65 protein-coding genes, 1 tRNA gene and 1 pseudogene (1 of these 67 cut by a window edge) are annotated in these 57195 nt (G+C 38.9%); 31 read left to right on the top strand and 36 right to left on the bottom strand.

All coding sequences use genetic code 11. The annotated features are described in order from the left end of the window. Nucleotides 1-116: 116 nt before the first annotated feature. From ACG916_RS08520 to ACG916_RS08450, 15 genes are all read right to left on the bottom strand, one after another. Entirely contained in the window at nucleotides 117-689 is a 573-nt protein-coding gene (locus tag ACG916_RS08520) for a DUF723 domain-containing protein (RefSeq protein WP_419330428.1), read from the bottom strand. A gap of 79 nt (nucleotides 690-768) precedes the next feature. Next, entirely contained in the window at nucleotides 769-1218 is a 450-nt protein-coding gene (locus tag ACG916_RS08515; protein ID WP_419330429.1) for a hypothetical protein, read from the bottom strand. A gap of 9 nt (nucleotides 1219-1227) precedes the next feature. Beyond that, complete coding sequence (locus ACG916_RS08510) at nucleotides 1228-1467, bottom strand: hypothetical protein (RefSeq protein WP_151803969.1); 240 nt, start codon at nucleotides 1465-1467, stop codon at nucleotides 1228-1230. Then, on the bottom strand, nucleotides 1467-1898 hold the full coding sequence (locus ACG916_RS08505) for a RuvC family protein (RefSeq protein ID WP_004723594.1): 432 nt from the start codon (nucleotides 1896-1898) through the stop codon (nucleotides 1467-1469). Before ACG916_RS08505 ends, ACG916_RS08510 begins: the two co-directional genes overlap by 1 nt. Nucleotides 1899-1900: 2 nt before the next feature. Continuing rightward, nucleotides 1901-2479 (bottom strand): hypothetical protein, encoded by a 579-nt coding sequence (locus tag ACG916_RS08500; protein WP_419328135.1) that lies wholly within the window; start codon nucleotides 2477-2479, stop codon nucleotides 1901-1903. Further along, on the bottom strand, nucleotides 2476-2895 hold the full coding sequence (locus ACG916_RS08495; protein WP_419328136.1) for a hypothetical protein: 420 nt from the start codon (nucleotides 2893-2895) through the stop codon (nucleotides 2476-2478). Before ACG916_RS08495 ends, ACG916_RS08500 begins: the two co-directional genes overlap by 4 nt. Continuing rightward, nucleotides 2888-3301 carry a hypothetical protein gene (locus ACG916_RS08490; protein ID WP_335987253.1) on the bottom strand — a complete coding sequence of 138 codons (414 nt, stop codon included), beginning with the start codon at nucleotides 3299-3301 and terminating at the stop codon, nucleotides 2888-2890. Before ACG916_RS08490 ends, ACG916_RS08495 begins: the two co-directional genes overlap by 8 nt. Continuing rightward, nucleotides 3298-3816: a hypothetical protein gene (locus ACG916_RS08485; RefSeq protein WP_419330431.1), complete on the bottom strand. Its 519-nt coding sequence runs from the start codon at nucleotides 3814-3816 to the stop codon at nucleotides 3298-3300. Before ACG916_RS08485 ends, ACG916_RS08490 begins: the two co-directional genes overlap by 4 nt. After that, complete coding sequence (locus ACG916_RS08480; protein WP_275059751.1) at nucleotides 3813-4064, bottom strand: winged helix-turn-helix domain-containing protein; 252 nt, start codon at nucleotides 4062-4064, stop codon at nucleotides 3813-3815. Before ACG916_RS08480 ends, ACG916_RS08485 begins: the two co-directional genes overlap by 4 nt. Further along, entirely contained in the window at nucleotides 4061-4807 is a 747-nt protein-coding gene (locus tag ACG916_RS08475; protein WP_419330476.1) for a DNA-methyltransferase, read from the bottom strand. The genes ACG916_RS08480 and ACG916_RS08475 overlap by 4 nt, the downstream gene beginning before the upstream one ends. A 14-nt stretch (nucleotides 4808-4821) precedes the next feature. Next, nucleotides 4822-5106, bottom strand: coding sequence for a hypothetical protein (locus ACG916_RS08470; RefSeq protein ID WP_419330432.1), 285 nt, complete (start codon nucleotides 5104-5106; stop codon nucleotides 4822-4824). Next, nucleotides 5103-5795 (bottom strand): hypothetical protein, encoded by a 693-nt coding sequence (locus ACG916_RS08465; protein ID WP_419330433.1) that lies wholly within the window; start codon nucleotides 5793-5795, stop codon nucleotides 5103-5105. The genes ACG916_RS08470 and ACG916_RS08465 overlap by 4 nt, the downstream gene beginning before the upstream one ends. Further along, nucleotides 5788-6561 (bottom strand): YdaU family protein, encoded by a 774-nt coding sequence (locus tag ACG916_RS08460; RefSeq protein ID WP_419330435.1) that lies wholly within the window; start codon nucleotides 6559-6561, stop codon nucleotides 5788-5790. The genes ACG916_RS08465 and ACG916_RS08460 overlap by 8 nt, the downstream gene beginning before the upstream one ends. After that, nucleotides 6561-7253, bottom strand: a complete 693-nt coding sequence (locus ACG916_RS08455; RefSeq protein ID WP_419330478.1) for a phage antirepressor KilAC domain-containing protein — start codon at nucleotides 7251-7253, stop codon at nucleotides 6561-6563. Before ACG916_RS08455 ends, ACG916_RS08460 begins: the two co-directional genes overlap by 1 nt. 54 nt (nucleotides 7254-7307) lie before the next feature. Continuing rightward, nucleotides 7308-7583: a type II toxin-antitoxin system HicB family antitoxin gene (locus ACG916_RS08450; RefSeq protein WP_419330437.1), complete on the bottom strand. Its 276-nt coding sequence runs from the start codon at nucleotides 7581-7583 to the stop codon at nucleotides 7308-7310. Nucleotides 7584-7906: 323 nt separating this feature from the next. On the opposite strand from ACG916_RS08450, the gene ACG916_RS08445 reads away from it, so the two are divergent. From ACG916_RS08445 to ACG916_RS08390, 12 genes are all read left to right on the top strand, one after another. Then, entirely contained in the window at nucleotides 7907-8587 is a 681-nt protein-coding gene (locus tag ACG916_RS08445) for a LexA family protein (protein ID WP_419258645.1), read from the top strand. 45 nt (nucleotides 8588-8632) lie between these two features. Beyond that, on the top strand, nucleotides 8633-8779 hold the full coding sequence (locus tag ACG916_RS08440) for a hypothetical protein (protein WP_419368163.1): 147 nt from the start codon (nucleotides 8633-8635) through the stop codon (nucleotides 8777-8779). 382 nt (nucleotides 8780-9161) lie between these two features. After that, nucleotides 9162-9308: a hypothetical protein gene (locus ACG916_RS08435; RefSeq protein ID WP_419368162.1), complete on the top strand. Its 147-nt coding sequence runs from the start codon at nucleotides 9162-9164 to the stop codon at nucleotides 9306-9308. Nucleotides 9309-9311: 3 nt separating this feature from the next. After that, nucleotides 9312-9890: a hypothetical protein gene (locus ACG916_RS08430; RefSeq protein WP_419368161.1), complete on the top strand. Its 579-nt coding sequence runs from the start codon at nucleotides 9312-9314 to the stop codon at nucleotides 9888-9890. Continuing rightward, nucleotides 9887-10204, top strand: coding sequence for a hypothetical protein (locus ACG916_RS08425; protein WP_419315960.1), 318 nt, complete (start codon nucleotides 9887-9889; stop codon nucleotides 10202-10204). Before ACG916_RS08430 ends, ACG916_RS08425 begins: the two co-directional genes overlap by 4 nt. Before the next feature lie 183 nt (nucleotides 10205-10387). Next, the gene (locus tag ACG916_RS08420; protein WP_419368160.1) at nucleotides 10388-11452 is read left to right on the top strand and encodes a hypothetical protein; all 1065 of its coding nucleotides are present in this window, start codon (nucleotides 10388-10390) and stop codon (nucleotides 11450-11452) included. 26 nt (nucleotides 11453-11478) lie between these two features. After that, nucleotides 11479-12615 carry an ATP-binding protein gene (locus tag ACG916_RS08415; protein ID WP_419368159.1) on the top strand — a complete coding sequence of 379 codons (1137 nt, stop codon included), beginning with the start codon at nucleotides 11479-11481 and terminating at the stop codon, nucleotides 12613-12615. Then, complete coding sequence (locus ACG916_RS08410) at nucleotides 12612-12965, top strand: acetyl esterase (protein ID WP_419368158.1); 354 nt, start codon at nucleotides 12612-12614, stop codon at nucleotides 12963-12965. The genes ACG916_RS08415 and ACG916_RS08410 overlap by 4 nt, the downstream gene beginning before the upstream one ends. Continuing rightward, nucleotides 12955-13341, top strand: a complete 387-nt coding sequence (locus ACG916_RS08405) for a DUF7694 domain-containing protein (RefSeq protein WP_419368157.1) — start codon at nucleotides 12955-12957, stop codon at nucleotides 13339-13341. The genes ACG916_RS08410 and ACG916_RS08405 overlap by 11 nt, the downstream gene beginning before the upstream one ends. Beyond that, nucleotides 13341-13679: a hypothetical protein gene (locus ACG916_RS08400; RefSeq protein WP_419368156.1), complete on the top strand. Its 339-nt coding sequence runs from the start codon at nucleotides 13341-13343 to the stop codon at nucleotides 13677-13679. The genes ACG916_RS08405 and ACG916_RS08400 overlap by 1 nt, the downstream gene beginning before the upstream one ends. Then, on the top strand, nucleotides 13672-14007 hold the full coding sequence (locus ACG916_RS08395; protein ID WP_419328150.1) for a hypothetical protein: 336 nt from the start codon (nucleotides 13672-13674) through the stop codon (nucleotides 14005-14007). The genes ACG916_RS08400 and ACG916_RS08395 overlap by 8 nt, the downstream gene beginning before the upstream one ends. After that, a complete protein-coding gene (locus tag ACG916_RS08390; RefSeq protein WP_151960885.1) occupies nucleotides 14007-14183 on the top strand; it encodes a helix-turn-helix domain-containing protein in 177 nt (58 codons plus the stop codon). Before ACG916_RS08395 ends, ACG916_RS08390 begins: the two co-directional genes overlap by 1 nt. Here the strand turns inward: ACG916_RS08390 and ACG916_RS08385 are convergent. Continuing rightward, complete coding sequence (locus ACG916_RS08385; RefSeq protein WP_419328151.1) at nucleotides 14173-15411, bottom strand: tyrosine-type recombinase/integrase; 1239 nt, start codon at nucleotides 15409-15411, stop codon at nucleotides 14173-14175. The two genes, ACG916_RS08390 and ACG916_RS08385, sit on opposite strands and share 11 nt — an antisense overlap. A gap of 165 nt (nucleotides 15412-15576) precedes the next feature. Continuing rightward, nucleotides 15577-15652 (bottom strand) — tRNA-Arg (locus tag ACG916_RS08380). A gap of 187 nt (nucleotides 15653-15839) precedes the next feature. Between ACG916_RS08380 and ACG916_RS08375 the strand changes: the two genes are divergently transcribed. The 11 genes from ACG916_RS08375 to ACG916_RS08325 all read left to right on the top strand — a co-directional run bounded on the left by ACG916_RS08375 (nucleotide 15840) and on the right by ACG916_RS08325 (nucleotide 27500). After that, nucleotides 15840-16775, top strand: coding sequence for an ABC transporter ATP-binding protein (locus tag ACG916_RS08375; RefSeq protein ID WP_336953889.1), 936 nt, complete (start codon nucleotides 15840-15842; stop codon nucleotides 16773-16775). Further along, on the top strand, nucleotides 16772-17545 hold the full coding sequence (locus ACG916_RS08370) for an ABC transporter permease (RefSeq protein WP_336953890.1): 774 nt from the start codon (nucleotides 16772-16774) through the stop codon (nucleotides 17543-17545). The genes ACG916_RS08375 and ACG916_RS08370 overlap by 4 nt, the downstream gene beginning before the upstream one ends. Beyond that, a complete protein-coding gene (gene queF, locus ACG916_RS08365; RefSeq protein WP_336953891.1) occupies nucleotides 17545-18369 on the top strand; it encodes an NADPH-dependent 7-cyano-7-deazaguanine reductase QueF in 825 nt (274 codons plus the stop codon). The genes ACG916_RS08370 and queF overlap by 1 nt, the downstream gene beginning before the upstream one ends. Nucleotides 18370-18386: 17 nt before the next feature. Continuing rightward, entirely contained in the window at nucleotides 18387-19037 is a 651-nt protein-coding gene (locus ACG916_RS08360; RefSeq protein ID WP_336953892.1) for a hypothetical protein, read from the top strand. 343 nt (nucleotides 19038-19380) lie between these two features. Further along, entirely contained in the window at nucleotides 19381-20523 is a 1143-nt protein-coding gene (gene rodA, locus ACG916_RS08355) for a rod shape-determining protein RodA (protein WP_336953893.1), read from the top strand. A gap of 33 nt (nucleotides 20524-20556) precedes the next feature. Continuing rightward, the gene (gene mltB, locus ACG916_RS08350; RefSeq protein ID WP_004820018.1) at nucleotides 20557-21558 is read left to right on the top strand and encodes a lytic murein transglycosylase B; all 1002 of its coding nucleotides are present in this window, start codon (nucleotides 20557-20559) and stop codon (nucleotides 21556-21558) included. A gap of 285 nt (nucleotides 21559-21843) precedes the next feature. Then, nucleotides 21844-22455 carry a septal ring lytic transglycosylase RlpA family protein gene (locus ACG916_RS08345; protein ID WP_004722011.1) on the top strand — a complete coding sequence of 204 codons (612 nt, stop codon included), beginning with the start codon at nucleotides 21844-21846 and terminating at the stop codon, nucleotides 22453-22455. Between the two features lie 219 nt (nucleotides 22456-22674). After that, nucleotides 22675-23838, top strand: a complete 1164-nt coding sequence (locus ACG916_RS08340; protein ID WP_419328152.1) for an MFS transporter — start codon at nucleotides 22675-22677, stop codon at nucleotides 23836-23838. A 187-nt stretch (nucleotides 23839-24025) separates the two neighbouring features. Then, on the top strand, nucleotides 24026-25813 hold the full coding sequence (locus ACG916_RS08335; RefSeq protein WP_419328153.1) for an amidohydrolase: 1788 nt from the start codon (nucleotides 24026-24028) through the stop codon (nucleotides 25811-25813). A gap of 29 nt (nucleotides 25814-25842) precedes the next feature. After that, on the top strand, nucleotides 25843-26613 hold the full coding sequence (locus ACG916_RS08330; protein WP_419328154.1) for a DUF4850 domain-containing protein: 771 nt from the start codon (nucleotides 25843-25845) through the stop codon (nucleotides 26611-26613). A gap of 440 nt (nucleotides 26614-27053) precedes the next feature. Beyond that, nucleotides 27054-27500 (top strand): Mpo1 family 2-hydroxy fatty acid dioxygenase, encoded by a 447-nt coding sequence (locus ACG916_RS08325; protein ID WP_419328155.1) that lies wholly within the window; start codon nucleotides 27054-27056, stop codon nucleotides 27498-27500. A 50-nt stretch (nucleotides 27501-27550) separates the two neighbouring features. Here the strand turns inward: ACG916_RS08325 and ACG916_RS08320 are convergent, their stop codons facing one another. The 6 genes from ACG916_RS08320 to rpsB form a co-directional block, all read right to left on the bottom strand. Then, nucleotides 27551-27865: a branched-chain amino acid transport AzlD family protein gene (locus ACG916_RS08320; RefSeq protein WP_004820009.1), complete on the bottom strand. Its 315-nt coding sequence runs from the start codon at nucleotides 27863-27865 to the stop codon at nucleotides 27551-27553. Next, complete coding sequence (locus ACG916_RS08315; RefSeq protein ID WP_336953898.1) at nucleotides 27862-28608, bottom strand: AzlC family ABC transporter permease; 747 nt, start codon at nucleotides 28606-28608, stop codon at nucleotides 27862-27864. Before ACG916_RS08315 ends, ACG916_RS08320 begins: the two co-directional genes overlap by 4 nt. Before the next feature lie 122 nt (nucleotides 28609-28730). Further along, complete coding sequence (locus ACG916_RS08310; RefSeq protein WP_004722023.1) at nucleotides 28731-29552, bottom strand: AraC family transcriptional regulator; 822 nt, start codon at nucleotides 29550-29552, stop codon at nucleotides 28731-28733. A gap of 136 nt (nucleotides 29553-29688) precedes the next feature. Then, complete coding sequence (locus tag ACG916_RS08305) at nucleotides 29689-30249, bottom strand: DUF3465 domain-containing protein (RefSeq protein ID WP_419328157.1); 561 nt, start codon at nucleotides 30247-30249, stop codon at nucleotides 29689-29691. Nucleotides 30250-30406: 157 nt separating this feature from the next. After that, entirely contained in the window at nucleotides 30407-31282 is an 876-nt protein-coding gene (gene tsf, locus ACG916_RS08300; protein ID WP_004722025.1) for a translation elongation factor Ts, read from the bottom strand. Between the two features lie 139 nt (nucleotides 31283-31421). After that, a complete protein-coding gene (gene rpsB / locus ACG916_RS08295) occupies nucleotides 31422-32174 on the bottom strand; it encodes a 30S ribosomal protein S2 (protein ID WP_004722027.1) in 753 nt (250 codons plus the stop codon). 219 nt (nucleotides 32175-32393) lie between these two features. Here rpsB and map point away from each other — a divergent pair, with 219 nt between their 5' ends. The 4 genes and pseudogenes from map to ACG916_RS08275 form a co-directional block, all read left to right on the top strand. Next, complete coding sequence (map, locus tag ACG916_RS08290; protein WP_336953900.1) at nucleotides 32394-33221, top strand: type I methionyl aminopeptidase; 828 nt, start codon at nucleotides 32394-32396, stop codon at nucleotides 33219-33221. Between the two features lie 329 nt (nucleotides 33222-33550). Next, nucleotides 33551-34600 carry an OmpW family outer membrane protein gene (locus ACG916_RS08285; RefSeq protein WP_336953901.1) on the top strand — a complete coding sequence of 350 codons (1050 nt, stop codon included), beginning with the start codon at nucleotides 33551-33553 and terminating at the stop codon, nucleotides 34598-34600. A 129-nt stretch (nucleotides 34601-34729) separates the two neighbouring features. After that, nucleotides 34730-35956 (top strand): MFS transporter, encoded by a 1227-nt coding sequence (locus ACG916_RS08280; protein ID WP_419328158.1) that lies wholly within the window; start codon nucleotides 34730-34732, stop codon nucleotides 35954-35956. Between the two features lie 268 nt (nucleotides 35957-36224). Continuing rightward, nucleotides 36225-36338: pseudogene (locus ACG916_RS08275) on the top strand (glutathione S-transferase); the annotation flags it as partial. Between the two features lie 69 nt (nucleotides 36339-36407). Here ACG916_RS08275 and ACG916_RS08270 read toward each other — a convergent pair. From ACG916_RS08270 to ACG916_RS08245, 6 genes are all read right to left on the bottom strand, one after another. Further along, complete coding sequence (locus tag ACG916_RS08270; RefSeq protein WP_336953903.1) at nucleotides 36408-37652, bottom strand: NADH:flavin oxidoreductase/NADH oxidase family protein; 1245 nt, start codon at nucleotides 37650-37652, stop codon at nucleotides 36408-36410. A gap of 131 nt (nucleotides 37653-37783) precedes the next feature. Then, on the bottom strand, nucleotides 37784-39379 hold the full coding sequence (locus ACG916_RS08265) for a dipeptide ABC transporter ATP-binding protein (protein WP_336953904.1): 1596 nt from the start codon (nucleotides 39377-39379) through the stop codon (nucleotides 37784-37786). Further along, nucleotides 39357-40367, bottom strand: coding sequence for an ABC transporter permease (locus ACG916_RS08260; protein WP_419328159.1), 1011 nt, complete (start codon nucleotides 40365-40367; stop codon nucleotides 39357-39359). The genes ACG916_RS08265 and ACG916_RS08260 overlap by 23 nt, the downstream gene beginning before the upstream one ends. After that, a complete protein-coding gene (locus tag ACG916_RS08255; RefSeq protein ID WP_419328160.1) occupies nucleotides 40367-41437 on the bottom strand; it encodes a microcin C ABC transporter permease YejB in 1071 nt (356 codons plus the stop codon). Before ACG916_RS08255 ends, ACG916_RS08260 begins: the two co-directional genes overlap by 1 nt. 96 nt (nucleotides 41438-41533) lie before the next feature. Next, nucleotides 41534-43393 (bottom strand): extracellular solute-binding protein, encoded by a 1860-nt coding sequence (locus ACG916_RS08250; RefSeq protein WP_419328161.1) that lies wholly within the window; start codon nucleotides 43391-43393, stop codon nucleotides 41534-41536. A 72-nt stretch (nucleotides 43394-43465) separates the two neighbouring features. Continuing rightward, nucleotides 43466-46738 carry a LysM peptidoglycan-binding domain-containing protein gene (locus ACG916_RS08245; RefSeq protein ID WP_419330459.1) on the bottom strand — a complete coding sequence of 1091 codons (3273 nt, stop codon included), beginning with the start codon at nucleotides 46736-46738 and terminating at the stop codon, nucleotides 43466-43468. Between the two features lie 215 nt (nucleotides 46739-46953). Between ACG916_RS08245 and dnaQ the strand changes: the two genes are divergently transcribed. From dnaQ to nudC, 3 genes are all read left to right on the top strand, one after another. Further along, on the top strand, nucleotides 46954-48375 hold the full coding sequence (gene dnaQ, locus ACG916_RS08240) for a DNA polymerase III subunit epsilon (protein ID WP_419328163.1): 1422 nt from the start codon (nucleotides 46954-46956) through the stop codon (nucleotides 48373-48375). A gap of 127 nt (nucleotides 48376-48502) precedes the next feature. Beyond that, nucleotides 48503-50146 (top strand): chemotaxis protein, encoded by a 1644-nt coding sequence (locus tag ACG916_RS08235; RefSeq protein WP_419328164.1) that lies wholly within the window; start codon nucleotides 48503-48505, stop codon nucleotides 50144-50146. Continuing rightward, a complete protein-coding gene (nudC, locus tag ACG916_RS08230; protein WP_336953910.1) occupies nucleotides 50146-50904 on the top strand; it encodes an NAD(+) diphosphatase in 759 nt (252 codons plus the stop codon). Before ACG916_RS08235 ends, nudC begins: the two co-directional genes overlap by 1 nt. Nucleotides 50905-50946: 42 nt before the next feature. Here the strand turns inward: nudC and ACG916_RS08225 are convergent, their stop codons facing one another. The 4 genes from ACG916_RS08225 to ACG916_RS08210 all read right to left on the bottom strand — a co-directional run bounded on the left by ACG916_RS08225 (nucleotide 50947) and on the right by ACG916_RS08210 (nucleotide 54026). Further along, entirely contained in the window at nucleotides 50947-51849 is a 903-nt protein-coding gene (locus ACG916_RS08225; RefSeq protein WP_419328165.1) for an alpha/beta hydrolase, read from the bottom strand. Next, nucleotides 51833-52540: a BON domain-containing protein gene (locus ACG916_RS08220; RefSeq protein WP_336953912.1), complete on the bottom strand. Its 708-nt coding sequence runs from the start codon at nucleotides 52538-52540 to the stop codon at nucleotides 51833-51835. The genes ACG916_RS08225 and ACG916_RS08220 overlap by 17 nt, the downstream gene beginning before the upstream one ends. Before the next feature lie 105 nt (nucleotides 52541-52645). After that, entirely contained in the window at nucleotides 52646-53062 is a 417-nt protein-coding gene (locus tag ACG916_RS08215) for a YraN family protein (protein ID WP_336953913.1), read from the bottom strand. Between the two features lie 13 nt (nucleotides 53063-53075). Next, nucleotides 53076-54026, bottom strand: coding sequence for a penicillin-binding protein activator (locus ACG916_RS08210; protein WP_336953914.1), 951 nt, complete (start codon nucleotides 54024-54026; stop codon nucleotides 53076-53078). Between the two features lie 10 nt (nucleotides 54027-54036). Between ACG916_RS08210 and rsmI the strand changes: the two genes are divergently transcribed. Then, on the top strand, nucleotides 54037-54882 hold the full coding sequence (gene rsmI, locus ACG916_RS08205) for a 16S rRNA (cytidine(1402)-2'-O)-methyltransferase (RefSeq protein ID WP_336953915.1): 846 nt from the start codon (nucleotides 54037-54039) through the stop codon (nucleotides 54880-54882). A gap of 461 nt (nucleotides 54883-55343) precedes the next feature. On the opposite strand, the gene ACG916_RS08200 is transcribed toward rsmI, so the two are convergent. The 3 genes from ACG916_RS08200 to ubiH form a co-directional block, all read right to left on the bottom strand. Then, entirely contained in the window at nucleotides 55344-55595 is a 252-nt protein-coding gene (locus tag ACG916_RS08200; protein WP_336953916.1) for a hypothetical protein, read from the bottom strand. 175 nt (nucleotides 55596-55770) lie between these two features. Beyond that, nucleotides 55771-57009 carry an FAD-dependent monooxygenase gene (locus ACG916_RS08195; RefSeq protein WP_419328166.1) on the bottom strand — a complete coding sequence of 413 codons (1239 nt, stop codon included), beginning with the start codon at nucleotides 57007-57009 and terminating at the stop codon, nucleotides 55771-55773. Beyond that, nucleotides 57006-57195, bottom strand: the 3' portion of a protein-coding gene (ubiH, locus tag ACG916_RS08190; protein ID WP_034614245.1) for a 2-octaprenyl-6-methoxyphenyl hydroxylase. 1022 nt of this gene lie beyond the right edge of the window; 190 of the gene's 1212 nt are visible here — the last part of the coding sequence; its start codon lies off the right edge, out of view; it ends in the stop codon at nucleotides 57006-57008. Before ubiH ends, ACG916_RS08195 begins: the two co-directional genes overlap by 4 nt.

The raw sequence follows: 57195 nt of genomic DNA, 5'->3' as shown, positions 1-57195 counted from the left end.
GTCACAAGCACCTTTATAAAATTTTAGACAAAAAAATACCCACGTATTGGAATAGATGGGTATATGAAATTTAAACTGTGTGGATTACCATAACTTCGTCCACTATAACACGAATACTATATGTGGCGTTTAAACAAGTCAACACTAATTATTGAAGATACTTCAATTTTATCTCTTATTGGCTCAATTGAGCTAAAGCACTCAGTTGAACTCCCTGCAAAATCAATCTTTGGTTTATAGGAGAATTGCTTAAGCTTTCTTTTTAAAATTGCTTCAAACCTGTAAAGCTTTTTGCGGTCACCAGTAAATAAGCTTAATACCTCATATTCATAAGGCATTAAATTTCTTTCTCCAAACCTAACTTCTAATGTTTTTGTTGTAATTCCAACCTTATAAAAAATTTCATTATTTCCTTGGCAACGTATCACATAAACCATTCCATCATGATCCATTAGGCTTTGATCATTACAAGCAGTACAACCTCTTCCTGCAAGCAGTTTTTTAGCTCGTGTTCTAAATACTCCATGTTTGGGACAAACAACCTCAACCACAGATCTTATTCCTGACTTGAATTTTGTTAATGAGAAATCATATCCAAATCCCTCATAGGATAATTCACATAATTTCATAAAGTTTTCATGCTGACGTTGCATAGCATCCGCAGCACAAGTATTATTGCGCACAGTCATTTTGGAGCCTCAATTTCAATGTGATTAGAGCTTGAAAGGTGTTGGTAGCACCTCTCAAGTTCGCTCAATAATTATACCATTAAACAACATAAGCTAATGATATTTTTAATCTTTTATCATGAGCATGTAAAAAATATCTAGCACAACCAACTACAATATTCACCTGCCCTTTAGACTGATTAGTAATCTGAGCCACAGCACTTAAACTTCGATTTTCAACCTTATGCTTAACCAAACACATCACTGCATACTTCGCCTGATAATCCACTGAATCACTTTTAAAAATACTTCTCAGCAACGCCTGTACCTGCTCTGCCTCAAAGTCGCTAATCTCACAACGGATATAACACTTCGAGTTACGTGGCGTTTTATCTGCTTCACGAATCAACCAATAGATCTGATTAACATGTAGACCATCAGGCAATTCACCACCTTTTAAACGAGCGGTTTCACACCAAGCACCAAATTGCTCAAGCCATCCATCAATTGTGTATTTAGACCAATCCATAATTCTCACCGCTGCGTTCATAATTGCCCCTTAAACCAAATTCACATATTTAAAAAAGTACGTTGTTCCATCAGGTTGTTTAATCGAAATGCTTTCACCTTTCTCAAGGGTTTCTATTTGATTTGAACTTAGGTGTTTACCTGCACCTGCAATAAATTGTTCTTTGTCATTAAACTTAGCCTTGCCGTAAATGTTTTTCCCATCTTCTTGCCAATGCTCAAATAGCCAGTAGCATCCTCTTGAATAAAATGCCCAATCATATTCGCCCATCAAACCATCCCCCAAATCAACATACCTGCATCACGCTGCTCTTGATTCGTTCGACCTTGCCAGCCTGTGATGCGATTAAATTCTTCTGAATTCTTTTTGGTTTTGGTTGGTCTTACTTCAACCACTGCCAAACCGAAAGATTTCGCCATTTCTACAAGTAATTTGCCTGTTGCATGGTTCTCACCTACATTCTTAGCAATTCGCTCACCTGCACGCTTAGATTGACCAATACGACTATGTAGATTTGATTTTTTATTCATCCACCCTGCTTCGATCACCACTTTCTTGATCTGATCTTGATGACTGCGGAATAACTCAACAGTTTCAGCAAAGGTTAAATTCTTCAGCTCGAATGACTGTCCTAAGACAGCCACCCCCGATTTTTCTAAGTCTGGATCGATGCCGATGATGAGGGGTTTAGGAATTTGCATTGTTATTCACCTTGAACTACATAATTAAAAAGTTTTTCGAAAGCAGACTTTGATATTTGTTCTTTAAAACGTAATGCTTGCCTTTTGATTTCACTTTCTTTTGCATTTTTATATGCAATCCATGCTTCTAATTCACTTTTAAAAGTTCCGATGTAAATTTGCCTCCCATCTACCCTTAGCTTTGCTAAATAAGTCCCATATCGTTTATCTAATGAGACACCTGAAGGTAATTCCCCTTTATTTGATTTCAGATTGGTGATTAAGAGATTTAATGATTTTGGTAAAAAACAACATGTGCTTGGGCTATATATTTTATTCTCACCAGATAGAAGATCCTTATCTAACTCATAGTCAGGCAAATTAAATCCAATTTGTTGATTACACCAATCATAGAAATATGAGTATTTTTTAAAATCATCTGAGATTGTACAGCCTATATAATTTGGCTTATATTCATGAAATTTCTTGGAATAACAACGTTTCAACATAGCAATCCAAAGAGCATATTCTTTCACAATAACTCCATCTGTAGAGGAGACTCTTGCTCTATCATTTATACCAACACCATAAACTAGTTTCATGATCGATCCCCTTGGAAACCTTGTAGTGCTTTCTCTAAAAATCTTACACACCAATCAACACCTTCGGATTGACATATGCCAACAGGATCTTTATACCCATCACAATCCTCTTTTAAACTTAAAGCCTGTTGACGCATTTGAAACAAAGCTGCTTCAATCCGCTTGTCTTTCTCTTTTAACTCATTTGCGATCTGAACCTTGATGTCACACTCTCTTTGATGTGCTTGAGCAAAGGTTTCTATATCTGCGTATGCTTGGTCTAGCTCAGCCTTTCGGGATTGCCAAGCGTCACTTTGATCTTGAACTTCCTTGACCGCATAGAACCAAGTGCCATCATTATCTTGAAGTTTGTGTAAAAGAACTTTTGCTGATCTGTTTGGGTATTTTTTGACAATAAACTCTTCAAACTTATCCATGACGTTCTGCCTCCACTCTAATACCCTCAAACTCTTCATTGATAACCGACATTCCACGCTCAATTGCTGCTTTGCTTGGCAATTTTTTGAAATCAATTGTGTTTACTTCATGACAGTGTTTGCACATGAATTTGCTTTTATTTTCAAGCTTCTTAGTGATTTCCCTAGCCTCAGACAACATTCGATTATTTCGTTCAGTTACTTGGTTGAGATGCTTTAAATATTTAGATATCCACCAGATTGGATTTAATTTAGTTTTGCAATCTAGGCACAAAACTTCGTTATCTTCTTCTGAAATTTCAATGTGACTATGCTTACACTCAGCACGTTGAAACACTCTCTCAAACTTAATGACTTTCTCATCGTCTTTGATGTTTATGATGTGGGTTTCTGGATATAGGCTCATAAATCCACCAACTTCGTACTCGGACTAACATGATTGCGGATGTCTGTGGCGTTGTTTGTGTTGTCGCAATCAACAAGTGCGTAATTGTCGCCATAACAAAAATCAATTTGTCCTAACCTATTTTTAATCTTGTAGCCATTGCCACCAACTGGCATTGAATCAAAGCCAACTACTTCAAATATCTCTGGATGTGGTGATTTTCTATCAATTCCCATATAGCGAATATGGTCGCCAATTTTGAACTCTCGGTCATGCTCTACAATGGCGGTGCGGAGGTCGTTTAAATCCATAGCTAAATCCATAGGATCTACTTTTCCGAAATACTCAAGCCACTGGTTATATCCATTACTCCATTTAAACCACTTGCCATCATCTCTTTTAGCGAAATACATAACGTCTTCAAGGCAAGGAATACATACTTCTGCGCGTCCAGGCGCACCCTCTACAATCTCCCTCGCCTTCTCAATCCCACCCACTTTCTCAATCAAGTTTTCAGAGTTGTTTATAGTTGTCATAGTGCCACCTTAAATAATTCTTTTGCTTTGTCGGTTGGTTCGTAAAAGATCGTTGTGTTATATCCCTTACGACGTTTGCTTTGGATAAATCCAAGTTCCTCTAAATCTCTTAAATATCGTTGTGCTGTTCTGATTTCTTTATCCAAAACTTTTTCAGTTATGTCGTATCGATTTACTGCACGAGAGTTGAATGTGATAAAAATCAAAACACTCAACATTTGATCAAAGCATTCAGTGATTTTTCTCATACCGCCACCTCGAATAAGTCAGGCTGTCTTTCTTTCTCAATTCCAGCCGATGCAATACGCTCTTTAGCAATTTCGAAATACTTTTCTTCTTTCTCAATTCCAATAAAGTGACGACCAGTATTTACGCAAGCTACGCCAGTGGTACCGCTCCCCATTGTGTTGTCTAAAACAGTCTCGCCATCGTTTGTGTATGTGCGAATTAAGAATTCACAAAGAGCAACTGGCTTTTGTGTAGGATGAAAGTTTGATTTCTGCTTATCACTGCTAAAAACTTGTACTGAACGTGGGTACCGTTCAGTTGAGTCGTAGTCCTTGATATTTAATTGTTTGCCATAATGTTCAGAACCAATGTCTTTGCGTTTTGCGGTTTTTCGCTCATGCCCATAAGTTTTTTGTGCGTTATATGTTGGTTGTGATTTATAAAAAACCAATGCATTTTCATGAGCTCTAAGTGGTTGCAACTTAGCATTCAAGAAACCTGTAGCAGCTGGCTTTTCCCAAATCCATTCATACTTAAACAATTTAAGATTTGAGCAAGCAAGTACTGCTGTGAAAGGTTGAGCGCCAAATAGAACAATTGCCCCATTAGGTTTGATCACCCTCTCATACTCAGCCCAAAGTGGTTCAAATGGAATTACAGCATCCCAACTGCAGCATGTTGTGCCATAAGGTAGATCACAAAGAATCATATCAACGGTACCGCTTTCGATTTCTTTCATGCGCTCGAGACAATCACCAAGCATTAGATTGAAGTCTCTCACACCCCACCCCCTACGCTTTTCACGTCTCGAATGGCTTGAGCTAATCCCTTAAAACCAAAACCCAATTCATTTGCCCAAAGCTCATCTTCTTTGGCATTTTCCAAACCACCATGCTTTTCCACCAACTCATAAGACTCGACTAGACGTTTTAGGTCTTTGCGCCTACAAATAATAAAACCAGAATCAATATCAAAAGCTCTAGAAAACTCAGTGATAGACAGCCACACTGCTTTTTTTGATCTTTCCCACCCAAACTTTTTCACAAACTCAACCGCATTCATACCTGCTCCCCTTGCATCATTGGCTTCACGACACCTCGAACTTCCATTTGAGCTTCTTGAAATGCATCCTTCCAAGACTTGCCAGTTGCCATAATTTTTGTTGTGAGATCAGCAATAGATTTCTGCTCATCCGTTAGATTTGATTTATAAGTTTTAGGAATAAACTTCACTGGTTCTTTTGAGCCAATCATCTTCGGTGGCACATACCACTCTTGCTGACGACCTTGCATCTGAGCTTTGGCTAGATAGGTCTCATAGATCGATTTGAACTGCTTGAAAGCCTCCTTCATGCTTCCCTGCTCAACCAGCCAGTAAACCGAGTCCCATGCCTTTTTGGTCAGGGTAGTAACTTTCAATTTCCCTTCCAGCAACTCAAGCTCAGATTGATTTGAATAATCACAAGCACGTTGCCAAGCCTCTGTTGCTGTCCACCAGCTGCCAGCCATACACCAAGTTTTAAAATCAGAAAGTGTTGGGCAGAAATCACCTGATCCAGCTTTTGCATTCAGTTGAGCCATGCCCTTTTGAAATTGTTCATCAGTCAACATTGCCAAAGCACCGTTGATGATGTTCAGAATGCGATTCAGGTCAGTCATGCCGTTAAATTGGCTAATAAACTTGTGTCCATACATCACTTGCATGATGTCGTAGTATTCGCGTGCCTTGTCTAAGGCGATCCCGTTATGCACGACCCACCTCCTCAATCAGTAATGGCTTTTTTGGCTCACCAACATCAATCACCTGTCCTTGCTGTTGATCTAACTGCATACGTTGTTCAGCGAGAATCTGAGCTGTGGTTTTGGTGATGGATTGTTGTTTTTGAGGTTGATCTTGATTGCGCATAATCCATTGAACAAATTTCACTAGCGCTTTGTTATCAACCATGGGTTGATTTGCGTAGTACAGCTCGAACTGTGGTTGCAGTTGGTCAATATATTTCTGGTCAACTGGTTTACGTCCAGACTTCAATAAATTCGCGTTCACATAATCGAGATCGAGCGTATATATATATTGGTTACTGGTTATTGGTTCATGGTTTATGGTTAATGGTTCTTGGTTTATGGTTAAGGTTTTTTGTGGGTTCCCAGAATTAACCGAATGGGTTTCTTCTGGGTTTTGTTGTGGGTTTTCTTTAGCAGGTCGACCGCCTTTATTCCCGTTTTTTCGATTAGATTCAGCTTTTGCGTGAAAAGCTTTGATCTCCAACTCACAGCGATTGTGTAGCCAACCATTTTCTGTTTTCACAAAAAACTCATTCAGCACATCGCGCACAGCTTGCTTTTCTTCATCTGTACGAGCCAAAGCAACACGAAATAGTTGACGCTCATCAAGCGGAAGTGGCTTCTCATCCATGTAGTAGGTATCTAAAAGCCAGCCGTAAACACCATGCTCAAGCAGTGTTAGATGAGAGGTTGCGCCTCGATAGTCACCAATGTTTTTCTTGTAGTAATGCATTACACCACACCTCTTAAATTAAACTTAGCCAACTCCCCAGCAATCCACTCGATACCTTTTGGTGTAAACAAGGCGTGATTAAATGCGTGACCTGAATCACTTACGCCTGTTTTGACATGGAATCGCCTTGCATCTACATGGTTTTGGTATGCAGTCCACTCGCCATTGAGCTTGTACATAATTCGGTTTGACTCTAAGAATTCACGGAACTTGTATTCCTTGATCTGCAATAGCTTTGCAACCTGACGGAATGTTTTATTGCCATCGCCTGCAACGTATTTATCAACGAATGCGACTTTTGGAGCTGCGATTTCTAACTGGTGAATTACAGCTTGCTTTTGCTTTTCTTCTTCAATCCATTTTTTCGCGCGTTCGATTGGGTCGTCGATTGCGTAGGATGGTAAACTGACTTGAGACTCAAGCTCACGCCAGCGCTGTAAAACCGCATGACGTAATTTAATGCTGTAACCAGTGATAAGTGTTTCAACTAAGTCGCGAGTAAGCATGTATTCGATGTATGTTTGACTGTTTTGGGGGTGTGTCCAAGGTTGGGCATACCCTTCTGGATCCAAACCAAGTTCAACAAACATCACTTCGCAGTCGCGTTTTACATGGCGTGCCTCTTTGCCAGTTAATTCAGCAACTTCGCGATGGCTCATTCTTTTTTGGTTTCCACCAAATTGTGCTAACATATTCACTGTTCATTTCCCTCTAGGTTTTGAATATATGAAGCCTGATCTAAACCATCAGGCTTTTTTAATGTCTAAATCCCCGTGAATCCCTTCCGATCCCTCTCCAAAGCTTACGTCTGTAGACAGATCCCTTACTAAAGCTCCCAATCCCAAGCGCTCGAATGATTTTGCTTGTAAATTAAGTACATGCCACTCACCGACGATTTCCTTCTCTAGGAGATACGCCAGGTATTGAGCAAGGTCTTTACCCTTAATTTCGGCAAGTAGTTTTGCCCGCTCATGGATTTCAGGAGACAAGCGAACATGTGTAGATTTCTTTTCAAGACTCATAATTTTTACCTACTTAGGGAGTCCGACTTTCAGAAGTATTTCTTTAGAAACCTTCCCCTTTGTCTTCGTCTCGATAATTTCTGAATAATTTGTTTGTCCGGTGTACTCGGTACGTGGTAGCGAGTCCTTCTCAATCCACTTGTACATAGCTCTTGGAGTTTTTCCGATCCAAGCAGCTACTGTGTAGACACCGCCAGCATCATCAATACACGACTTTAGGTTCATTTTAACCTCCAATATGAACTTATGGTTCAACTTTAACAAGAACTGATACTTCTTTCAAGAAGTATTAATATGAACCTATGGTTCTTAGGTAATTAAAAATGACTGATCATTTGGCTGAATTCTCAGATCGACTTAATGAAGCGCTCGAAAAGAAAGGTTTGCCCGTTCGTGGAAGGGCGACTGAGTTAGCTAATTATTTTAAAATCACACCTAAAGCCGCAGGAAAGTGGATAAATGGGGAAGCCCTACCTGACACAAAAAGAATTATTGATTTATCAAAGTGGCTAGGTGTTGGTGTTGAGTGGCTTCTTACAGGAAAAGATGCGCCTGTAAAATTGGATAACAATGTTGATTTGTCCCAAAAGATTCCTCTTGAGGGTCGTCCTGTTCCTGTTATTTCATGGGTAGCTGCTGGATCTTTTGATTCAATCGAAACCATCCTGAAAGACACGAAAGTTGATGAACATCTTCCTCCACTCAAAGAGTGTGGTAAGAATGGTTATGGCCTTATTGTTGTTGGGAATTCTATGAAGCCTGAGTTTAAGCCAGGCGACCGAATCTATGTAAATCCCGACATACAGACTTTTGATTTAAAAACCGATGATCTGGTGATTATTGCTTGTAGCGGAGACACGGAAGCGACATTTAAAAAATTAATCATTGAGGGTGGTGATAAATATTTGCAGCCACTTAATCCGAACTGGCCCGAGCAAATTATCAAGCTGACAGAGGATTGTCGCTTGGTTGGCAAGGTTGTTGGTCTACATAGAAAATTTTAAGAAATAAAAGCCGCTATATGCGGCTTAGGTGTTTTATGGGGGTGTATGGAATTTAGTAATTATATTATTTATGTAAATGAGATTTTAAGTAGACAAATCAAGGAGGCTTCTAAACCTCATTGGACTGTTTATTTGGGTCTATTACTCGCATTTATTGCTGCCGTTACTGGTGTAATTGCAATTATTAAATAAGGGCTTAATATTTTTTAGGGGGTTTTCAGCAATTCTTTAAAATTAAAACCAAAAAGAATAGATCCTAACCAAAGAGAAAATACAGAAATATAGGTCAGTAAATCAAAAAGAAAAATGTAAGCAACAATAGCTATTAGTTGAAATATGAAGCTTATAACTAAAAGTATTTTCATTTAACAAACTCCATCTAACCCGACCCTCTGTCGGGTTTTCTTTTGTCTATTAAAACATAAAGATGAACAAAAAGTTCAAATAAATGTACTTTTAGTACTTTACATATATGTACTTATGGTTCATTATTATCTCACAAACAAAGAAAAGCTCCAGCGTTGCGTGAACAACCTGGAGCGTGACCCACATACTACCTGTGAGTGAGAACATTATGTCACACAAAAAACCACAACGTCTACTGACGATCGAACAGATTTCGAATCGTCGCTTATGGGATAAGGTTCAAAGCTTACTCCTTGGCTCAATCATCATCTTTTTAATCGGTGCGATGTTCTATATCGCTTTGGTAAGGGGGTGAGTTGTGAAAATTTACTCTATCGAAGTTTTTAATCTTGCTTCAATTGGGCAATACAGCGGAGAAGTTATTCCTAAAGGCTGTCTTGGTGTGACTGTAAGTGATATGACCTTCGGCAACTACAAATATGTAACTGCTGCTGATTTAGATTTATCTGACCAAGCATTCGAGAAATTCAGTCCTCATGAATTGGCAAGAATTAAGAATGGAAGTTTCAAGGCTTTATACGCACAGTGTGGCGAATTAATTAATATATTCGCACATGTTGAGGGCACTAGAGATGGTTTTGGAGATAGAACTTTCTACTTACGCATCGAAGAACCTAGTGTAATTTTCCCAAAAATAAAAGCGGTCCGCACTAAAGCGTTTAAAGGTTGTTTGTGGGATTCATATGCTGCCGACATTATGGTTGCCTCATACCTTAAAACAAGAATTTTTCATATTGGCGCAAGAACAAAATCGAATGGTTGCTATGACTCATGCCGTGCAACTGAAGCGTTTATTAACAGAATCAGCAAAGCAGTTGTAATTGGTAAACCGATTCAAGGTGATTTCAATGCTGAAGCTAAGGAGTCACAACAATGAGTGATAAGAAATATTCTTTGCTCTCAAAGCAAATAAGTGAAGCAAGAATCATTGGAAAATTGGCTGCTGACAAGGTTGAAGATGGTGGCACATGCAATTTAGATAAAGTTGTTATTTGTGGCTTAAATCGAGTGCGTGAATCTTCTCTAAGCGAAGCGGGAATTAATTGCTACAAACATTGGTCTTTCGCTGGTGCATTTGTACTTTCAGGAAGTTATGGGCAAGGCAATAAGAATACTGTTGGTATTCAAGCTATGGCTGATCATTTGAAAAGCTTGGGTGTGGATTGCTATGTCCACTCACAAATGGATTAAGGAGCCACAACAATGAATATGCTTTCTAAACAACCTATTTACGGCATCGATTACATTCATTGCGTCAACTGTGGTCGCACCGTTCAAAACAAAACAGCCTTAGGAGCAAATGGTCACTCATGGAATTGTTCATGTGGTTGGTTCAAAAACATTTGGTCTTGCAAAGTGGCTTAGGAGAATAAAATGGAATTACAAGTATTAGAACAAAATGCGATTGTTTCTGCATTCCAAACTGAAAATGGAACTAAATCTCTTTTCGAAAAAATTGCAACAGAAGCTCGCTCTGTAATCTTTGACATGAGCGTTAAAAAAGAGCGTGATGCACTTAAGTCATTCGCTTACAACCTTGCTCGCACTAAAACCACTGTAGATAACTACGGTAAAGAAATGGTTGCTGAAATTAAAAAGCAATCAGGCGTGATTGATGCTGATCGTAAATTTTGGCGTGACAACATGGATTTACTACAAGAGGAAATCCGCAAGCCATTGACCGATTTTGAAAATGCGGAAAAAGATCGTGTGGCGAAGCATGAAGGTGCAATTGAAGCAATTAAGAATTTTGCAAATAACAATTTCTTAATCACAGCAAACTCTTCAATGATTGAGGGCGCTATCGCAACACTTAATGATCAAGCAATTAATTCATCATTCGAAGAGTATGAAGAGCAAGCGAAATTAGCAAAGCTCGAAACATTAGAAACTTTGCGTAATGCCCTATCTGAAACCCAATCACTTGAAGCTGAACGCGCTGAATTAGAGCGCTTACGTCAAGCGGATATCGAGCGCCAGCAGAAAGAACGTGACGAAAAAATTGCACGTGAAGCTGCAGACAAAGCACGTGTTGAAGCTGAAGCAAAAGCACTTGCAGATCATAAAAGAGCTGAGCAAGAAAAGCTTGAAGCAGAACAACGTGAAGCACGTTTAAAGCTCGAAAAAGAACAAGCTGAATTGCGCGAACAGCAATTAAAGCAACAAGCCATTGAGCGTGAAAAGCAGGCTGAAATTGATCGCCAAAAATCGGTTGAAGCTGAGCGTTTGCGTATTGAGAAAGAAGCTCAAGCCAAAGCGGATGCTGAGCGCAAAGCTGAAGAACAACGCAAAGCCAATGTTGAACACATGCGCACCATTAATCGCGAAGCTTTCTCTGCAATTGAGGGTTTGAGTCTAGGGATTCCAGAAGCTCAAATAAAAGAGTTAATTACAGCGATTGCTAAAAACCAAATTCCACACATTTCGATCAAGTACTAAGTACTTGGTCAATGGGAGTAAATTAAATGGCTATTCAAATTATTACAGCTGATCAAGCGCTTACAGTTAAAGCAATTATCACATATATCTATGCCGATCCTGGTCTTGGTAAAACTTCGATGGGTTTCACTGGTGATAAAGCAATCTCGTTTGACTTTGACAAAGGCTCACATCGTACTGGTGAATTACGTCGTGGTGCCGTGGTACCGGTTCAGAAGTGGACTGACATTGGCAATCTGACTGAGCAAGACTTAGCACCTTACAACACAATTGTTTTGGATACTGTGGGCGCAATGCTTGAGTGCATTAAGTCTTACCTACTATCAATTCCTAATAATCGTCAGAAAGACAATACATTGAAATTAAAGGCACAAGGTGCTGCAAATGTAATGTTTAAGAACTATGTGCATATGCTCATTAGCATGGGTAAAGATGTTGTTTTCTTGGCTCATGCTTCTGAAGATCAAAATGGTGATCAAGTGATTTATCGTCCAGATTTAGGCGGTAAAAATCGAAATGAACTATATCGAATCGCAGATGTTATGGGCTATTTAACCACTGTCAGAACACAAGAAGGTAAAACAGCACGAGTTATTAACTTCAATCCTTCAGATACTCATCATGCTAAAAATGCGGGTGCTTTGGGTGGTGAAACTGGTGAGGTTTGGGTGCCAGACTTAAAAGAGAATCCAATGTTCTTGGCAGATTTAATCAGTCAAGCCAAGGATCACATTAACACCTTAACCCCTATTCAATTAGCTGCAAATAAAGCCATTGAAGAGTTTAATAACTTTGCTCAAAGCTGTGAAGAAGCGATATATGCAAGTGATCTGAATCAATTAACTGAATCATTAGATAAAGAACACATTTACTATCACAACATGCGTCAATCAATGGTTAAGCGCGCAAAAGAGCTTGGATGTGTATTTGATAAAGAACGTAGTGCTTGGTCTAACCCGCCTGAATTCAATGCTATTTCAGATGTTCAACGTGATGAACTTCAAGACATTATTTCTCTAAATAATCTCGATGTTAAAGAAGTCTGTGAACACTTGGGAATAGACGCCCTTTCAGCAATTGAACTATCTCATTTCTCTGACGTTAAAGCAGAAATCACACGTATTGCAGTGGAAGGCTTCAATACTGATGGAGCTACTCAATGACAGCATATTTAGCAATTATGGCTAATGGTGAAAGTGTCGATGCAGTTCGCATTGGCACTCACTTTGAAAGCTTAACTGGTGAAATCTTAGATCCAATCTCATTCGTTAATTTTGATCTGATTACCCGTGATCAATATGCATTTGAGGCAGATTTCAAAAAGTACACGTTGAAAGTGGATTTTAGTAAATATGAAAGTCTTGTTTATCGAAATTCACTCACCGATGCCGCTTACAAGCTTTGGCGTATTCGAGGCGGATTGCCAATGAATGACCCTGAATATAAGGTAATTGAAAAAGATACCTATATTCCGCAATCCCCTATTTACCGTGGCCGTCGAGGTGAATCATGACCCTCCTAAAACTTTACTCAACAATGGCGTGGTGGTTGTGATGTTTAAAGAAATTGAGCTGAGTGCAGAACAATCTCAAAGACCAAATGCACCACTTAAGGTTTATAAAAATGGTGAGTTTTTGGTTCAGATTTTCAACCTAGATGGTGAGCCTACTCGAATAACTGTGAATAAGGTCAAACGTAAAGGCAATAACTGGGTAGATGGTATTACTTGGGATCAACTTATGCAGGTTAAACGTCTTTTAGGGTATGCAGATCGATGTGCGGTTGAGATATACCCACCCGATCAGGACATTGTAAATGTCGCAAATATGCGTCACTTGTGGATTGTCGAAATGCCTGATTTTGCTTGGAAAAAGGATAAGGTGGCGTGATGGAAATTAAAGAAAAAGATTTGTATTTGGCTAAATTGCTAGAAAAAAATGCAATCAAACATGATGAGTTTGAAGATATTGAGTATAAGCCTGAAATCAATGCGTTTGATTCAAAATATTTAAAGCAAAGCTTTGTAGATAAAATAAATTTTGGTTGGTCAGTATGGCAAGAGAAAACCACCCCTGAAGGGTTTGTATTAATGCCAATTAAACCAACTGAAACAATGGTTATGGCTGTGGCAAAAGAACATGAAGGTGATGCTTTTTTACCATATAGCCTTTACGACGCTTTTGTTAAGCAAGCAATGATCGAGGCACAGGAGCAAAGTCATGACTAATCAACCTTTCAAAATTAAGCCTATAGCTTTACCCGAAGTATTTCATTGCTATTGGTTTCATCCAGATATTGAACAACATGACACCATTGAAGATGGTGCTGAATATTACACCATGGAGCAATGGGAACAGCTTAAAAAGAATCTTGGTGTAGAGATTATTTATGATTGCTTTGATTACGAGGATATTCCTGAAATCCCAGAAGATGATTGTGCTGACTGGTCTAATTGGAAACCAACCCCGCCCGAAGAAGGATTATTTTTGATCGCTGCCTATGATTCAGAAGATGGGCCAGTATTGTGGTGGGCAAAGGAAAAGGAGGAAGGTTGATGGTTATAACAGTACCTCAGGCGATTAAACTTCTTGGGGTTCACCGTTCAACTATATATAGAATGTTTGAAACTGGTGAGCTTAATAAGGTTAAACTTGCCAGATCAACAAGAGTTGAACTTCCTGAACACTTAGAAAAAGCATATGAGAAACAAATCAAAGCCCTTAACTTTTAAGGGCTTTATCTTTTAATGAGTCAAGATAATCTGACCAAGCCTGCATCATAATTGTTCTTTCATCTAAGTATTTGGTTCTATTATATGCCCTGCCATGCATATCTCGAACTTGATGCCCCATCTGCTGCTCAATTCGCTCGATCGGAAATTTTAAAACTTCATCTAATAAAGTACGTGCAGTTGCTCGGAACCCATGACCTGTAGTTTCACCATTTTTGAAGCCAAGATTCTTAAGGGCCTTATTGATTGAACTATCACTGAGAATTCTTGTTTTGCCCCAGTGGTTAGCAAAACAATATTCACTATGACCAGTAATTACTTTCAACTCTTTAAATAGCGCCAAGACTTGTTTTGACAAAGGTACAACCAATTGAGTGCCTAAAGCGTTTTCTGTTTTTGATGGTGTGTAGGACCATGTCGCATTTACAAGATCCACATCCTCCCATTTCGCCATTCTTAATTCACCAGGTCGAACAAAAACTTGAGGCAAGATTTTTAAAATATAACAGGTGATGATTGATCCACGTTTGTCATACCCATCTATATTTAATAGAAGTTGCCCTAAAGCTTCAGGATCCGTTACAGCTGAATGATGCTTAACCTTTCCTGTCTTTAATACACCCTGAATATCCATTGCAACATTGCGATCACAGAAACCAAGCACAATTGCATATTTAAAGACTTGGCTGGCTTTGGATCGCATTCGTCTAGCTGCTTCATACTTGCCCTGCTTTTCATAAACTTGGCAAACAGATAAAAGCTCACGAGCTGTTATTTCATGAATTGGACGCTTACCAATAGCATCAAATAAATGTTGATATGAAAATGCATTACGTGAAGCCGTTGAAGGCATAACGCTTTCAGTCTTCATGAATTCGCGAGCTACTTGTTCAAATGTATTTGCCAGTGCATTTTTTGCCTGATCTTCTTCAAATTTCTTTTCAACAGATGGATCGATATTTTGAGCCAATAGCTCTCGATATTCATCACGCATTTTACGCGCCATAGCAAGTGAGACAGTTGGATAAACACCAAGGCTCATTGTCGCGTATTTTTTTGAAACTGGTCGTCTGTAGTTAAAGCGCCAATAGGTTCTACTTGCACTATCTATATAAAGGTATAAACCGCCACCATCAAAAACCTTTTTGGCTTTATCTGGATTTTTCTTATGAGCTGATATTTCTGCCCTAAGCTTTGTATCTGTCAGATTTACTATTAATTTTGCCATTTTGAGGGTACATTTTTATTAGGTTTTACAGCATACCCCCAAATGTACCCTTATTATGAGGGTATACAGAGGAACAAACTGCGACAAACTGAGACAATAAGAATGTCTAGATGCTTTTAATATAAAGGGTTTTGAGACAAATTGGAACAAGAAGGAACAGCAAGATGGTACGCCCAGCGGGACTCGAACCCACTCCACAGGCTTCGGAAACCTGTACTCTATCCAGTTAAGCTATGGGCGCTTAAATTGAGATGGCACATCATAACAAAAAAAACCGCTAGGTAAAGCATTTATAAAACAACTCTTTTGCTTGATGCTCATGCTTTAAACAATGTCGCATATTTGCAATGCAGAATTCCTCCTAACTTACTTGGTTTATTTAAAAAGATCGCTCACAATACACACTCCATAAACCAAGTGAGAATTTCATGACTGATGCTCTGACGTTAAGAGATTTATCTAAAACCTATAGAAATGGATTCCAAGCACTCAAAGGAATCAATTTGACAGTTCCAGAAGGAGAGTTTTATGCACTTTTAGGACCAAATGGCGCTGGTAAATCGACAACAATCAGTATTATCAGTTCCTTGGCACGGAAAACCTCGGGTACTGTGGAAATTTTTGGTCATGATTTAGATACGCATCCTTCACAAGCAAAACAATGCCTAGGTGTCGTTCCCCAAGAATTTAACTTCGGTCAGTTTGAAAAAATCTTCGACATCTTAGTTACTCAAGCAGGTTATTACGGAATTCCGCCTAAAATTGCACAACAACGTGCTGAAGAATATTTAGAAAAATTAGGTTTATGGGATAAGCGTAATACTCAAGGGCGCATGTTGTCTGGTGGTATGAAGCGCCGTTTAATGATTGCGCGTGCTATGATGCATGAGCCTAAGCTTTTGATTTTAGATGAACCTACTGCTGGTGTGGACATCGAATTACGTCGTTCAATGTGGGATTTCCTTACAGAGATGAATGAAAAAGGAACCTCGATCATCTTAACCACGCATTATTTAGAAGAAGCAGAAATGCTGTGTCGTCAAATTGCGATTATTGATCGTGGTGTCATCAAAGAAGATACCTCAATGAAAGCATTCTTAAATCAATTGAGCGAAGAGTCTTTTATTTTCGATTTAGAAAATCCAATTGAACCCATTACAATCGATATTATTGGTGTGAAATTCAACCTGATTGACCCAATGACCTTAGAAGTCACGATGGATAAAGCACATTCTTTAAATGATTTATTCCAACTTTTAGAAGCTCAGGGCATTCGTGTTCGCAGTATGCGCAATAAATCAAATCGTCTTGAAGAGTTATTTGTAAAACTGGTTGAGAAAAATCTTGAAGGAGTTGCAGAATGAATTTTACTCAACTACGTATTGCACTCTATACTTTAGTTCAAAAAGAAATTCGCAGATTTATGAGAATTTGGCCGCAGACTTTATTACCGCCTGCGATTACCATGAGCTTGTACTTTGTGATTTTTGGAAATTTGGTCGGTTCTCGTATTGGGCAAATGGGTGGATTTAGCTATATGCAATTCATCGTGCCAGGCCTTATCATGATGGCGGTGATTACAAACAGTTATGCCAATGTGTCTTCAAGCTTCTTTAGTGCTAAATTCCAAAAAAGCATCGAAGAATTGATCATGAGTCCAGTTCCATTACATATGGTCTTGTGTGGTTATGTGATTGGCGGTGTTGCTCGTGGTGTTCTTGTTGGGGCAATTGTCACAGCAATGAGTTTGTTTTTTACTGACCTTTATATACACAATATTTTCGTTACAATATATACCGTTATTATTACCTCACTCTTATTCTCTTTAGGGGGTTTTATCAATGCTGTATATGCAAAATCTTTTGATGATATTTCCATTATCCCAACCTTTGTATTAACACCGCTGACCTACTTAGGTGGTGTATTTTACTCAATCAGTGCTTTAAGCCCATTTTGGCAAAATCTCTCTTTAATTAACCCAATTGTATATATGGTCAATGCTTTCCGTTTCGGAATTCTAGGTCATAGTGATGTCAATGTTTCTCTGTCTTTACTGATAGTGACTCTTTTCTGTGGCGTACTTTATGGTATTGCTTACTATTTACTTTCTCGTGGTTCAGGAATGCGTGAATAATGTCTGTTGAAAAATCTTTATTGGGTAAAGAAACCGATTACCCAACTACCTATCAACCCGAAATTCTTTTCCCGATCGCACGTGCACAAGCACGTGAGCAATATGCGGATATAGCGGGTATATATAAAGGTCAAGATTGGTGGCATGTATTCGAAATTTCTTGGCTAAATACCAAAGGGATCCCGCAAGTTGCCATTGGGCGTATTGCGCTTCCTGCAACATCACCAAATTTGATTGAATCGAAGTCGTTAAAGCTCTACTTTAATAGCATGAACTTTACCCAGTTTGATTCTCATCAAGCTTTTATCAATACTGTTGAAAAAGACTTATCTACTGCTGCACAAGCAGCAGTGACTCTAACTTTATTTCAAGTTGATGATTTAGAGATTACCAAACCAATGGGTATTTGTATTGATGATCAAGAACCTGACCAGCTGGTCAATCATCCAGATGCAAGCCTTTTGACCTTTGATCAAGAAAATACACAAGACGGAGAAAACGTTGAAATTCAACTGTATTCACACTTATTGAGAAGTAATTGCCCTGTGACGGGACAACCAGATTGGGGAACTGTTTTTATCCGATACCAAGGCGAAAAACCTTGTTATCGTAGTATTTTAGCTTATATTATCTCGTATCGTCAGCATAACGGTTTTCACGAACAATGCGTGGAACAAATCTTTGCCGATATTTGGCAAAATTTAAAACCTGAAAAGCTGATGGTGTATGCAACGTATACACGTCGTGGCGGTTTAGATATTAACCCCTGCCGTGTATCTGATGAATCATGGATGCCAAGCCCAATTCGATTGGCGCGACAATAAACATTGAGGTTGAAAACATGCCTTTTTTTGGTTTTGTACCTTCTGAAGAACTATTAAAGAACATTCAGACTGGTATTGAGAAAAAAAACTCTAACGAACCACTTTATCCTTTACGTGATCAAACTGCCTTACTCATTAATGAAGAAATTATTGATACGCTTTTGATTGAACTTGTTCGTCGCTTCCCTGCAAGCGACAAACGAGATACTGCTGAAAAATTAGCAGGCTATGTCAAATCAACTGTTGCTGTTTTACTTAAACAATTGTTAAGTAAGGCAGACAATGATGTGGTTCGTCAGTCTGTAGATTTTTCCGAACGTAGCCTATTTAAAGATCCACAAGGTCAATTCCGTGTGGGAGTGAATTTAGACTCAAGTTTAGTCATCAATCTTAAAAATAGCTTTGCTGAAGTCAAAGCAAATGGTGATGTAAATCGTGCAGTTTTGTCTGAACAATTCAAACAATTCTCAGATGCGACGATTAACCATTTTATGCGCGATTTCAATAAAACGCTCGATTTGGGTATGATCAAACGTAAAGCTGCAGATATAGGGGCTTCCGCTGTAGGTAAGGCAGTCCACATGGCAATTGACAAATTGATTCCAAATTTAAATAAAGATGAGATCACAGCTGTTGCAGAATATTACGATACTTTATTTTTTAATTGATCGTTAAAATTCAATTGGATTTTTAAATATAAAAATGCCCTTCTTTGTAAGGGCATTTTTTATAAAGTTACTGAGCTATGCTTTTAAGGATAGTAATTAACCATTAAATTCATAAACTTAAAATCATTATAAAATACTATCCCTAGATCCATATAAGACCTTTTCAAAGTCAAAACCATTTAATTCAATCTCTTTAACCTACTATTTTCTAATTTAAATATTTCAACCTCAAAATAATCACAAAATTCAGGTCATAATTTTGTTGCAAAGTATTGATATTCATTGCCTTCAAGGGGGATTGTGATAGCATTCGCAAAACACATTTCCCGCACAAAATAGACCAATGGCACCAAGCTCTCAATATAAATTTTTACGTCAATCTCCTCGTGATGGTCTGAGTACTGCCATGATCCCCTCACGCTGGCAAAAACTCCATATTGACCCTTGGTTGAGCTTATTTCTAATTTTAAACGCGATGCTTGGTTTAACCGTCCTTTATAGTGCTTCTGCACAAGATATGGGGCTGGTTTACAAACAAGCCATGAGCTTTGGTATCGGTTTTCTCGTCATGTGTGGTTTAGCCCAAATTCCCCCTAAAGTTTATCAAGCATTTGCACCCTACTTTTATCTGTTTGGACTGCTCTGCTTAGTTGCGGTCAAAGTATTTGGTGAGGTTCGCATGGGTGCTCAACGCTGGATTGGGATTCCAGGTTTTGGCAGCGTTCAACCCAGTGAGTTTTTAAAAATTGGTATGCCATTGATGATTGCATGGTTTTTATCTCGCAATCCTCTACCGCCTAGTTTTAAAAATGTGTTTTTATCACTGATTATGATTGGTATTCCTTTTATACTAATTGCAGAACAACCCGATTTAGGGACGTCACTACTCATCTTAGCCAGTGGAATTTTTGTATTATTTCTGAGTGGTCTTTCTTGGAAAATGATTGTAGGCGCAGTGAGTGCTATTGCTGTGATTATTCCAATAGCTTGGGAGTTTCTACTCCATGATTATCAAAGACAACGGGTTTTAACTTTATTTAATCCGGAAGCTGATGCCTTAGGCACAGGTTGGAATATTATACAGTCTAAAACAGCAATAGGTTCGGGTGGCTTTATGGGCAAAGGCTATTTAGAAGGTACTCAGTCACACTTACACTTTTTACCTGAAGGTCATACTGACTTTATTATTGCAGCATTTTCCGAAGAATTCGGTCTGATTGGTATCCTACTTCTGATCATCATTTACTTTTGTATTATCTTTAGAACCTTTCAAATGAGTCTACAATGCTTCCATAATTTTGGCCGTCTTGTCGCAGGTACTTTTGCTTTGTCATTTTTTGTTTATGTATTTGTAAATGCAGGCATGGTCAGTGGTATTTTACCTGTAGTCGGTGTGCCATTACCTTTTATGAGTTATGGTGGTACTGCAATTATTACTTTAATGGCCACTTTTGGCATTGTGATGTCTATACATACACATCGTTAATTTTTTATCATAAATAATTAGGAAATATAACCTATGTTTACTTTTGGGCTTTTACAGAAGGTTAAAAACATCACTTTTTGTGCAGCTGCATTTTCACTGACCAGTTTCTGCCAAGCCAATGATTTTGCTAGCAACCCTGAATACAATAATTTTAAAGCCAAAACCATGCAAACCTATGGTTTAAGTAGCGAACAAATTGATTGGGCTATGAATGGCTCACGCAATTTACCCAATATCATCAGCATTATGGAACGACCAGGTGAAAGTAAACCTTGGTATCAGTATAAGACTAATTTTTTAGCTGAAGGCACCATCCAACGTGGTGTGCGTTTTAAGCAACAATATGCAGATACGCTAAATCGCGCAGAACAGCAGTTTGGGGTGCCTCAAGCAATCATCCTAGGCATTCTAGGGGTCGAAACAGGTTATGGCTCAAATAAGGGCTCCTTTATCACCCGTGATGCACTTGCAACCCTCGGTTTTGGTTATCCTCGCCGTGCGCAATATTTCCAAGATGAGTTGGGTGCTTTAATTGCATGGTCATATAAAGATGGCGTTCCAACCAATTCGATTGTTGGCTCTTATGCAGGTGCAGTAGGTTATCCGCAATTTATGCCAAGTAATGTGTCTAAATTTGGCGTGGATTACGATGGAAATGGTCATGTTGACTTACGTAACTCTGCGGTCGATGCGATTGGTTCAATTGCCAACTATCTGGCTCAACATGGCTGGCAGCGTGATCGCCCTATTGCGTTTTTAGCGCGTTATACAGGGAACAATCCTGAAGCAGTTATTGCAAAAGATTTAACTCAGCCTGTTCCCTATGGATCACTTAAAAATTTAGGGATTTCTCCATTAAATCCAATCGTCAAAATTGATGACTTAGATTTGGTTAATGTGATTCAATTACAGGACAGCAATGGCCCTATTTATTATATTACTTATCCTAATTTTCAAGTGATTACGACATATAATAGAAGCCGTATGTATGCCACTGCTTTATGGCTTTTAGGCACCGAAATTGTAAGTCGTTAAGACTTGCAATTTCCTGAACAATAAATAAGTCAAGATTTTTTTATGTTAATTTGATCACATTTAATACTTTTTGCACATCTTGTTACAATATTGTTTATTTTTTAATCAAAACCTGTAAGAATTTGTCCTTTTTGTAACTGTTTCTTAAATAATGCTAGACACATTTATTCCAGCTTGAATATCATCCTTTCCGTTAAATGCAGTTGCAAAAGTGAATTTACAGACCTCTATGGTTAATTTTCAGCGACTTAGAAAGTTAAAATTGAGGTTCCAAGGAGTTAAACGATGCATGCTTCACTAAAATATATGATGGCCCTGACCATGGGTCTGAGTATGACGCAGGTCAACTCAGAAATGGTTCAGTCATCATACTTAAACAATGATTCGGATAGTTCGAGTCTAGCTTCTCGTGTGATTAGCAAAGATTCAACAAATTTCAACTCTCATTTTTCAAACCTAAACAGTTTGTCAATTACTGAACGTTCTGGCGATCAAGTCCGTCGTCAAACTATTGCAGCAAAGATTCAAGTTCCTGAAGATGAGCCTTCAGTAATTGATAAACTTAATGAAGTTGCTTCAAACACAGTTCGCAAATTTAGCCAAACTGGTGTTGCATCTTGGTACGGTCGTCAGTTCCACGGCCGTAAAACCGCAAGCGGTGACACATTCGATATGAATGATTTGACTGCTGCACACCGTAGCTTGCCATTAAACTGCTTTATTCGTGTAACCAATAAAGACAATGGTAAAAGCGTAGTGGTTAAAGTCAACGATCGTGGTCCTTTCCATGGTAACCGTGTACTTGACCTCTCTTACGGCGCTGCTAAGCGTTTAGGTATTACAAATTCAGGAACAGCACGCGTTAATATTGAACGCGTAGATGGTCCAAACTCGTAAATCACTGCATGCATTTAACAAAAGCCACTTTCCAGTGGCTTTTTTATTGCAAAAAATAAAAATACAGATGTCCGAATTGCCCCCTTAACTTTCCAGTTATGCCCCTTTTCTTTAAATGCATTCCAGATAAAATAAAATGCGAGTCGATACAGGATGTATCACTAAACAGCAAAACGAAAACCGAAGTTTAAATTCTAAAAGTAAAAAAGTGAGCCATGCATGGACGTGAACAGCAAAACGCCAAACTTCGCGCATACATCCCTCAGCAAAACCCAAAAAGTAATCGCACTTGGTTTTGCCACGCAAGGCTTGGGTTATGCCAGCGTCATGACCGCGCTTCCTACAATCAAAAACCGATTCAGACTTTCAGATGATCAACTGTCAATTATTATCCTTGGCGTCTGTATTGCAGCAGCGTTGGGTTCTATTTTGGCAGATCGACTCGCTGTGAAACTAGGTTCAAGGCTGGCTATTGTTATCGGCTTGCTATTTGAAGCCATCGGTATTGCAATTGCAGCATTTAGCCCCAGTGTCATGATCATGGTTGCTAGTTTTTTACTTTATGGGCTTGGACTCGGATGTTTAGATGCGGCATTGAATATGCAAGCTGTCATGATGGAACAAAAACTTGGAAAAAGCGCCTTGGGCGGTTTCTTTGCCTGTTATACCGCTGCTGCTTTCCTTGGCGCGTTAATCATGTCTGCGACAGTCTCAACCACACTTGGGGCAACAGTGGCATTGTGCATTGCTATCATGATGTGTTTAATTACATCGCAAGTGTCAAAACGTTGGTTATGTCAACAAAAAGAAAATGCTGCCCTACATCATCAACAACGTTCGCCAATTCCGCATAAACAATTGCTTATTTTTGGTGTGATCATTCTCATCGCCTTTACTGTTGATTCAGCAATCAGCACGTGGAGTTCAATTTATCTTAAAGATATTTTAGCAAGCTCAGCCACAGTCGCCCCATTGGGTTATGCTGCTTACCAAATGGGTATTTTACTCACACGTTTAAGTCTGGATTATCTTTTAAAATTTAAAAGCGCTGCATGGGTTGCCTTCATCACAACGCTGATTGGTGCAACGGGCTGTGCAATCGCTGGCTTAGGGCATTCATTGGCGATTGTCATTGCTGGTTTTGCACTGGCTGGTGTTGCTGTAGGCGCATTAGTCCCACTGACATTTTCAGCAGCAGGTCGTATAGATGAAAATCGACGCGATGAAATTATCGCACGGGTGAATATTTTTAATTATGGTGGGGCTGTAGCAGGAGCAGTAATTGTTGGCTTACTTGCTACTCCTATCGGTTATGGCCCCTCATTTATTGGTTTAGCACTGGCGCTGTTGTGTGTGATTTATTTTAGAAAAAGATTTATTTAGGCTGTATATAAATAAAAAATCGTTTAGGATGAATCAAGATCATTGCTAAAATTTAAAAACAGTCATTATTTTTATACACATATCAAATCTATACGCAGATCACAATCTTTGCTAGTTTGAATAAAATAAACAATTCAATTCATCTGTTTTCAGCAATATTTAATAAAACAAAATTGGGGGATTATTCATGTTACAAATCAGCGTTCCATCAAAACTTGTCCATGCAATTGCACCCATCATCTGCGTAATTGGCCTTGGCTCGCTTAGCGCATGTACCACAATATCTCCAACAAACACGAATACACCCGCGGATCTTGCAACATTGACGCAAACAAACACGCTATTTTACGGTGGCTCAATTTTAACCATGCAAGGCATGTCACCCCATTATGTCGAAGCGCTCCTGGTCAAGGATGGAAGAATTGTCTTTGCAGGTGATTTAAAACAAGCGCAAAAGTTAAAACAAAAAAATACCCAAGAGGTTAACTTAAACAGTCATACCCTGCTGCCTGGTTTTATTGATGCACATAGTCATTTAAATAGTGTCGGTCTACAGCAAACTGTGGCAAATCTCTACCCTACGCCAGATGGTAACGTTTCAGATATTGCATCATTAATTCATGAACTTTCATTGTGGCAACAAAACAATCCTGACTTTATCAAAGCAACCTCAGGCTGGATTATTGGAAATGGTTATGATGACGCCCAAATTAAAGAAAAACGACATCCTACAGCAGATGATTTAGACTTGGTTTCCACCAATCACCCGATTATTGTTTTACATCAGTCAGGACACTTAGCCTCTGTCAATCATAAGGCTCTTGAACTTTTAAACATCAATAAAAATACCCCAAATCCAACTGGCGGGATTATTCGTCGTAAAGCAAATTCTCAAGAACCCAACGGTGTACTTGAAGAAGCTGCTGTTTTTTCAGCAATGGCAACTGCGTTTAGCAAAGTTCCACCTGAAATCATGCAAAATATGGCAAAAACAGCACTGAATACCTATATTAAAAATGGCTATACCACTGTACAAGAAGGTCGTGCAGATCATGGTACAGCTGAATTATGGCGAAGTTTTGCGGCCATCAATCAATTGAATATTGATGTCGTGGTTTATCCAGATATCATCAATGAAAAAGATTACATGCTGAAAAATGGCAGTAGTCTCAATTATCAAAATCATTTTAGAATTGGTGGGGTTAAAATCAGCCTAGATGGCTCCCCACAAGGCAAAACCGCATGGCTAACGCAGCCTTACTTCATCCCACCAGAAGGAAAAACTAAAGACTATCGTGGTTATCCAGCCTACCCAGATACAAAAATGGTTCAAGATGCAATTAATCTGGCTTATAAGAACCATTGGCAAATTCTTGCACATGCCAATGGTGATGCTGCAATTGACCAATATCTCGCAACTATTGAGACAGCCAATGCACAATATGGCCAAGCAGATCGCCGCAATGTGATTATTCATGCGCAAACCATGCGTGAGGATCAATTAGATCAAGCCAAGAAATTAGGGCTTATTCCTTCGTTCTTCTCATTACATACTTACTACTGGGGCGATTGGCATAAACATGAAACGCTCGGCGCAGAACGTGCCAACCGAATTTCCCCTACAGGTTCTGCATTAAGAAAAAATATGATTTTTACTGAGCACCATGATGCTCCAGTCATCCCTCCTAAAAATATGATGGTGATTGATGCAACCGTCAATCGTACCACCCGTTCTGGAGATGTATTAGGTGAGAATCAAAAAGTCAGTCCTTATATTGCATTAAAATCAGTCACAGATTGGGCCGCATACCAATACTTTGAAGAAAAAGACAAAGGTACCTTAGAAAAAGGCAAATTAGCGGATCTTGTGGTGATAGATCAAGACCCATTAAAAGTGCCCACTCAAAAGATTAAAGACATCAAAATATTGGCAACCTATAAAGAAGGTCAATTGATTTATCAAAGTCCCCAATAAGGATCAGTAAGGGATAGTCGAGATAGGACATGCTCAATTCGAAATTTTTAATCATACTATTGGGCCTAAGTGGTTTTGCTTATGGAGATATCGCTATTTTCAAAGCCACTTTTCCTGATCTAAAAACCAACCAAGCACCTCAGCCACAACACCAACTTGAACAACTTCCCCCAGCTACTCTCAGCAATAATGTAACAGTGGATACCTATATTGCAGCAATTCCCAATCCTTTTAACGATACAGGATTCTACAAAGATGATTCCATCTGTAAGATCAACAATACCCAACAAGTGAAATGTCAGTTCAGTTATACATTATCTGCGACTCAAGCAAAAAACTTTAAAATCATCTTGCTGCCGGGTATTGGTCCTGTACTTGTCCCCCTTTCATGGCAAGTGATCAGCACGGATATGGGACCTTCTGGCATTGCGTATGCTGTGCTGGCAAGCCGTAAAAAAGATGAAGCCATCACCATTTATAATTCATCCGCGTGTGCTGGCTGTGCCATGCATAGCGCAAGTTTGTATTTCCCCAATATCAAAAAGCTCAGTTTAGACAATGAATTTGGTGCCATTGAAGATAAAAATCACCTGTTAAACATCGTCAAAGCCAATAAAAATAAAGTATATTTTAGCTATCAAATTCCCAACTATCCCAATAAAACACATGGGATCGCCTATTATGCCGACGAAAGCGATGGCAACGATGTCACCAATTTTCAGGAAATCAAAGTCACACTTAAACCAGAACACCAAACATGGGCACGTAATATTTTAAATTTCTATCAGGCAACACATTGAAATCCCCTGACCAGCACTTATTTTTAATTAACCTGATTTCGATATAAAATTTTTGATGAAATATGATACGTGGAAACGTCATCCGCAACTGTCTGAGGCAGGACTTCATTCAAAAAAGTGTTATTTCTGCGATTCATTGAATGCGTTACTGGTGGTCGACGAGTTTTGCGGTGAGCAGCGATGTAGCTGCGCAAGATGGTTACCCTTGCGGAGCTTCGCTCCTCATCCCGAAAGAAAAGTAGGGCGAGCCGCAGGCTGATCCTGAAATTGAATGTAAGCTCAGCAAGACTCCGTCGAGATCATTGCTTTTCAATAAGTTAAAGATATAGTTAAGTCATACTCACGTTAATTAAAGCCGCTATTTTGACCAGAACATTATTCTGATTTATATTGTTTTCAGCAAAAAATAAATATAGCCAACCACATGCATGGAGCGCCAAATGAAAACAATCACCGAATGGTTCGATGAATATAGCGAAAGTCATCAAAACAAAACCAATAAAGCCATCCATTGGGCTTGTGTTCCCGCGATTTTATTTGCCATCATTGGGATTCTTGCACATTTTAGTGCTTTGCTTACGGCACTACTTCTAGTTCTAACCCTCGTTTTCTATGCCCGTTTAGATATTGTTCTTGCTGTAGCAATGACCGCATTAATTGCAGTCATGGCATGGATCATTTACTTACTCCCAGTCGGTGTTGGTTTCTATATTGGGGTATTTATTCTGGCTTGGATTGGTCAATTTTATGGTCACAAAGTCGAAGGTAAAAAGCCTTCTTTCTTTAAAGACCTTCAATTCCTCCTCATTGGCCCCGTATGGTGCGTGGATGCCTATCTTGGTAAAGTACTACCCAAATGGAAAACACGCCAGAAACTGGCTTTTTAGCGCAAATAAACCAGAGGGAAAATTCAATTCGGCTTTTCCCTCCATTTTCTTCAATTTAACAGATAAAATAACCCGTAAAAGCACAATAAACTTAAAGCTAAATTGACTAGAATTTTCTTAGAAATAAGTGCTAAAACAACACAGATCATTGCTGTTAAAAAATAGGCATCCAAAGGCAATGCACGCAATTGATCTCCATTAAAAAATACAATTGGGGCACAAATAGCGGTCAGCAAACATGGCGCTGAATACTGCAACATATTTCCAATCACACGAGGTAATTTCAGGGCGATTTTAGGTTCTAAAAAAAAGTAACGGTTAATCAATACAATGCCTGCCAAAGTTAACAATAAAGTCCATGTCATTTTGGTGCTCCTATGTTTGTTACTCCGACGATTTTTGCCGTACACATCGCACTAAACATTCCCAAAATCCCAGATAGCACAATGCCCGCTTCAAATTGAAAATATTTAAAAATACAGGCAGATACTAAGGTAAATATGACGCCCACTAAAGTTGCGCTACTTTTCACCATAGGCACAATAATCAAAATAAATACCGCAACAATTGAAAAATCTAAATGTAAGCTTTCTAAATTTGGAATTGATTTAGCCAGTACAATTCCCAATACACTAAATAGACACCAAGCCAAATAAAAACATAGCCCAGCACCAAACAGATAAGCAAAGTTGCGTTGTTTATCTTTGCCAATACCGACAGCAAACAGTTCATCTGTCAGCAAGAAGCCAATTAATATGCGTTGCTTAAACGGAAAACGACTGACATCTTGACGAAAATTAAGCGCATAAATTAAATGCTGACTGGTTAAGAAAAACACCGTAATCATAATCGTCAAGGCAGATGCATGTGACATGACTAAACCTAAACTTACCAACTGTGCTGCACCTGCAAATACAACAGCGGACATTGAGAACGCTTGTGCAAAGCTTAATCCAGCATTGATTGCCATTGATCCAGCCAGAATACCCCAAGGCAGTACGGCAATAGATAAAGGTAAAATATCCACCACACCTTGGAAAAAAGCCTTTTTATTTTGCATAGACTTCGGCTCAATGTCGGCAGTATAAGATTCAAATTGATCACTCATTTGCAAAATCCAAATCTAAGAATTTAAGCAGTATCTTATAAATGATCAGTGATCGCTTGGATGAAATTGCTATTTGGTGAGGGACTGTAGAACGTTTAAATGACTATTCCCAAATACATTTATTAAATATTTAATGTGCTTAAATATTGAGAAGGTGTAACCCCGACTGCTTTTTTAAAATGACGATTAAAATGACTTTGATCTGAAAAACCACTATTTTGAGCAGTCATTGCGATACTCTGCCCTTGTTTTAATAATTGGCGCGCTTTCTGTAAACGGACTTGAACCAACCAGCTATGCGGTGGTAAGCCCGTATATTTTTTAAATTCACGTAAAAAATGCCAAGGGCTTAATCCTACATATGTCGCCAAATCAGTGAGCGAATAATCATGCTCAGGAAAACTGCTTAATAAATCTTTGACTATTTCAACTTTCCGTTGTGCTTCTGGTAATTCAGCAGGTGTTAATTTGGCACGACCATAACGACTGATTAAGCGGGCTAAAGTGGATAAATACATACTCTCTTTCAGTAAAGTATTTTCTTTTTGTTCTAATAAATCAAAAAGTAAACAGAGTTGCTGTGCCAATCCAACATCTTGCACAACTGCTTGTGGGAACCACGGTACGCTATTTTTAACACTAAAAAAATCTTGCCCTGCATCTAACAACATTTCTGGCGTTGGATAAATTGCACGATATTTCCAGCCTGACTCGACAGCAGATGAACCTGTATGAATTTCATCAGCATTGACTAAAATAATGTCGCCCTTCGGTGCTGTATGTAACTGCCCAGTCCGATAAAAACTCTGTGCACCATCTTCAATCACACCAATACAATAACCTTCATGCACATGCTTTGAAAATTGCTTATGGTGATACTGTGCTTTTAACAACTCTAATCCACCCAATTCTTTTAGGTGAAAATAGCTTGCCCACTCCTGCATTTTTTCTATTCAGACTTTAGATAATAATTTAAAAATAGCATGTTTATAAAAAGCGTATAGAACAAAATTGCTATCTATACGATTAGACATGGAAAATACAAAGATCTTTTGTGCACATAAGAGAATAACCAATAGATTACTGATAGGTTTTTCCATTATGTTTTAGCCAACCATCTTGATGACGACGTTTTGGATCATGGTGTGTCCAATGCATTACACCGCCTTGATTACTATATTCATATTCGCCAAAAAATTCGACAGTATCACCTTTGCGTAAATTATCGATACGGGGTGCTAAATCAATATTATGCGCAACCAGTACAGTTAAGCCATTATCCAGTGCAAGAATAAATTTTTGATGACGTGAACCTTCATTATCATCACGCAAGACGGCTTTTACTCGACCAATCGATTGTACTTGAACATTACTGAGTTTTGCATCGTAGGCTTTTCGAATAACCTCAAGACCATTTTGATTTTGACTATTGGCAGACGGCTTATCTTTAAATTGGTTATCTTTACTTTGCTCATTCACATGCTGTGTATTGTCTTGTGAATGATTGTTTTGCTGATCGATCGATTCAACTTTAGAGGATTCAGTTGCTTGATTTTTTTGTTGATTAAGATCAACGCCTAGATAAGCTGCGACGATCACTGCGATTACAGCACCAATACCAAGTTGAGTTTTATTTGCCATAAAGTTTGAGTCTAATCAATGTTCATTGTGGAATTATAAAAGAATAATCTTTTAGATATGTATGAATTAATTCTTCTGAATCTACTTCAATTAAATTACAGACAAAAAAAACCCCTCTAAGGAGGGGTTTTCAATAATTATACTCAGTGAGTAAAAATTATTTAGCAGCCGCTTGAGCAGCAGCAACTTCTTCTGCAAAGCTCATTTCAGCTTTCTTCTCAATACCTTCACCTACTTCGAAGCGAACGAATTGAGCTACAGTTGTTGCAGTCGCTTTCAATACTTCAGCAACTTTTTTGTCGTTGTCGATTACGTATTGTTGACGCTCAAGAACAACTTCGTTCAAGTATTTTTCAACTGAACCAGTCACCATTTTTTCAACGATGTTCGCTGGCTTACCAGATTCAATCGCTTTAGCTTCAGCAATTTCTTTCTCTTTCGCGATAAGATCAGCAGAAACATCTTCAGCAGTTACAGCAACTGGGTTGAACGCAGCAACGTGCATTGCAATACCTTTACCAGTTTCAGCAGAACCTGTGTAAGAAACAACAACACCGATTTTTAAACCGTGTTTGTAAACTGCAAGGTTTTCACCTTCAACAATTGCAGCACGACGAACTTGGATGTTTTCACCGATTTTTTGAACAAGCGCAATACGAGCTTCTTCAACAGTTGAACCATCTTCAAGTTTCAATTCAGCAATTTGAGCAGCATCAGTTACACCAGCAGCAAGTGCAGCAGCAGCAACTTTCGCAGAGAAACCAGCAAAGTTTTCGTCTTTCGCAACGAAGTCAGTTTGACAGTTTACTTCTAAAAGAATTGCTTTATTACCTTCTTGAGCAATTGTGATCGCGCCATCAGCAGCAATGTTACCAGCTTTTTTAGCTGCTTTTGCTTGACCTGATTTACGAAGATTATCAATCGCTAATTCGATGTCACCGTCTGCTTCTGTTAATGCTTTTTTGCATTCCATCATTGCAAGACCAGTACGGTCACGTAATTCTTTTACCATGCTCGCAGTAACTGCAGTCATGTTGTTCTCCTAAATACGGTAGAATATGAATCTGTTCAACAAAAACGGCCCAAAGGTTCCTCTGGGCCGCTTTGCTTTCTCGACGCTCAATTTGTCATCATTTTAAATCACAAAAATGACAAGCTTGCGTCAAAACGCATTAAGCCTCAGGAGCTTCTTTCGCAGCTTCTTCACCTTTAGCTTGAGCATTCGCTTGAGTTTGAGCGTATTCTTTACCAGCAAGAATTGCATCAGCCATTGCAGAAGCATAAAGTGTAACAGCACGGATCGCATCGTCATTACCAGGAATAACGAAATCTACGTTATCTGGGTTAGAGTTTGTATCAACGATACCGATTACTGGAATACCAAGGTTTTTAGCTTCTTTAATCGCGATTGCTTCGTGATCAACGTCGATGATGAACAATGCGTCAGGTAAACCACCCATGTTCTTAACACCGCCTAAAGAGCGTTCAAGTTTTTCCATTTCACGAGCGCGTTCTAATGCTTCACGTTTAGTCAGTTTAGCAAAAGTACCATCTTGTGATTGAGTTTGAAGATCTTTCAAACGGTTGATTGACTGACGAAGAGTTTTCCAGTTAGTCAACATACCACCCAACCAACGGTGATCAACATAAGGCTGACCAGCGCGTTGAGCTTGTTCACGAATGATGTTAGAAGCAGCACGTTTTGTACCAACGAACAATACTTTGTTCTTTTTGCTTGCTAGATTGTTAACAAAATTCAAAGCATCATTTAACGCAGGAACAGTATGTTCAAGGTTGATGATGTGAATACGGTTACGCGCACCAAAAATGTATTGACGCATTTTTGGGTTCCAGAAGCGAGTTTGGTGACCAAAGTGCGCGCCAGCTTGAAGAAGGTCGCGCATGCTTACGTTGTAATCTGCCATTTTCTTTACCTTAAAAGTTTGGGTTAGGCCTCCATATGTCCGCATTCTCCACCCTTTCAGGCACCCAGAGTAATGTGACGACATATGTGCGGATTTTTAAATTACCCTTATCAATATTTCCATAAACCATTCACAAAGAAAGTCACAGAAAGCATTTGATAAATTGGGCGGCTATTTATACCATAGTCACATACAAATTTCCAAAAGTTTTTAAAGATCATGAACAGTACTTACGAAGCGCCACGTCGATTAATCAAAACCGCAGATGAAATTGAAAAAATGCGTGTTGCAGGTCGATTGGCTGCAGAAGTTTTGGATATGATCAAACCGCATATCAAACCAGGTGTCAGTACACTTGAATTGGATACGATTTGTCATGACTATATTGTCAACAAACAAGACGCTATACCTGCATGTTTAGGTTATGGCGCTGCGCCTGGTCGCCCTGCATTCCAACATGTGATTTGTACCTCTGTAAATCATGTGGTATGTCACGGTATTCCATCTGCAAATAAAATTTTAAAGAAAGGCGATATTCTCAATATTGATGTCACTGTGATTAAGGATGGTTATCACGGTGATACCAATATGATGTATGTGGTTGGTGGTGAAACATCGATTATTGCTGAACGTTTGTGTAAAGTTGCTCAAGAAGCAATGTACCGTGGTATGGAAACCGTGAAACCGGGTTCAACCATTGGTGATATTGGTGCGGCGATTCAAAAATATGTTGAATCAGAACGCTTTAGTGTAGTGCGTGAATATTGTGGTCACGGTATTGGTACCGTATTCCATGATGAACCACAAGTCCTTCACTATGGTCAACCTAATTCAGGCATGGTTTTAGAAGAAGGTATGACCTTTACCATTGAGCCAATGGTAAATGCGGGTGTTTGGCAAACACGTTTAATGGGTGATAAATGGACGGTGGTGACCAAAGACCATAGTCTTTCAGCTCAATACGAACATACCCTGCTGGTGACCAAAGACGGTGTAGAAGTTTTAACCGCGCGCCCTGAAGAAGATCTATCTCGTTTTCAAAAATAATGAAAGTCATTGACTAAAATGACTTATACTGCTTAACAAAAGGTCATGTTCATATGACCTTTTGTTATAACTTGAATTTTTCCTTTTCTGCCAAGTCAATGTTTTATCATTGTTTTTAACCGAGATCGTGACTTATTTTTAGCATGTAATATCATGACAATATGATTACAGTTATATTACATATATAAACTTATGATAAATAAAACATTAAAAAAAGAACATTCACTTAAAAAAAGCCTTTGTAAAGACTACATTAATTAACAGCAAAAACTTCTAATAATAAAAACGCATAAAAATTAGTATCAATTACGGACATGGAGTCCAAACCTATGAAAAAACCATTACTTTGCATCATGACCTCATGCATGACTTTACCGATGATGGCGCATGCAGATTCACCTTATTTTAGTCTTAAAGATGGTGATGGGTTTAAACGCTTTTCTGTTTCAGCAGGTTGGCTACATGCAATGCCACAGGGTAACGCTAATCCGATCAAAGTGAATACTGCCGTTGCAGAAGGAACACAATCTAAAGTAGGTGATATTTCTAAAAAGGCAGTTTTAGACGCAGCAGTTAAAGAATCCAATCCTTTTCTTTATGGTGCAATCGGCCTTTTGGGTGACACAATTCCTGGCGCTTTAACGGGCACAGCCACAGTCAATGGTCTATCCAGTTGGACCTCTGAAGGCACTGGTCTAACAGCAAAAGATGTGGATACTTTTGGCCTGATGGGAAACTACTACTTCACTGATAATCTTTCATTAGAGTTTAAAGCAGGTGTTCCACCTAAAGTTGAGATTGAAGGCGAAGGTCAAATCTATGCACCATTGACCGGTAAAGATTCTACACCACTTGGCAGTATTGACTTAAAAAAAGATATTGCGATTACTGATTTAACAAAACATTCAAAAGCAGCATCTGCAACTGCATGGTTGCCAGCGGCAGAACTACATTATCAATTTGGTAAATCTGGTGTGAATAAACTTCGGCCTTATGTGGGTGTAGGTGTCATGTATGCACATTTTACTCACCTAAAAGTCGATAATGGCGTAAAAGACGATCTGATTGCAGCAGGTCACATGATCCAGAACGTATTAGATGGACAGGCTGGAGCAGCATTAGATGGCAAAAAATCATCTGCAAATCCTGTAGTTAAAGTAGAAGCAGATGATGCTTGGGCACCTATGGCCACACTGGGTGCAACCTATGATTTTAATGATCGCTGGTTTGGAGTAGGCTCTGTCACTTATGCACCAATGAGTAGTGATGCGACCATTACCATTTCAGACTCAAATACCAACAAACAACTTGTTACAGCCAAAACCAAAATTGATATTGATCCTCTGATTACTTATGTCGGTGTGGGTTATCGCTTCTAAAAATTAAATTTATTTTCGTTAACATATGCTGACTGATCACTGAAATTTATCGATTGATAAATTTTTATTCTATCGCGAAGTCCCATTGAATCATCTACAATTCTCGCATGATGATTCAATGGATAGCTTATGTCAGCACTATACGACGACACACGTTTCTCTAAACCACTCATTTATATGCTCATCGGTAGTGCTTTTATCTTGGCACTCTCTTTAGGTGTACGTCACGGTTTTGGGCTTTATCTTGTACCCATGAGCCATGAGTTTGGTTGGAGTCATCAGGTTTTTAGTTTAGCCATTGCCATACAAAATCTATTCTGGGGTGCAGTACAACCTTTTACTGGTGCGCTTGCAGACAGATATGGCAGTAAAAAGATTGTTGCAATAGGCGGGGTGCTCTACACCATTGGTCTATTGTTAATGTCTATCAGTTCAAATGTGCTGTTACTAGATATCAGTGTCGGCTTAATTATCGGCTTAGCCCTCTCTGCAACATCATTCTCGGTATTACTTTCAGCCGTAGGACGAGCAGCGCATCCAAGCAAGCGTAGTATGGCAATGGGTATAGCCAGTGCGGCAGGTTCATTTGGGCAATTCATTATGTTGCCCACCACTCTACTTCTCATTAAGAACTTTGGTTGGTCATCTGCGCTGGTCATTACAGCAATACTCATCGTGCTGATTGTCCCATTGGCATGGATGCTTAAAGCGCCTATGTATGTACCGCCAAATGCAATTAAACAAGCGATAAAACCCAATTTAAGCTTTAAACAGATTCTTAAAATTGCCTTTCAGCATAAACCTTTTTTATGGTTAGCCTTTGGTTTCTCAGTGTGTGGATTCCAAGTGGTTTTTTTAGGCATTCACCTACCCGGTTATTTGATTGATCATGGTTTTGATGCATCCACTGGAACGATCTTTCTTGCATTGGTTGGTCTATTTAATATTATCGGAACCTATACCGCAGGTTGGCTTGGTGGTAAGTATTCCAAACCGCATCTGCTTATGGGTTTATATGGTTTACGTGGCGTTGCGATTGTTGCGTTTCTGATGCTGCCATTGAGTATTTGGACTGTTTACGCCTTTGGTATCGTTATGGGGATCTTATGGCTCTCGACTGTACCCCTAACCAACGGTATTGTAGCCAATATGTTTGGTGTAAAATACTTAACCATGCTAAGCGGTCTAGTGTTTTTCACTCACCAAATTGGTTCATTTTTTGGTGGATGGTTAGGCGGTTTAAATCATGATATAACGGGTAACTACAACATCATTTGGGGATGCTCAATAGCCTTGTGTATAGTCGGTGTTATTGTGCATTTCTTTGTCAATGAAGAGGCTGTGGTTAATGACTAACTCATTCTCGTGGTTCAAGCTCAGTATCTGGTTGGTTATTGTTATTCTGTTCGGGCTGTCAAGTATGCTGTGGTTAAATACGCCTGAATTATTTGAATATTTTAATATGGCTTTTTGTGCGCATTAACCCATTGTCCAATAGCTAGATTAATTGCTTTCTGTCAAAGCCCTAGCTGCTTTTAGGGCTTTGTTTTGTAATAATAAGCCGTTCAACATTTTTTAATTTAGACCTTGTTGAAACAAAGCCTGTTTTGAACCTCACCCAAGATATCAAAAGTTCACTGAAATTCAGCGCTATCTTCTGCAAATAGAAAGCAGACCCGCCTTTCAAACGGCTTTAGTGAAAGGACAATGGTCTGCTGACACATTTAAATCGTATTGATCTAAAGCAGACCAATAGCAACCTTAAAATCAATTTTTTAAGTCGCGACTACGCTTCTCCCAATCTTTATTAGGCTGATTTTCGCGAGTTTACTCGTCCTTGAATCACCGCTTTGATATTATTTTTTGCATAATTAAAGAAAACCTTGAGTGGAGAAAGCTTAGGATTTGGCTTCTTCCCTTCACCAATTGCTTTAAACTGAGCGGCATACCACAGAATTTCCATGATCGCCATTTTATCAACAAAGGGGATACCCGTTTTGATTTGTTCTACTGCATATCGAACATCCTGACCAGCAATCAAGTTGTTGCTGACTTCAGGTTCTACCGCAAGAGGACGTGCAATCCCAATAAATTCACACGCACCACTGTCTAAAGCCGCATTCATTCCTTGCGCTGTACGGAAACCACCTGTCACCATAAGATGACATTTGACTTCTTTACGAATTTTTTCTGCAAAATCCAAGAAATATGCTTCACGTGCAATCGTACTTTGCTTACGTTTATCCGCTTTTGCGCCTGCCATTGCCGGTGCTTCATAGGTACCACCAGAAATCTCAATCAGATCGATCCCTGCTGTATCAATGGCTTTAAATACTTGAACCACTTCTTCTTCTGTGATTCCGCCACGCTGGAAATCTGCAGAGTTCAGTTTGACTGAAATAATAAAGTTTTCTGAGGTTTTAGCACGCACTGCAGCATAAATTTCTAATAAGAAACGCATACGGTTTTCAATCGAACCACCCCATTGATCTTGACGTTTATTGGTCAATGGTGAAAGAAATTGACTGATCAAATAACCATGTGCACCATGTAATTGTACACCTTCAAATCCTGCTTTTTCACAGATCCGCGCAGCTTCAGCAAATCGTTGAATGATATCCAAAATTTCTGCTTCATTAAGTGCACGTGGTGTACCAAATGTCGTCGCCAACATTGGACTAAAAGGCACTGCTGAAGGCGCAACAGTTTCTTTATTGAGCCCTTTTGGACACTGACGACCTGGATGTGATAACTGAATCAGTTGTACCATCCCGTGCTTTTTACCCACATTTGCCCATTCAGTCAGTTTGGCAAGATCACGTTCAGTTTCAACTACAACAACACCCGGCTCATTCTTAGCACGGAAATCAACCATCACATTCCCCGTAATGGCACAACCCAAGCCGCCTTTCCCCCAAGCATCATATAAACCTAAATGCAATTGGTTCGGTTGCCCTGCATGGTTGGCCAATGCTTCACTCATCGCACCTTTAATAATTCGGTTTTTAAATGGTGTGTTTTTTATTTCTAATGCTTGTGCAAGATGGCTCATGGTCAAATCTCTTTAGTGATTAGAGCTTTTACTCTAATTTAAATTTATAATAGTTCAAGCGTAAATCTGACAATGCATTTTGTCAACTTTGTTAATGTGAATATTTTTTAAACTAGACCATCTATACAGCGTTAATACTGACTCGCGGCAATTAATCGCTTGGTATAGTCATTTAAAGGTTTATCAAATAAGGCTTGAGTGTCATGAAATTCGATAACTTTAGCATCTTTTAATACCAGAACTTTCTGACAAAGTGCTTTTACAACCTGTAAATCATGACTAATAAATAAATAACTCATCTGATAATCCTGTTGTAACTGACGCAGTAATTTTACAATCGCACGCTGTGTGGTCCGGTCAAGTGCTGAGGTTGGTTCATCGAGAATCAATAATTTAGGGCGTAATACCACAGCACGCGCTAAAGCCACACGTTGCCGTTGACCGCCAGACAACTCATGTGGATAACGCTGTTTAACTGTTATCGGGAGATCTACTTTATCTAAAATTTCATTGATACGAATCAGCATTTCAGCTTCTTTTAGACGTTGTAGTGTTAAGCCCTCTCGAATAATCTGGTCAACAGTCATACGTGGATTTAAGCTGCTTAACGGATCTTGGAATACAATCTGAAAATTGGATCGAAGTGGACGTAATTTACGCTGGCTCAACCTGTTCAAGTCTTGATTGAGTAGGAAAATATTACCCGAGCATTGTTTAAGTCGTGCGATTGCCAACGCCAAAGAGGTTTTACCAGAACCGCTTTCTCCAACAATGCCAATGGACTCAGCTCGATCTAAACGTAAATTGATCGGTTCAACGGCAACAAAATAATCTTTAACTCGATTAAATATCCCCTTTCTTATTGGAAATTTAACCCCAACACGATGCAGAGATAAAACTAAGTTACGTTTATGTGGTAAAGCATTGGCTTCACCAAAATCATGATCCAATAAATATTGGGTATAGCTGGTTTTAGGGTTTTGAAAAATATTTCGAACTGTGCCTTTTTCTTCAACCTGTCCCTGATTCATCACAATCACTTGATTGGAATATTTACGCACCAAATTCAAGTCATGGCTGACTAAAATCATCGCCATTTTATGGTTTAGAATAAGCAGTTGTAATAAGTTTAAAACTTGCGATTGCAATGTAACATCTAAGGCTGTTGTGGGTTCATCCGCTATAATAATTTCAGGCTTTTGGGCCAAAACTGATGCAATCAAAACACGCTGTCTTTGACCACCTGATAACTCATGTGGATAACGATTCAACTTATCCTCAGGTTCTTCCATCCCGACATCACACAATAAATCATAGACACGCTTTCTGACTTTTTCCTTGGACATCCCATCTAAAAGTAAAGTCTCACCAATAATCCGCTCAACTTTATGTAGTGGGTTGAGTGCAGTCATCGGTTCTTGAAAAATCATGGCAATTTTTTTACCACGGATCGCCAACTGCGCATTTTGATTAAGAGACAATAGATTTTGCTCATCATATAACGCTTGCCCAGTCACAGTTAAATTTTCAGGAAGCAAGCCAAGTAACGCCAAACCACTAATTGATTTGCCTGAACCACTCTCCCCGACAATCGCAACAGTTTCCCCAACATGTAGGTCAAAGTTAAGATTATTGACCAGCACCTCTTTACGCTCATTTTCAATATGCAGATGTTGGACAGACAACAACAAAGATTGATCATTTTTAACGTCTTGGATCGAATGCATCGCGTGTCGCCTCCCCAATATAAATCAATAAAGATAGCACCAAGGCCAAAGTAAAAAATCCGGATAAAGCCAGCCACGGCGCATTTAAATTATTTTTACCTTGTAGTAATAATTCACCGAGGGAGGCTGCATCTGGTGGAAGCCCATAACCTAAAAAATCCAATGCAGTAAGTGCGGTGATATTTGCAGTCAGCATAAATGGAAGTTGAGATAAACTTGAACTGATCACATTGGGCAAGATATGTCGGAACATAATCATCAAATCACTCACCCCTAATGCACGTGCTGCTTGAACATAATCTAAATGACGGGCACGAAGAAACTCAGCGCGCACTATACCGACCAACTCTGTCCAGCCAAAAATCAACATAATCAGAAATAGCCAATAAACACTCGGGGTAAATATACTGACCAAGATGATCACCATAAATAAAGTCGGCAAACCACCCCAAACTTCAAGCAGACGTTGCCCAATTAAATCTACCCATCCGCCATAATAGCCCTGTATCGCCCCAACAATAATTCCAATAAATGCAGCAAATAGTGTCAATGCCAAACCAAACAACAGTGATATGCGTAGACCATAAAGAATACGGGTAAATACATCACGCCCTTGATCATCTGTACCTAACCAGTTTTGTGCGCTGGGTGGTGATGGAACAGGAACGGCTAAATCTAAATTGGGAGTTTGGAAGGAATAACGAACCAGTGGCCAAATCGACCAGCCTTTTTCCTCAATCAACTGCTGAACCACCGGATCACGATAATCGGCTTCTGTTTCAAAGACCCCTCCAAAATGTGTTTCAGGATAAGCCTTTAAAACCGGCATGTAATAATGCTGATCGTATTTGACCAATAAGGGCTTATCATTGGCAATAAATTCGGCAGAAATTGAAAGGATAAATAAAACGATAAATAGAATGAAACAGACAAAACCCAAGCGATTATTCTTAAATTTCTGTATTCGTGCTTGCATGATCAGTGACATTATTTTGCACCTCTCGATTCAAAATCAATTCGCGGATCAATCACACGATAAACCACATCACAGATTAAACGTAAAATCAGCCCAAATAAGGTTAGAAAGAACAAAGCACCAAAAATCACAGGATAATCACGTTGTTGCACGGCTTCAAAACCCAGCAAGCCTAAGCCATCCAAGTTAAAAATAATTTCAATCAGTAGATTTCCAACAAAGAACACTCCAACCAATACTTCGGGCAAACCGGCAACAATCACCAACAATGCATTGCGAAACACATGTTTATATAACACGTCATTTTCAGTTAAGCCTTTTGCTCGTGCTGCAAGCACATACTGCTTATTGAGCTCTTCCATAAATGAATATTTTGTCAGATAGGTTAAACTCGCAAATCCACCCAGCACCATGGCCAACAAAGGTAAAGCCATGTGCCAAAAATAATCTGCTATTTTTTCAAATAGATTGAGGCTGTTAAAGTTGTCCGAAACAAAACCTTGTAAAGGAAACCATTGTAAATAAGAACCACCAGCAAAAAAAACGATCAACAATATTGCAAATACAAAAGCGGGAACGGCATAGCCCACAGCCAAAAGTAATGAAGTTGATTTATCAAAAAATAAGCCATGTTGTTTGGCTTTTTTAATCCCTAAAGGAATTGAGATTAAATAAATTAAAAAAGTACTCCACGCACCCAAGGAAATGGTGACTGGCATTTTTTCCCATAACAGTTCAGTCACCGGCTTATCTTTAAAAAAACTCGTGCCAAAATCTAAAGCTAAATAGTTTTTTAACATCAACCAGAATCGTTCATGTGCAGGTCGATCAAAGCCATATTGCTGTTTGATTTTATCGACCATATCTTCGCTTAAGCCCTGTGCACCACGATACTCATGGTTATTTACCGAAGATGATAGACCTCCAGCAGTCATATTGCCCCCTTGGAAGTTTTCTGCTTGTTGAATCGCTTGTTCAACAGGCCCACCAGGTGCAATTTGAACCACAACAAAATTGATCAAGAGAACAAAGAACAATGTCGGGATGATCAGTAACAGCCTTTTGAGTATATATGTGCCCATTGAAACGATGTTCCTTATGACCTCATGAGGGTAGATATGTCAATTTAAACATCACTCACGTTGAGCCACTGATGTTTTAACCATGAAGATTTAAAATTATGCTTTTTTAAATGCTCGATTTTTTAAATATTGCTCTACTTTTTTCGCTTGATCTGCATCTACCCACCAATACTCTAAACCGAGGGATAATTTTGGTTTAACTTTGGGTTGCTGATACATATTCCAATAAGCATACCAGTTTTTATCATTGCCATAAGTCAGAATTTGATAATAGCCTGCACGTAATACCCGATCCAGTGCTCGGGTACGAAGTACCAATTGTTCACGGTTTGGTGCATAAATAATCTGTTGAATCAGCTGATCGACCACTGGGCTTTTGACCCCCGCATAATTGTAATTGCCCACTTCATCGGCAGCTTTACTGCCCCACATCTGTGCCTGTTCAGCACCTGGTGTTAATGATTGCGGCATATCGATAGCGGTCATCTGAAAATCTAAACGGCGCATACGCTCTGTATATTGTGGTAAATCGACTTGACGAATATTTGCCTGAATCCCAAGTTTTTTTAAATTACGAATATAAGGCAACAAAGTCCGTAGTGCACCATCTTGATGAATCAGAAATTCAATTTGAATGGGGCGACCTTGTCTATCCACCAATAGTCCATTGTGAAAACGATAACCCGCCTTTAATAGCATCGAACGTGCAATCAATAAATTCTGTCGGTTAAAACCACTGGCATCTGAAACTGGGTATTTCCAATCTGCCAATACACCTTGCCGTTGTAATGCGGGCAATTGCTTTAAATAAGGTGTTAAAATTGCAAGTTCTTTCGCGCTTGGTTTTCCAGTCGCAGCAAGCTCACTGTTTTGAAAGTGGCTTTGCAAGCGAATATTTTGACCATATAACAATGCTTTGTTGATCCATTCAAAATCATAAGCATAGGTTAATGCTTGGCGAAAATTGAGATCATTGAATGGCGCCTTTCGGGTATTAAAAACCAAACTTTGCGTGAGCGCTGGTGTTTCAATCTTAGAAATATATTTTTTCACCAAACCTTGTTTTACCGCAGGAAAATTATATTCAGTGACCCAGTTACGGGCATTTTTTTCTTGATAAAAGCGATATTGTCCAGATTTAAACCCTTCAAAAGCGATTTCAGGGCTTCGATAATAAACATATTTCATGCGATCAAAGTTATAACGACCACGATTGATGGCTAAGTCCTTTGCCCAATAATTTGGATTGCGCTTATAGCTAATACTGCGCCCAGAATCAATATGCTCAATCAGATAAGGCCCCGATCCTAAAATCGGTTGCAAGGTCACTTTGCTATAGTCTTTATTTTTCCAATCTGCTTTTGAATAAATCGCAATTTTTGCCAAAATAAAGGGCATGTCTGCATTGTGGTCTGATTTAAATGTCATTTTCACTTGGTATTTAGACAATACCTCAGTCTTGGCTAAATCAGACAAATACATTTGAAAGCCTAGATTGGCTTTACTTTGAATGGTATCAAAACTAAATTTAACATCCTCAGCCGTGACAGGTGAACCATCACTAAAACGGGCTTTAGGATTTAAATGGAAAATAACAAATTTGGTTTTAACAGGATCATAAGTGACTTTTTCAGCGAGAAGCGGATATAACACACCCGGCTCATCCAGTGAGCTATCCATTAAGCTATCAAATAGATAATTAATCCCTTCAGTTGAACTGCCTTTGCCATTCATACTGTTGAGATTATCAAAGGTGCCTATACTCGCTGTACTGATATAGCCGCCTTTGGGTGCATTGCTATTGGCATAAGGCATCACCTGAGCTTTGTCATACTGTGGAGCATTATGTACAGCAATATATGCTGTTGTCTGTAGAGCAGCATCAACATTTAAGCTTGCAACATATAATCCCAATGCCAGCCCGATCGGGCTGACACATGCAAAACTTAGGCGCATTCCCCTATTTTCCTTTATTCAAAAAATTTTTTGAAATGTTATGCTTTAAACGTTGCTCCAATAAAATGGCGCTTAAAGATTCGGAACTTTAATTATGCTGCCAATGCGTAATGACGCGTTTGGTTTTATTTCATTCATCTCAGCAAGTGCACTGGTATCAATCCCAAACTTGCTGGCTAAACGAATCAATGAATCACCACTTTTCACTTTGTATTCAGTCACTGTTTTAGGAATACGAATAGATTGTCCACGTTGTAAACCCGCACGTGGGCTCAGATCATTCAATTCAGCCAGTTCTTGAACTGACATACCAACACGGTTTGCAATCGCATTTAACGACTCACCAGACTTCACCGCATAGCTTTCAGTATTCTTACTCGAAGCTTTAGCTGTTGCTTTCGCAGTCGCCTTTAGGTCTTCTTTTTCTTTAGATAGTGTGGATTTACTGGGTAATTCCCCATCAAGCTTTAAGCGTTGTCCAATATCCAAAGCCTGATTACGCGACAAACCATTTAATTCACTTAAATAAGACAACTGCAGTTTATATTTTTTTGCAACGCTTGCCAGTGTTTCACCTGATTTGACCACATGGATATCTTTACTAGCGCCTTCTGATTTCGATTCATTTCTCGCTTGTGTTTTGTCTTTACTGCTGCTTTCAGGCGTGCCAGTCAACTTCAATTTCTGCCCAACAAATAAACCAGATGTACTCTTTAAACCATTTAAATCGGCAATTTGGTTAACTTGCAAATTATATTTATTTGCCAGCGCTATCAGGCTATCACCAGATTGCACAGTATAGGTTTCTGGTGTTGTTGTTCCAACAGGGATCTTAATGATTTGACCCACAAGCAAGTTTTTAGATGTCGAAATTTTGTTTAATTCAGCTAATTCTGCCAAGCTTAATTTAGACTGAACCGCAATACTGGATAAACTATCGCCACTTTGAACTTTATAATTCTCAGTTTTATAGGTTGTTTCAGCTTTTACATTCTTAAACTTACTTTGATCAATCACTTTAGAGTCAAGTTTAGCTTCTGGCTCACTGACTTCACTGAGTGGCACATTGATCTTTTGCCCCACAAATAAGCTACTTGAGGTATCTAGACCTGGAGTCAAATCAGCGAGTTCATGTACGGATAAAGCATAACGATCGGCAATCACTTTAAGATATTCGCCACGTTTAACTGCATAAGCCTTGGTTTTGATTTTTGCAACAGGCTTAGAGGTATCCGCACGAACAACTGCTTTATTGATTTCAGATAATTTATCATCTGAAGCATCTTTAAGCTTTAATTTCTGACCGACAAATAAATTACTGTTACTATTCAGATTATTATAATTTGCCAATTGTGAGACAGATAAATCAAACTGATTTGCCACACTGGTTAAACTGTCATTTGGTTTAACCACGTAATTGGTAGGAGCGGAATCCGTGGTTTTGCGAGAAACCACAGGGGTATCAATTTGTGGTTTGGCATCATATAAATACAAAGTCGCCCCAACAAATAAAGTTCCATTTGGATCAACTTGGTTCCATTTGGCAATATCGCGCCAATTTACGCCATTCTTTAAAGCAATCGTTGCTAAAGTATCCCCTGCCAAAACGGTATAAGTACTGCGTTTACCTCTTGGTGGTTCAACCACAACTTCAGTTTCAGTTTTCTTAAAGTTCTTATCCTGATTCAGTTTAGCTTCTTCCGAGTTTGCAGGTGTGGTATCTGCTAAACCTTTAGGATATGAGAATCCAACCGTATTTTCTTTACCTTGAACCTCTGCAACAGATTGACTGGTTTGAATTGCAGTCAGTTTAATTTTACCATCATATGGATCAAGTACTTCTGTCCCTTGTGGAGCAATCGCCTTAATCTCTTTGACCACTTCTTCTTTTTCAGCTTGAGTGGCTTGAGGTTCTAAAACTTGCTTGACCGTTTCTTTTTCACCTTCAGCTTTTACTGCGGCAAGGATTTGTGCTTTTTCATGTGCAGAAATTGGAGGTTCCGCTGCAACAGGTTTAACATTGGCTGCATTTGTCACAGCAACAGGAATACGTGGCGCACTAGGAATATCAGCATTGGCAGCAAATTGCGCTAATGCATTCGAGCCTTGTGGTGTATTTTTGAGTGTGCTCAATGAGCCTGTGGTTGTGGTTTTTGCTGTTGTTAAAGCAGGTGGCGTTGCTTTACTTGGAGTAATCGATTGAGTGACTGTCGAGGTTACCGCTGTAGGCGTTAAAGTTCGTGTAGCTGTGGTTGGAGCAGTATTACTTGCCCATAACCCACTATCAGAACCCGGTTTTAACCCTCTTAATTTTGCATCAATCGTCGGACTAAGATCCGCAGGAATCAAAATACGCAAGGTACTTGATGGGTCAACCACTTCACCACGATGACCAGGGTTTAACGCGTATAATTCAGCACGACTTAAATTGGTAATTGAAGCAATTTGATTGAGTTGTACGCCTGGTGGCACCGCAACTTCTCTAAAGTGCGGACGATTGGCAATCGGTGGTAAGCTCACCCCATATTTAGATGGGCTTTTAATAATCTGCGCCACTGCTAAAAAGCGTGGTACATAGTTCATGGTTTCTTGTGGTAATCTCAATGACCAATAATCTGTTGGTAAACCCGCAGCTTGGTTACGGTTAATTGCTTGCTGGATCCGCCCTGGACCTGCGTTATATGCGGCCAAAGCCAATTCCCAAGAGCCAAATTGATTGTATAAACTACCTAAAAACTCATAAGCAGCACGTGTTGATTCAACTACATCACGGCGCCCGTCATATAAACTGGTTTGTCTTAGACCGTAGATTTTTCCTGTGCTTGGGATAAATTGCCACATCCCTGCTGCTGCTGCACTACTGGTTGCTGCTGGATCATAAGAACTTTCAATAATCGGTAACAATGCTAATTCAGTAGGTAAACCACGACGTTCAGCCTCTTTCACCGTATGATAAAGATAGCGTGATGCGCGTGCGCTTAAACGGTCAATATAGGGTTGGCGGGAAACAAACCAGCTCCTTTGCGCATCAATACGAGGATCCCAATGATTTTCATCCATTTTAAAACCGACTGACATCCGCTTCCATACGTCACCGTGTTTTAAAATCAGCAGGCGATCGCCCTCTACTGCACGAATATCTGTTGCAGAAAGTAAATCTTCTAGAGAGTCCAAACTGCTGGCATCCAACATACCTGCTGACTTTGATGTTTGAACTTTTGATGTTGTCGACGTTGAAGAACACCCTGCAGTCAACCCTAATGCTGCGAATGCAGATGTTAATAATGATAATTTAAAGAAAACAGTCGCAGTAGGTTGCCACACCATTGTGGTAGGTTTAAACATAAGAGTTCCGAACAACATTTAGTAAATTATTTTATCATTGCCATTTTAGTAGAGCTAAACGCGCTTACAAGGCAAATTTTGAATGCGAATTGCATACAAATGTTACAAGAAATTAAAAAAATCTCAGTTCATGCGTAGAAAACGCCGATTTGCGTATACAATAAATTCTTAAACCGCGATGTTCAACTCTTAATTCACTTTCATTGGTTATTACTATGTCACAAACAATCACACTTTATGTCGACGGTGCTTGTAAAGGCAACCCAGGTCCTGGTGGCTGGGGCGCTTATATCATCACTGAAACAGAAGAACATAAGTTGTGTGGTGGTGAACTTGATACAACCAATAACCGCATGGAGCTTACCGCAGCCATCGAAGGGATCGCATTTTGCCCAATCGAAGCAAAATTAGTGCTTTGGACCGATTCAAACTATGTAAAACGTGGCATTACCGAATGGATTGAGGGTTGGAAAAAGAAAAACTGGAAAGATGTAAAAAATCCAGATCTTTGGAAAAAGCTTGATCAAACCTGCCAAGGTCGCAAAATTGAATGGAACTGGATTAAAGGTCACGCCGGACATGCAGGCAATGAGATGGCAGACCAATTGGCGAATTTAGGTACACAGCAAATACTCGACGCAAAAAAAAACAACACTGCGCCAACCAAACTGACTCAACCTATGACAGCGGCTGATGATAAAAAAAAAGATGAAAAAGACTGGCTGCTTGACGATCCCTTTGGATTTGACCTGATTGAATCAGACGAAATGATAGAATCGGAAATTAGCCCTCAGCAGGATGTCATGCCAGCGCATAAAATTGTGATGGAACAACCATCAACCCAAGATATCAATGAAAATGATGAGCCAGCAATGAGCCAACCCGCAATGCGAGATATTCATCCACAAATTGTGATTACACCTGCTACTGTCAAGTTACATGGCCCTAAACAGTTTATTTTGGATACGGAGACCACAGGTTTCTATTATCAGGACAGTGACCGAATTGTTGAAGTTGGCGCTATTGAAATGGTCAATCGAAAACTGACCGGCAGTTCGATTCATATTTATATTAATCCAGAGAAACCAGTTGGCGATTCAGAAGCCATCCATGGTATTACAGATGAATTTTTAAAAGATAAGCCAAAATACAATGAAATTGCCCAAGTTTTATTTGACTACTTAAAAGGCAGCGAAATTATTGCGCATAATGCAAGCTTCGATATGAACTTCTTAGATATGGAGTTCAAGCGCAGTGGCCTACAGGCACTCTCAGAAGTATGTGAAGTGACTGATACCTTGGCGATGGCGAAAAGCAAACATCCTGGGCAAAAGAACTCTTTGGATGCTCTAGTTCGCCGTTATGAAATTCCGCAACGAGATCGTACTTTCCATGGTGCCTTACTCGACGCTGAAATTTTAGCTGATGTTTATCTTGCCATGACAGGTGGTCAAGTATCCTTTGACATGGATGCTCTTTCTGCACATACTGATCAGGCTCAAAGGAATACAACTCGGAAAAAAATTGAAATCAATGCCCCAGTCATTTTACCTTCAGATGAAGAATTAGAAGCACATGAGAACTGGGTCAAACAATTTCAAGAAAAACATGGGGAAGCCTGCATTTTTGCAAAATAAAATTTGAAATTGATGGCTATTTTTTCTGTAAAGATGGTCTTCTTCGGCTATATTAAAACTTAGAAAATTAGCCTCATTTTGAGGCTATGAAATAAAACATTCAGATACCCAGGATAGGTGCAGATCAATGTCTTACCAAACCTCTATACATTTTGATCCGACAGCATTACTTATTATTAAAAAAGAAGTCGATAATTCAATTTTACAGGTAGAATCTGCTGTCAGTAGCTTAGTTGATGACCAAACTTTACCCTTCGGTATTGATGATGCTTTGCTCCAATTTGAACAATGTGTAAATGTGCTGATGCTCATCGATATGCCGCATGTTGCTAAAATTGCGCAACTCTCAGCAGCGGTGATGCGTAAAGTGATGCAAAACCCACATGAGATCAATACTCAAGAAGTCATCGCTTTGAGTGAAGGCACCACCATGCTCAAACGCTATATTGAGTTTATTTGCCTTCGTGAAGTCAGAGCGCCACAATTTTTGCACGACACCTTAAATCGCTTAGAACTTTCTTTAGGTCTAGAGCTGACCCCAGAAGGCCAAGCGATTATTCCATTGCTCGACTGTGTTACACCGAATTTTAACTTGCAGCAATCACCTGAGTTAGAGCATTCAGTGTATGTACATAAGCTGTATAAATTATGCTTACATAAACTGCTCAAACAACAAGAAACAGATTTAGATTTACAGGGCATCAAGCTGGTTGGGTCTTATTTGGCAAATGCAGCCAAAGGCCAAGCAAGTGAGCAATATTGGGCTTTGGTTTCAGTTGCTTTAAATCACATTGAAAATATCATTCTCAATGATACACGCCTCAGAACGCTAATCAGCATTGAAACCAATATGTCTTTATTCTTTAAAGATCTATGCGGATTCAATCCATCTTTATTAGATACTGCCAATATCCTAAGTATTTGTATCAGCCAAGAAGATGAAATATCACAACACATCCGTGAACAGATTAATGTTGGTGAAGATATTCTGACTGACACTCAACTACAAATATTTAGTCGCCATTTATATGGCCCTGACTTTGAAACCATTCATAGTGTGAGCCAACTGATTACGGACGAAATGTCGCAAATCCGTAATGATATTGAGTTTAACTACAAAAATATGAGTGATGAAAAAACGCAAGAATTGAAAAGCAAACTGACTGATCTTGCACATGTATTTAAAGTCTTGAATCTTAATGAAGCCTATAGCGGACTGAAACAACAGGCTGACCTACTGTCTCAAGACAACATGCTCAAAGATGAAAATTACGCACAACAGTTGATGAACAGTATTTTATCAGCAATGAATTCGATTGGTATCTTAGAGCGTAATTACACATCGAGTCGTTTACAGTTAAAAGTGAATAACTTGCAGATTTCATTAGATCGTCTAGATGAAGCACATGCAGCATTATTGACCGAGACTAAAGCATTGGTTGATTTAAGCTCACAAACATTGGTGCAATATTTACAAGATCCTCAAAGTACAAGTTTAGACCAACTGCCATCACAATTAAGTGAAATTGGTGGTGCGCTGTTGTTCCTTGCAGCGAAAGATGGTCAAAAGGCATTGCTGCTTTCTGCGGAGTTTATTCAGACGAGTCTTAACAAAGAACAAGCGTTTAACCTTGCGCAAGTCAATAAACTGCTTGATGTTTTAGCCAGTGCAGACATGATGATTGAAAATCTACAAAACAAACAACCTGTTTTACAATCCATGTTTGATGTAGCATTAACAAGTAGTCAAAGTTTAAAATCGGTAGCCTAATGTCAGAATTATCACTTGCATATATCTTTCACCATCAACAACTTTTAGTGGATGAAAATTTACAACTGCCTAAAGTAGAAAAATTAGCAAGTGATATCAGCTTTAACTCGGGCGATCAGATTATTGCCCGGGATCTTTTTATTGAAGATCAAATTCCAGAGGGATATCAATTGATCCCAATTCGACAATTGATTTCACAATGGACAAAATCTGAGTTTGAACAAGCCAGTCGTGCTGTACAATTGCTTGAATGGCGAAGAAACCATAAGTTTTGTAGCCACTGTGGCCACGAAACCGAGGTTCATCCCAATGAATATGCTATGGTCTGCCCTAGCTGTCGTTATCATCAATACCCGCGTGTACAACCGTGTATTATCACCATAATTACTCGTGGCGATAACGAAATTCTATTGGCAAAAAATGCCAAGAATAAAAGCAATATGTATGGTCTTATTGCGGGTTTTGTTGAGGTCGGTGAAACACTGGAAGAAGCGGTTAAAAGAGAAACTTTGGAAGAAGTTGGCCTACATGTCAAAAATGTCCAATATTTATCAAGCCAACCTTGGCCTTTTCCAAGTAATCTTATGTTGGCCTTTAAGGCAGAATATGAATCTGGTGAAATCGTCTTGCAAGAAGAAGAAATTAGTGAGGCTCAGTTCTTTAAATTTGATCAGCTACCCGAAACGCCTTTTAGTGGCAGTATCGCCCATGCCATGATTGAACATGTGATTCACAATAGACCTATGCATAAAGACTGATCTTGATTGAGATATGTTCAAATCAAAAATGTCTAGCGATCGCTAGGCATTTTTCATTGCTTCATTTAAAACCTTAATAATTTCAGGTCGGGTTTTATAGAATCGACTAAATAGACTTGAAACACTGCCCATAATTGAAATATGACCAGTTTTAGGAATCGTGTAAATTTCACAATGATTACCTTGTTCAAGTAATTGCTGTTTAAAATCAAAAGAGTTTTTAGCTTTAACAATCTGATCATTTTCAGCCAAGAACAAATAATGCTTTACCTCATTTTTTTCAACAAAATAATACGGCATTACTTGTTGGTAAGGAATGCTTTGATCAAACGCATTTTCGGCTAAAGCATCACCTTTATAATCGAAATGATAAGGTCCAGCGATTCCAATCAAAGCTTTAATATTTTGTTTGATGGCTAGTTGGTAGTGCTTAGGATGATAAAGCAAAGACGCAATATTAAATGCGCCTGCTGAATGCCCCATCAAGGCAATTTTATCCATTGAAATACCAAACCGTGCTTGTTGTTGCTCCAAATAATTCAATGCAACAGCAAGATCATCAATATAGCTTGGAAATTTATGCTCAGGTGCCAAATGATAGTTCAGCACTGCCACGTTATAGCCAAAACGACTAAACGCCTCACCTACAAATTTATAAGCACTTTTATCACCATGGCTCCATGCCCCACCGTGAACAAAAAGAATCAGCGCATTTTGTTGCTTTTTATTAGAAATATATAGATCTAAACGTTGTCTCGCCTTTAAGCCATAGGCAATATTATACTGAATGGAATAGCCCTTTTTAGGGGTCAAGCCATTAATAGTTATACTACCTAAATCGTATAAACGAAAATCTTGATAGTGCGATTTAAATCGAGATTTTAGGTATTCAAACTGCTTTCCAAATCTAACTTTTAAAGCTTTTAACCTATTGTTGAATAACATTATTGTTTGGCTCTGTAGCATTAGGATCAATCGCAACAGGTGTCTGTACATCAGGCTGTTGTTGTACATTATTTACCACAGGTGCTGTGAAAGATGAAGTTTGGACTGAATTATTCGTTTGTTCGATGTTATCAATCAAGGTCACAATTTTAGTCACATTTCCAACTTTTTGTAAAACATCATTTAAATCTGCTATTTCAGCATTATTTAAACGACCTAAAACATACAGTATGCCGTCTTCTGTATGAATCAAAACTTTATTGTCTGAAACCACTGGTGCTTTCATCACTAAACCACGGGTATTCACAGTGACCGATGCATCTTGCATAATCGTGCTATAACCGATCTGATTACCCACAGTAAGATAATTATGAACAGTTTTAACATCACTCATTGCCCGTAGATTATCTTCAGCTAATTGCTTTAGATGTGCATCAGGCACTTGACCTGTGAGTAAGACATTGCTGTGAAAACTATTAATATTGACACGAGATTGCTTAAATCGAGCATCAAGCTTATACAAGTTGATTTTGGCAGTCCGCTCAATAGAGGAATCAATAAACACTTGTCCTAAAGATCGAACACCACTATCTGTTCCCACTGGTGAAGAACCAGTACCACCTGAGATAAAACTCGCGCAACCAGATAAACTTGCTACACACATCATGGTGATGACAATACGTTTTAACACTCAGCAAGACTCCTATTAATTTCAGCCTGCTAAACAACCATTTTAAACGCTGTTAACATGCTGGAAAATATATTTATTTTTGAAATAACTGTACCTAAATTTCAGTCACAGATTAATCAAGTCTGCATCCAAAGTAAATGCATTTTCAATCCAAGATTGATCATAAGAGATTTTACTGAGATCTTGCTGTACGTTTTTTGCAATTTTATGATGTAAATCAAAACCAATCACATCAAAACGGCAATAATATTGTTCATATTGTGGATGTTCTTGTAAAAACTTAAACGCCGTTTTAATCATTTTTTGTTGTTTTGATTGATTTACCGTTTCAAAAGCATGCCCCATCTGTGTCGGAGTTCTTGCTTTCACCTCAACAAAAATTAACTCTTGTTTAGATTGGGCAATAATATCTATTTCACCAAAGCGCGAGAAATAATTCAATTTTACGATATCGTAGCCATGTTGAAGCAGTAATTTCACTGCTTCTTGCTCCGCCCATTGTCCTAAATTATTTTTTGCCATGAGAAACCTGTCGTCACAAAGGTACTAAATTATTTTTTGAACGTTCAAAACATTGTGGAATACGTTCAACACGATTTCCATCAATTTTAATTTTTCCAGTGCGCCCATTAAAGGTTAAGCTTTTTACATTAGGGTCCAAAACAAATTGTTCAGCAATATGCCAAGCATCTCCACCAAAGGCATATAAACGCTGATACGGTAACGAGGTCGGTTTATCTTTATAGGCTTTGACCACATCATCCCATTCGGCGATGTATAAGGCTGGAACATCACAGAATTTCATCCCTTTAGGCAAGGCCTTTTTTTCATCGACGGCAATGGCTTGGGTATAAATTTTTTTCTTCTGCAATTTTGGAAAACTGGTCAACCATTGGTTTGAACCTAACAGTAAAATACCCTCTCGCTCCGAAATCGACTTTGGCATATGCTCTACAGGATCAACTTCACCCATATAATTGGCAAATAATGCATTTAAAAAGTTAATAGATTCTGCTTCTGTGCCTTTTTCACGCACCACATAGAGTTTGCTAACTTTATCATGCTGGATATAATCAAGCAGCGCCAATGCATCGTCATTTTTAGAAAGACTATATTGCCAAACACTTTTATAGCTTGGATAAACTTCATTGAGTGCCAATACAGGTACTTTAGGCTTTAAATTAATTAAAGCCTCAACATCAGGGCGAGCCAAAGGCCCAATAATCATTTTAGTCTTTTTATTGACATGCTGTTTTAACAGCGCTTTGATGGTCTTTTGATCTGAATCGACAAATTTTAATGGTATTTCATTCTTTGATGTCTGCGCGGCACTTAATATTCCTTGTTTAATACTCAAACCCGCTCGCGACATAGGGCCTGTTTCAGGTAATATAACCAGAATTTCTGCGTGAACTTGGATTGCGAATCCAACCATTCCCAACATAATCACTCTTTTAATACTGTTCAACACTAACTTATTCTTCATGGAGACCTTTATGAGTGCTCAATTATTCGTCGTAGCGACCCCAATTGGGCACTTAGATGATATGACTTTTCGTTCTATTGAAGTTTTAAAGTCTGTTTCTGTTATTGCGGCAGAAGATACACGTCAATCTGCTCAATTATTAAAGCACTATAATATCTCAACTCCGCTCACTGCGTGTCATGATCATAATGAAAGTAACAAAATTGATATACTTATCGAAAAATTAAAAAGTGGTCAGAATATTGCACTGGTCAGTGATGCTGGTACACCATTGATTAGTGACCCGGGTTTTAAATTGGTACGCGCTGCTCAGGAGAATGGTATTCGCGTCATTCCTGTGCCGGGTGCATGCGCTGCTATTGCTGCGCTAAGTGCGGTGGGTCTACCAAGTGATCGTTTTAGCTTTGAAGGCTTTTTATCATCAAAACAATCGCAACGATTAATTCAATTAGAAAAATTAAAACATGAGTCACAAACCATGATTATATATGAAGCACCTCATCGTATTTTAGATAGTGTCAAAGATATGGCTGATGTTTTTGGCGCAGATCGCCCTGTAGGTTTTGCACGTGAAATTACCAAAACATTTGAAACAATTAAAAAAATGACATTGGGCGAGTTGGTGACATTTATTGAAAAAGATCGTAATCAGCAAAAAGGTGAAATTGTGTTAGTCATTGGTGGTGCACCAGATGCCAAAGATCAAGACGTTGAACAAGAGAAGTTAGATCAACTTTTAAATCGCTTATTACAAGATTTATCTGTCAAGGCGGCATCACAACTTGCTGCGGATCTAACCGGCATCAAAAAGAAAATTGCCTATCAACGTGCTTTAGAGCTGACTAATCAACAATAATTTTATTTCTTGAGTTGAGAAAGGCGTGTATAGGCATTTCTCAACTTACTTTATATATTAACCCACATTATTTCGCTATTCTGTTTGTTTTTCTACTTGCTTGCTCTCTCAACGCACTTTATTCCTCAATCTGCATTGCTGCAGGCGACTGATTGTTCTGGTCGCTTTTTTACCTACCTTAATCTTTTAAAAAACTATAAATTTTAATCCCACACTGATCAATCTGGCACGTATAAAAATAAATACAGGAAAACAAATAATCAAAAGTACAACATTCCTGATGATTTAATCACTCATATACTTAAAGCAAGCAGCAAGGATCCATAAAAATAAAATAGTTCATTAAAATTTCAAGTAAAAAGCCACGAACACTAAAATTTTTTAAGATTGGGATTTAAACATCGAAAAAATAGACAGCATTTCAACCAAATTTAAAAAAGCACCTTTCGGTGCTTTTAAAATCAATCTTTAGCAGATTCATCAGGTGGAACTTCGGTAATTCTCCCACCACGCGCTAAAAATGCAGCGACCTCATCTTCCAACGCTTCACGCTGTCTTTTTTTCGCTGTCACAGTGAGTGTTTCAGCTTCAGCTAAATCTGTATCTGAAACTATAGAATCACTTGCCGCAGCACCTTTTTCAGCCGCTTTAGCTTCATCATCGTCTACTGCATGATCTTCTGAATTATCATCATAATCATTTGTATCTGTCATCTTTAACTCCCCATCAATGACGTCAATGTACCATCCGAAAAATGGTGATGTTTTACAGAGAAATGTATCAAGCTCTTCGCCATTCGACTAGTATCTAGATACACAAAATCGTGTTTTTTTTCATCAAATTCGTAATGTTGTTTAAATGATTGGTTAAAAAATATCAGAAATCCAATTAAATGGCATATTGCGTGCTTTTTAAAGTTGCTAGCCCATTGGCTTGGGCCATAAATTGATCTTTTAAAAATGGCATACTTTCAACTTGTTTTAAGCCAAAGTTACGCGCCCAAACCAATGGAAATATTTCCGCAGTTTCTAAAAAACCAATCATCGACATACTATGCATCATGGCATCATTTTGCCCTTTGCGTTGGTGTTCGTAACGCTTTAAGGTTTGTTCATGTGCCCAGACGCCACGCTGTTTATCTTTAATTAATACATCACACAGAATAGCAGCATCTAAACACCCAATATTTACACCTTGTCCTGCTAAAGGATGAATCACATGCGCTGCATCACCAATCAAGGCCAACCCATCTTTTACATAACGTTGTGCTGCGCGTGCCTTGAGTGGAAATTGAGCCCGTGGGGTTGCTTCAACGATCTTGCCCAACATATGATGACTTTCACGTGTCAATAACTCACAAAAATCAGCATCATTTAAGCGCGCATATTCCTCTGCATAATCATCTGGTAAGGTCCAAACGATTGAAATCCAGTGTTCAGCTTGTTCTGGCTTTAAACTCGCCATCGGTAAAAATGCCAATGGGCCTGTCGGATGGAAAATCTGACGAGCCACATATTGGTGTGGTTGTGTGGTACGAATCGCACAGGTCAAACCTGCCTGTTGATAATCTAAAACATCAAGATCGATAAATGCTTGATCACGAACAAATGAATTTGCACCATCTGCACCAATCACTAACTTGGTCTTTAGCTCAGTCCCATCTGCAAGTTTAATGATCCAGCAGCCTACACCCTGCTCTACTCGCACAACTTTAACTTGAGTACGATAATCTTGCAGTTGCTCCAACATTTCCTGTTGGATGGCAAGGTTTAATAAACTTGGTTCAACCATTGAACCTAAGCTTTGCTCAGCTGTGGGAAAGTTTTCTGAGGCTTGCCCAAAGTTAATTTCGCCATAGCCATTTTTATTCCAGACCTGCATGCCTGTATAAGGCATTTGGCGAGCGATTTTTTCCCATACATTCACCGTTTTTAACAAGTGAATCGTGGCTTGGCTCAAGGCTAAAACCCGTGGATTAGCAACAGCTAAAGTCTTTTCTGCATCTAAAATAGGGGCTGCATCTAAAACAGTGGCTTGCATACCACCTTTTGCTAAAAGTAATGCGGTTAAGCCACCCACCAGACCACCACCAACAATCACCACATCTAATATATCTTGCTGTGTCATGCTTTTAATCCCATCGCATAATTGGCAACCAAAGGTTTAATCCCCGGAATCACATCGAAAGCTACCAAGCCGGTATTACGCAATAATTTTAAGACCGGATTTTGATTACTAAATCCACGCACTACAGAATCACAAAATTTAATCACGCGCTGCTGATCAGTTAAGCGAGATTGTTCATAGGCCTTT

Origin of the sequence: Acinetobacter legionensis, assembly GCF_048552295.1 — a bacterium.
Taxonomy (GTDB): domain Bacteria; phylum Pseudomonadota; class Gammaproteobacteria; order Pseudomonadales; family Moraxellaceae; genus Acinetobacter.
The sequence above is the reverse complement of the archived record's forward strand: the minus strand, read 5'-3'. Positions and strand labels throughout refer to the sequence as shown.

Coding starts and splice junctions, on each gene's coding strand:
- ACG916_RS08520 (WP_419330428.1), bottom strand. CDS start 689: ATGACTGTGCGCAATAATACTTGTGCTGCGGATGCTATGCAACGTCAG.
- ACG916_RS08515 (WP_419330429.1), bottom strand. CDS start 1,218: ATGAACGCAGCGGTGAGAATTATGGATTGGTCTAAATACACAATTGAT.
- ACG916_RS08510 (WP_151803969.1), bottom strand. CDS start 1,467: ATGGGCGAATATGATTGGGCATTTTATTCAAGAGGATGCTACTGGCTA.
- ACG916_RS08505 (WP_004723594.1), bottom strand. CDS start 1,898: ATGCAAATTCCTAAACCCCTCATCATCGGCATCGATCCAGACTTAGAA.
- ACG916_RS08500 (WP_419328135.1), bottom strand. CDS start 2,479: ATGAAACTAGTTTATGGTGTTGGTATAAATGATAGAGCAAGAGTCTCC.
- ACG916_RS08495 (WP_419328136.1), bottom strand. CDS start 2,895: ATGGATAAGTTTGAAGAGTTTATTGTCAAAAAATACCCAAACAGATCA.
- ACG916_RS08490 (WP_335987253.1), bottom strand. CDS start 3,301: ATGAGCCTATATCCAGAAACCCACATCATAAACATCAAAGACGATGAG.
- ACG916_RS08485 (WP_419330431.1), bottom strand. CDS start 3,816: ATGACAACTATAAACAACTCTGAAAACTTGATTGAGAAAGTGGGTGGG.
- ACG916_RS08480 (WP_275059751.1), bottom strand. CDS start 4,064: ATGAGAAAAATCACTGAATGCTTTGATCAAATGTTGAGTGTTTTGATT.
- ACG916_RS08475 (WP_419330476.1), bottom strand. CDS start 4,807: ATGCTTGGTGATTGTCTCGAGCGCATGAAAGAAATCGAAAGCGGTACC.
- ACG916_RS08470 (WP_419330432.1), bottom strand. CDS start 5,106: ATGAATGCGGTTGAGTTTGTGAAAAAGTTTGGGTGGGAAAGATCAAAA.
- ACG916_RS08460 (WP_419330435.1), bottom strand. CDS start 6,561: ATGCATTACTACAAGAAAAACATTGGTGACTATCGAGGCGCAACCTCT.
- ACG916_RS08455 (WP_419330478.1), bottom strand. CDS start 7,253: ATGTTAGCACAATTTGGTGGAAACCAAAAAAGAATGAGCCATCGCGAA.
- ACG916_RS08450 (WP_419330437.1), bottom strand. CDS start 7,583: ATGAGTCTTGAAAAGAAATCTACACATGTTCGCTTGTCTCCTGAAATC.
- ACG916_RS08445 (WP_419258645.1), top strand. CDS start 7,907: ATGACTGATCATTTGGCTGAATTCTCAGATCGACTTAATGAAGCGCTC.
- ACG916_RS08440 (WP_419368163.1), top strand. CDS start 8,633: ATGGAATTTAGTAATTATATTATTTATGTAAATGAGATTTTAAGTAGA.
- ACG916_RS08435 (WP_419368162.1), top strand. CDS start 9,162: ATGTCACACAAAAAACCACAACGTCTACTGACGATCGAACAGATTTCG.
- ACG916_RS08425 (WP_419315960.1), top strand. CDS start 9,887: ATGAGTGATAAGAAATATTCTTTGCTCTCAAAGCAAATAAGTGAAGCA.
- ACG916_RS08420 (WP_419368160.1), top strand. CDS start 10,388: ATGGAATTACAAGTATTAGAACAAAATGCGATTGTTTCTGCATTCCAA.
- ACG916_RS08415 (WP_419368159.1), top strand. CDS start 11,479: ATGGCTATTCAAATTATTACAGCTGATCAAGCGCTTACAGTTAAAGCA.
- ACG916_RS08410 (WP_419368158.1), top strand. CDS start 12,612: ATGACAGCATATTTAGCAATTATGGCTAATGGTGAAAGTGTCGATGCA.
- ACG916_RS08400 (WP_419368156.1), top strand. CDS start 13,341: ATGGAAATTAAAGAAAAAGATTTGTATTTGGCTAAATTGCTAGAAAAA.
- ACG916_RS08395 (WP_419328150.1), top strand. CDS start 13,672: ATGACTAATCAACCTTTCAAAATTAAGCCTATAGCTTTACCCGAAGTA.
- ACG916_RS08390 (WP_151960885.1), top strand. CDS start 14,007: ATGGTTATAACAGTACCTCAGGCGATTAAACTTCTTGGGGTTCACCGT.
- ACG916_RS08385 (WP_419328151.1), bottom strand. CDS start 15,411: ATGGCAAAATTAATAGTAAATCTGACAGATACAAAGCTTAGGGCAGAA.
- ACG916_RS08375 (WP_336953889.1), top strand. CDS start 15,840: ATGACTGATGCTCTGACGTTAAGAGATTTATCTAAAACCTATAGAAAT.
- ACG916_RS08370 (WP_336953890.1), top strand. CDS start 16,772: ATGAATTTTACTCAACTACGTATTGCACTCTATACTTTAGTTCAAAAA.
- queF (WP_336953891.1), top strand. CDS start 17,545: ATGTCTGTTGAAAAATCTTTATTGGGTAAAGAAACCGATTACCCAACT.
- ACG916_RS08360 (WP_336953892.1), top strand. CDS start 18,387: ATGCCTTTTTTTGGTTTTGTACCTTCTGAAGAACTATTAAAGAACATT.
- rodA (WP_336953893.1), top strand. CDS start 19,381: ATGGCACCAAGCTCTCAATATAAATTTTTACGTCAATCTCCTCGTGAT.
- mltB (WP_004820018.1), top strand. CDS start 20,557: ATGTTTACTTTTGGGCTTTTACAGAAGGTTAAAAACATCACTTTTTGT.
- ACG916_RS08345 (WP_004722011.1), top strand. CDS start 21,844: ATGCATGCTTCACTAAAATATATGATGGCCCTGACCATGGGTCTGAGT.
- ACG916_RS08340 (WP_419328152.1), top strand. CDS start 22,675: ATGGACGTGAACAGCAAAACGCCAAACTTCGCGCATACATCCCTCAGC.
- ACG916_RS08335 (WP_419328153.1), top strand. CDS start 24,026: ATGTTACAAATCAGCGTTCCATCAAAACTTGTCCATGCAATTGCACCC.
- ACG916_RS08330 (WP_419328154.1), top strand. CDS start 25,843: ATGCTCAATTCGAAATTTTTAATCATACTATTGGGCCTAAGTGGTTTT.
- ACG916_RS08325 (WP_419328155.1), top strand. CDS start 27,054: ATGAAAACAATCACCGAATGGTTCGATGAATATAGCGAAAGTCATCAA.
- ACG916_RS08320 (WP_004820009.1), bottom strand. CDS start 27,865: ATGACATGGACTTTATTGTTAACTTTGGCAGGCATTGTATTGATTAAC.
- ACG916_RS08315 (WP_336953898.1), bottom strand. CDS start 28,608: ATGAGTGATCAATTTGAATCTTATACTGCCGACATTGAGCCGAAGTCT.
- ACG916_RS08310 (WP_004722023.1), bottom strand. CDS start 29,552: ATGCAGGAGTGGGCAAGCTATTTTCACCTAAAAGAATTGGGTGGATTA.
- ACG916_RS08305 (WP_419328157.1), bottom strand. CDS start 30,249: ATGGCAAATAAAACTCAACTTGGTATTGGTGCTGTAATCGCAGTGATC.
- tsf (WP_004722025.1), bottom strand. CDS start 31,282: ATGACTGCAGTTACTGCGAGCATGGTAAAAGAATTACGTGACCGTACT.
- rpsB (WP_004722027.1), bottom strand. CDS start 32,174: ATGGCAGATTACAACGTAAGCATGCGCGACCTTCTTCAAGCTGGCGCG.
- map (WP_336953900.1), top strand. CDS start 32,394: ATGAACAGTACTTACGAAGCGCCACGTCGATTAATCAAAACCGCAGAT.
- ACG916_RS08285 (WP_336953901.1), top strand. CDS start 33,551: ATGAAAAAACCATTACTTTGCATCATGACCTCATGCATGACTTTACCG.
- ACG916_RS08280 (WP_419328158.1), top strand. CDS start 34,730: ATGTCAGCACTATACGACGACACACGTTTCTCTAAACCACTCATTTAT.
- ACG916_RS08270 (WP_336953903.1), bottom strand. CDS start 37,652: ATGAGCCATCTTGCACAAGCATTAGAAATAAAAAACACACCATTTAAA.
- ACG916_RS08265 (WP_336953904.1), bottom strand. CDS start 39,379: ATGCATTCGATCCAAGACGTTAAAAATGATCAATCTTTGTTGTTGTCT.
- ACG916_RS08260 (WP_419328159.1), bottom strand. CDS start 40,367: ATGTCACTGATCATGCAAGCACGAATACAGAAATTTAAGAATAATCGC.
- ACG916_RS08255 (WP_419328160.1), bottom strand. CDS start 41,437: ATGGGCACATATATACTCAAAAGGCTGTTACTGATCATCCCGACATTG.
- ACG916_RS08250 (WP_419328161.1), bottom strand. CDS start 43,393: ATGCGCCTAAGTTTTGCATGTGTCAGCCCGATCGGGCTGGCATTGGGA.
- ACG916_RS08245 (WP_419330459.1), bottom strand. CDS start 46,738: ATGTTTAAACCTACCACAATGGTGTGGCAACCTACTGCGACTGTTTTC.
- dnaQ (WP_419328163.1), top strand. CDS start 46,954: ATGTCACAAACAATCACACTTTATGTCGACGGTGCTTGTAAAGGCAAC.
- ACG916_RS08235 (WP_419328164.1), top strand. CDS start 48,503: ATGTCTTACCAAACCTCTATACATTTTGATCCGACAGCATTACTTATT.
- nudC (WP_336953910.1), top strand. CDS start 50,146: ATGTCAGAATTATCACTTGCATATATCTTTCACCATCAACAACTTTTA.
- ACG916_RS08225 (WP_419328165.1), bottom strand. CDS start 51,849: ATGTTATTCAACAATAGGTTAAAAGCTTTAAAAGTTAGATTTGGAAAG.
- ACG916_RS08215 (WP_336953913.1), bottom strand. CDS start 53,062: ATGGCAAAAAATAATTTAGGACAATGGGCGGAGCAAGAAGCAGTGAAA.
- ACG916_RS08210 (WP_336953914.1), bottom strand. CDS start 54,026: ATGAAGAATAAGTTAGTGTTGAACAGTATTAAAAGAGTGATTATGTTG.
- rsmI (WP_336953915.1), top strand. CDS start 54,037: ATGAGTGCTCAATTATTCGTCGTAGCGACCCCAATTGGGCACTTAGAT.
- ACG916_RS08200 (WP_336953916.1), bottom strand. CDS start 55,595: ATGACAGATACAAATGATTATGATGATAATTCAGAAGATCATGCAGTA.
- ACG916_RS08195 (WP_419328166.1), bottom strand. CDS start 57,009: ATGACACAGCAAGATATATTAGATGTGGTGATTGTTGGTGGTGGTCTG.